The organism is Paenibacillus lutrae (genome assembly GCF_009757775.1).
GTDB classification, from domain to species: Bacteria; Bacillota; Bacilli; order Paenibacillales; family NBRC-103111; genus Paenibacillus_F; species Paenibacillus_F lutrae.
In genome coordinates this window covers 1-57,671 of the sequence record NZ_RHLK01000009.1, presented here as the reverse complement: position 1 = coordinate 57,671, position 57,671 = coordinate 1, and the positions used below count along the sequence as shown (strand labels likewise).

Genomic DNA, 57,671 nt, shown 5'->3' with positions numbered 1-57,671 from the left:
ATTTCTGTATTCAATCCTTCCTGGTCACCCAGCAATTTCTCTATTTTTCTTAAAGCAAGCTTCTCATCATCGACAATGATCACCTTCATGCCCGTTACCCCTGCCCCTCATTATTCTTTATTCTACCAAAAAAATGTCTCAGGGGGTGTATCCATCCAAGATAGTGCCGCAGTATGCGATTATTGTCGCATCTATCATTAGAACAGAACCTGTTGAATATTTTCTGAATATGCACCCTGCACCGATTACTCGCGCTGACCAAGATTTAATAAGCAAAAAAGGCTACCGCAGCAGTCATTGAACAGCTGCTACGGTAACCTTTATTGTGACAAGGTTCATGTATTGAAATCTTAAAACCTCAAATTAAGTCGGATTTCTGAAGAAGTCTCTGCAAGGTAGCGGCTACTTCTGCTCTGGTGATGAACGCTTTCGGTGCCAGTTTTCCGCCGTTTCTGCCGGTTACAATCCCAGCCTGGACGCTGTCGGCTATGCCGCTCTTCGCCCAGCCCGATACATCCAGAGCATCTGTAAAAGCTTTCAGCTGCTCTTCAATTGTACTGTCGGCCTGCTTCTGTTTCAAACCTGTAAGGAGCATAGCCTTCGAAAGAATAACCATAGCCTGTTCGCGGGTAATCCGATCCTCAGGACGGAACGTACCGTCCTCAAAGCCGTTGATCAAGTTATACTTGTGAGCCGTATACACCGTATCATAGTACCAGTCGGAACTATTCAGATCGGCGAATGCAGATTTGCCGTTATCCAGCTCAATCCCCAATCCGCGGATAATAATAGCGGCAAATTCAGCACGGGTAATATCGCGGTCCGGCTGGAATAATTCACTGCCCACTCCGCTGACGACCATCCGAGATCCCATATCATTCACGGATTGCTCAGACCAGTGGCCCTCGACATCCTTGAATTCCAGCGGATGCCAGACTACGGCATAAGTGCCGCTCGACAAACTGTTAATAATCGCATAATACTGGCCGTCCTTCTTCATTACCTTGGTCGGTACATGTCGGACCGTTCCGTTTGGTTCTACCGCAACGCCTGTTGTAATCCGGCCGAGGTCTACGCCATCCGGAATCAACATTGCGCGTTCTACATAGGCATTGAAATTGCTTATATCAATCGTTCTGCCGCCATATGCCGCTTGCACGGTAAAATTAAGCGGCGGCACAGCTGTCTCAAAGCCGCTTTTCTTAGCTGCTTCGTTCACCAGGCGGATGATATCCGCTGATGGTTCCGCAACTTGAAGATGAATTTTGATATCTTGAAGCTGGATGTTTTGTCCAAACTGCCGGGAAATCGCTTCGATGTCGATCTGCTGCGAAGGCAGAGTATAGGAGGCAGAATCTGTGCGGATTTCAATGACAGCCTGCCCTGCTTCCATGCCCTTAACCATCCGACCGTTCAATTCAGCCACATAAACATCAGATTCAGCGGTAACGGGAACAACCACGACCGCACCTTTACCTTCAGCTTCAAGATAACGTTTCAGGAGCTCTTCGTTCACGCTGACGGTCACGACCTTCTGACCGTTGCGGCTGGTTGTAAGGAGTGTTCCTGCGTTTACCGGTTTACCGTTAATGATCACATCTACAACGCTAGGCTGCGGCTGTGGCTGCGGATCCGGGTTGGGAGATGGGCTGCCGGTGTTTCCTCCGTTACCCCCGCCATTGTCCCCTCCACCAGAAGGAGCGGCAGGGATCACCGCATTGGAAGCGGCAGAAGCTTCACTTTTTCCTGCTGCATTTATTGCTTTTACCGTAAACGTGTAACTCGTGCCGTTAGTCAGTCCCGTTATCGTGACCGGACTGGATGCATTCGTTACGATTGTATTCCCAGGCGATACCGTTACTTCATATTGAGTGATCGGCAGCCCCCCATTATTTACCGGAGCCGTGAATGTTATTGTCGCTTCACCGTTGCCGGCTACGGCAGTCACATTCGTTGGAGCCAGTGGAACGGCGCCCGGGGTTGCGCTTCCTTCATTAGAAGCTGCGCTGCCGCCGCCCGGATTCCCTGCCTTCACTATAAAGTAGTAGGTTGTCCCATTGGTCAAATCTTTGGCAAGATAAGTGGCGCCCGTCACGGTTGCGATTGGCGTACTGTCATAAACCCCGGAAGCAGTTCCTCTGTAAACATCGTAATAGGTAGCTCCGGTTACTGTGCTCCAGTTCAGTTCGACCTGACGGTCCCCGCCCGCTGCTGTAAGATTCTGCGGATTGGCAGGAACATTAGGAAGATTCACCACTTGTGTGACGGTTAAAGTCACGTCCGTCATGTTCGTGGCCGATATGGTGACCTGTGTCGTATAAGTTCCGGCTGCAAGTCCGTCTTTAGCTTTTATAGTAAAATCAGTCTGCAAATTGAATTCATTTAATTCTGTCAGGGCCGGTTGAGTGATTTCAAAATCACCGGCATTCGTACCGCTGAGAGAAACATTCAGATTACTCAGTTTGCCCGTTCCCGTACGGGATAGCCCGATATTCCTGATCTCCTGAGTACCTGGTGCATACCCGATGACAAGAGCGTTCAGTGTCTGATCACCGATCGGATAGAGGGAATACGTCAAAGCTGCAGGTGTCGTCACCGATACCTCATTGGACGTACCTGCGTTCGTGCCGCCGGTTACGACGAGACGGAAATCATACTCCGTTGATGGGTTCAAGCCCGTGACCGTTGCACTTGCAGCCGAGACGCTGATCGCTCCCGTTTGCGCTGGGGTCCAAGTATTCTGGCCTTTTGGCGACTGCTCGATGATGATCGCTGTCGCTCCGTTTGCTGAGGTCCAGCTGAAGCTCGCTGTTGTCGTCGTCTTGCCTGTAGTTGCGAAATCCGCAACTGGTACGATTGGCGTTTCGGTTTGCACCGATACTACGTTCGAGTTGCCTGCATTCGTGCCGCCAGTCACTACCAGGCGGAAGTCATACTCGGTCGTTGGAGTTAAACCCGTGACCGTTGCACTTGCAGCCGAGACACCGATCGCTCCTGTTTGCGCCGTAGTCCAAGTATTCTGGCCCTTCGGCGATTGTTCGATCTTAATCGCTGTCGCTCCGCTTGCTGCCGTCCAGCTGAAGCTCACTGTTGTCGTCGTCTTGCCTGTAGTTGCGAAATCCGCAACTGGCACGATTGGTGTTTCGGTTTGCACCGATACCACGTTTGAATTGCCAGCGTTCGTGCCGCCTGTTACAACGAGACGGAAATCGTATTCAGTCGTTGGGGTCAACCCTGTGACCGTCGCGCTTGCAGCGGAGACGCCGATCGCTCCCGTTTGTGCCGTGGTCCAAGTATTCTGGCCTTTTGGCGACTGCTCGATCTTGATCGCTGTCGCTCCGCTTGCTGCGGTCCAGCTGAAGCTCGCTGTTGTCGTCGTCTTGCCTGTAGTTGCGAAATCCGCAACTGGTACGATTGGTGTATCGGTTTGCACCGATACTACGTTTGAGTTGCCTGCGTTCGTGCCACCTGTTACAACGAGACGGAAATCGTACTCAGTCGTTGGGGACAAGCCTGTGACCGTTGCACTTGCAGCGGAGATGCTGATCGCTCCCGTTTGCGCTGGGGTCCAAGTGTTCTGGCCCTTCGGCGACTGCTCAATGATGATCGCTGTCGCTCCGCTTGCTGCGGTCCAGCTGAAGCTCGCTGTTGTCGTCGTCTTGCCTGTAGTTGCGAAATCCGCAACTGGTACGATTGGTGTATCGGTTTGCACCGATACCAAGTTCGAGTTGCCTGCGTTCGTGCCGCCTGTTACTACCAGGCGGAAATCGTATTCAGTCGTTGGGGTCAACCCTGTGACCGTCGCGCTTGCAGCGGAGATGCTGATCGCTCCCGTTTGCGCTGTGGTCCAAGTGTTCTGGCCCTTCGGCGACTGCTCGATCTTAATCGCTGTCGCTCCACTTGCTGCGGTCCAACTGAAGCTTGCTGTAGTCGTCGTCTTGCCTGTAGTTGCGAAATCCGCAACTGGTACGATTGGTGTATCGGTTTGCACCGATACTACGTTTGAGTTGCCTGCGTTCGTGCCACCTGTTACTACCAGCCGGAAATCGTATTCAGTCGTTGGAGTTAAACCCGTCACCGTTGCGCTTGCAGCCGAGACGCCGATCGCTCCCGTTTGCGCTGTGGTCCAAGTATTCTGGCCCTTCGGCGACTGCTCGATGATGACCGATGTCGCTCCGCTTGCTGCGGTCCAGCTAAAGCTCGCTGTGGTCGTCGTCTTGCCTGTAGTTGCGAAATCCGCAACTGGTACGATTGGCGTTTCGGTTTGCACCGATACCACGTTCGAGTTGCCTGCGTTCGTGCCACCTGTTACTACCAGGCGGAAGTCATACTCGGTCGTTGGGGTTAAACCCGTGACCGTTGCACTTACAGCGGAAACCCCGATCGCTCCCGTTTGCGCCGTGGTCCAGCTGTTCTGACCTTTAGGCGATTGCTCAACCTTAATCGCTGTCGCTCCGCTTGCTGCGGTCCAACTGAAGCTTGCTGTAGTCGTCGTCTTGCCTGTAGTTGCGAAATCCGCAACTGGTACGATTGGTGTATCGGTTTGCACCGATACTACGTTTGAGTTGCCTGCGTTCGTGCCACCTGTTACTACCAGGCGGAAATCGTATTCAGTCGTTGGAGTTAAACCCGTGACCGTTGCGCTTGCAGCGGAGACGCTGATCGCTCCCGTTTGTGCCGTGGTCCAAGTATTCTGGCCCTTTGGCGACTGCTCAATGATGATCGCTGTCGCTCCGCTTGCTGCGGTCCAGCTGAAGCTCGCTGTTGTCGTCGTCTTGCCTGTAGTTGCGAAATCCGCAACTGGTACGATTAGTGTTTCGGTTTGCACCGATACTACGTTCGAGTTGCCTGCGTTCGTACCGCCTGTTACGACCAGGCGGAAGTCATACTCGGTCGTTGGAGTTAAACCCGACACGGTGGCGCTTGCAGCCGAGACGCTGATTGCTCCCGTTTGCGCCGTAGTCCAAGTATTCTGGCCCTTCGGCGATTGTTCGATCTTAATCGCTGTCGCTCCACTTGCTGCCGTCCAGCTGAAGCTCACTGTGGTCGTCGTCTTGCCTGTAGTTGCGAAATCCGCAACTGGCACGATTGGTGTATCGGTTTGCAACGATACTACGTTCGAGTTGCCCGCGTTCGTACCGCCGGTTACGACCAGGCGGAAGTCATACTCGGTCGTTGGGGTTAAACCCGTGACTGTTGCACTTGCAGCCGAGACGCCGATCGCTCCCGTTTGCGCTGTGGTCCAAGTATTCTGGCCCTTTGGCGATTGCTCAACCTTAATCGCTGTCGCTCCGCTTGCTGCTGTCCAGCTGAAGCTCGCTGTGGTCGTCGTCTTGCCTGTAGTTGCGAAATCCGCAACTGGTACGATTGGTGTATCGGTTTGCACCGATACTACGTTTGAGTTGCCTGCATTCGTGCCGCCTGTTACAACGAGACGGAAATCGTATTCAGTCGTTGGGGTCAACCCTGTGACCGTCGCGCTTGCAGCGGTGACGCTGATCGCTCCCGTTTGTGCCGTGGTCCAGCTGTTCTGACCTTTAGGCGATTGCTCAACCTTAATCGCTGTCGCTCCGCTTGCTGCGGTCCAACTGAAGCTCGCTGTGGTCGTTGTCTTGCCTGTAGTTGCGAAATCCGCAACGGGCACGATTGGCGTATCGGTTTGCACCGATACCACGTTCGAGTTGCCTGCGTTCGTGCCACCTGTTACTACCAGGCGGAAGTCATACTCGGTCGTTGGGGTTAAACCCGTGACCGTTGCACTTACAGCCGAGACGCTGATTGCTCCCGTTTGTGCCGTGGTCCAAGTGTTCTGGCCTTTTGGCGACTGCTCGATGATGACCGCTGTCGCTCCGCTTGCTGCGGTCCAGCTGAAGCTTGCCGTTGTCGTCGTCTTGCCTGTAGTTGCGAAATCCGCAACTGGTACGATTGGTGTATCGGTTTGCACCGATACTACGTTTGAGTTGCCTGCATTCGTGCCGCCTGTTACAACGAGACGGAAATCATACTCGGTCGTTGGGGTTAAACCCGACACGGTTGCGCTTGCAGCCGAGACACCGATCGCTCCCGTTTGCGCCGTGGTCCAGCTGTTCTGACCTTTAGGCGATTGCTCAACCTTAATCGCTGTCGCTCCGCTTGCTGCGGTCCAGCTGAAGCTCGCTGTTGTCGTCGTCTTGCCTGTAGTTGCAAAAGTAGTGACATTTGATGCCGGTGTAGTCACGACGGCTGTTTTAAGCAGGTCTGAAGCGGCCACAATCGCACGCCCCTCTGTCACCGCAACCGAAGTATAATTTTTGGTGCCGGTGCTGGTGTACATTTCAGTTTCCCAATTTACACCATCCACTGAGGAAATCAATGTTTCCTTCGTTCCCGTGGCGTAAAATTTGCCTGCTCCAAATGTTAAATTTGTATATGTGATTGCTGATACATCTGAAGGGGGATTTTCTTTCTTCCAGGTCACGCCATCCTCGGAAACGTAAATATACCCGCTGTATCCGACAGCAACAAACTTATCGTTGCCGTAAGCGATTCCTCTTAGGCGCTGCGCGGGGCTTGCGCCGCCCACCACAGTCCACGTTACCCCGTCCGTTGAGGAGTAGAGCACGCTTTTGCTAGCAGAATTGTCGCCGGTGACAATGAATTTACCTTCTCCAAAAGCAACACCATATGGATTTATTCCGCTCTGTCGATTGTCTGCCCAGGTAGTCCCGTTTTTTGACACCAGAATCGAACCGGCTTGACCCGTTACTACGGTCGTACCCGCACCATCCGTAGCAATCGCGGTCAGATTGTGATTGACACTATCGCTGAGAGATCTTCTTGCCTCCCAATTTCCTATGTCGGCAGGACTTTTACCGTCCGGCACGGCTAATATATCTCCATTGTCACAACTAATTAATAACTCAGATCCCGTATCTATTGCTTTTTTACCGTTACATCTTCTACCATTCACGTCTATATTATTCTGCCCCAGGGTCCAATTAATCGCGTCAGTAGAATAGGAATAACTGCCGGCAGTATTGAAAATCAGCCAGTACCCGTTTGCGTAGCCCACTGTCGAGATGCTGCTAGTAATTTTAGGATCTGCTATAGTCTGCCAGCTGGCGACTTGCGCCTTTGCAAGGAAGGGACTTATACCTGATGAGGTCAGAACCAGTATTGCAGCCATCCATACTTTCAAATACTTATACACGTTCATAATCAAATCCTCTCTCCTATCATTGCTCTGTGTTACCCAGGTAATATCCGCGCCTTACTCCCTTACCTCTTGGCAGGATCTATAAGACTACTATTTCCCAGCTATTTACTAATGTCCTCCTTGTACCGATATAGTTAATAGGCCAGAATTGCTTTCACTAATATCCATAATAAAACATCTCCATTTCCTGGTAAATGGGTTTTGTAGAATTTTAATATAACATGTCACTTTTTGAAAACGGATGGTGTAATTTTACAATCGGTGCGTTATAATCGAACTATTCTAGGCCCAGCGGCCTATCGGGGAGGGAACATGATACGTAAATTACCGGCATGCCCTGCCGATGCTCCCTTTCTGTTCCAACTGTATGCAAGCACCCGCGAAGCGGAGCTGCAAGCTTGGGGATGGGATGAGCAGATGAGGCGCCCGTTCTTGCATATGCAATGGATGGCTCAAAAAAACAGTTATACCGCTCAGTATCCTGACGCAGAGGAACTTATCATCCACCTAAACGATTCTCCGGCCGGAAGAATACTAACTGCCCGCACGAACGACTCGCTGTTGCTGGTCGATATTGCTCTGCTGCCCATTCATCAGAACCAAGGGATAGGCAGTTTGCTGATCCGTGAACTTCAGGAGGAAGCTGTAACCGCTTCCCTGAAGCTTGTGCTTCACGTTCTTCCGGACAGTCCCGCATTGCGGCTCTATCAGAGACTGGGCTTTGGCAATACCGGCGTTTCCGGACTTCATTTACGTATGGAATGGAGTCCCGTACTACCCCCTACAAACATTTAAATGAAGAGGTGACTCACCATGAGCGATTGTTATTTGGGTGAAATCCGCATGTTTGCGGGCAATTTCGCTCCCCGAGGCTGGGCATTATGCAACGGCCAAGTACTCTCTATTGCCGAGTATGAAGCCTTATATGTCCTGCTGGGCACTACGTATGGCGGTGATGGCCAAACCACATTCGCCCTGCCGGATCTTCAGGGAAGAGTTCCCATTCACAAGAATCCAACTTATCCTTGGGGCAATAAAGGCGGAACCGAAACGGTCACCCTGACTTCCAATCAATTGGCTTCCCATACCCATATTGCCAATGCGAACAGTACGCTTGCGACAGACAGTACTCCCCAGAACAACGTATGGAGCACAAGCTCTTCCCGGCATTTTGCCAGCGGCGGCCCCGGCATCACTCCCGTTAATATGAACAATCAGGCATTGTCATCCGTAGGAGGCAATCAGCCTCACGATAATGTGATGCCCTCGTTGACCATTTCTTTCATCATTGCATTAGAAGGGGTTTTCCCGTCTCAGCCTTAACAAGTGATTCTAACTCTTAATGAATTAAAGGAGGTTTTACCATGTCAGAACCGTTTGTGGGCGAAGTACGATTGTTCGCTAATGGCTATGCTCCAAGAGGCTGGATGTATTGCGAAGGCCAAATTCTCCAAATCAACGGAAATCAGGCCCTCTACTCCCTGCTGGGCAACGTATATGGCGGGAACGGGGTAAGCACCTTTGCACTGCCGGATTACCGCGGCCGCGTCCCGATTCATGTTTCCAGCGATATCCCGCTCGGAACTGTGGCAGGTGAAGCCGCACATACTTTGACCGTGTCGGAAATTCCTCAGCATACGCATCAGGTGCAGGCTTCCTCCACCCCGGCTAGCGATCCTTCTCCGCTGAATAATGTATGGGCGGCGGCCAACGGATCTGTGTACGATCCTGCAGCTACGATGATTCAGATGAATAGCGGCGCCATCGGTCAGGCAGGCGGCAGCCAGCCCCATAACAACATGCAGCCGTATTTGTCTCTAAACTTTGCTATAGCAATTCAAGGCATTTTCCCTAGCCGTAACTAGAAAAGGAGGGTTACTCAATGGCAGACGCTTATATTGGTGAAATCCGTATATTTGCAGGTAATTTTGCACCCAAAGGCTGGGCCCTCTGCAATGGCCAGTTAATGTCCATTACTCAAAATACAGCCCTGTTCTCTATCCTTGGCGTTCAGTATGGCGGAGACGGCAAAACTACCTTTGCGCTTCCGAATCTGATAGGCGCGGCTCCTATGCACCAGGGCAGCGGTCAGGGACTGACACCGCGCAACATGGGCCAGAAAGCAGGAAGCCCGACGGTAACGCTTCTTACTACAGAGATACCATCGCATACACATATCCCGCAGGCGATTAATAGTGCGGGAGCGGTCGGAGATCCGACCCAGAACTTCTGGGCGCAAGGCGAGCCTCCTGACGAATTCTCGCCCAATCCCAATCTGTACGATCCGACTCCGAACGTCCCGATGTCGCCGGTTGCCCTGAATGTTTCGGGCGGTTCACAGCCGCACAACAACATGCAGCCTTTTATCGCGCAGACTTTTATCATCTGCTTGCAAGGCGAGTTTCCTTCGCGCGGATAATATATACTTAAACAAACAGCGTGTGTCGATACTAATCGGCGCACGCTGTTTGTTTATCTCCAATATTCTCCCTTTTCTTCCAAGGCCAAGGTGGTACAAGTGATACGCGCCCTCCCTTGACTGGATGCAGCTGTCCATTTTTCAGCCATATAAAAACTCCTCCAACCGAATCACACTTTTTCGTAATCGAGCTTGAGTATGCCATAGATCTCCAAATCCACAACGCCTTTGCCTGATCACAGGGCCGCTTGCCTGATCATCCCTTCCGCCGCCTGTATACTCCTTTTTTAACGACGATTTACATGGTGATAATTAGATTTCCAATCCACCGGAATAGAATGCTGAGAATGAAAATCATCAGACGGGCAATTCCTTAAGCTTCAATAAAATACTCAGAAATATCTTATTCTCAGCAGCTTGCGCCCATGTTCCATCACAAAACCGTTCTTGACGCACGTAATAAGTCAGTATCGCTTGCAGCATCTCCAGATCATGGGTTCCCTCAATTATTCGAAGAGCTTCATGACTCGTTCCGATCGTACCGCCCAGCACACTTAAATAGTTTGGCAGCATGATGCCACTATCGTTTACCGCTCCAATAAACGTATGTAATCTCTCGTCGTAAATACAGTAAGGCATCGAATAAACCCCGTCTTTAAGCTCTTTGCCTGGCTGCCATTTGCAGAATTGCACACTCTCGTCCTCGAAGTAACGGATGAATTCAAACAACTGGCTATATTTACTCTCTGTCATCGAAACCTCCTTAACTAGCTTAGAAATTCATGCCACAAATAACCAGTTCTTTTAATGTTTCAATAGATGATGGAGGAATTCCTTCCTTCTATATATTCGTTTGGCACTTAGGAAAAGAAAAAGAGGAGCAAAAGCCCCTCTCTACTATTTACGCCCATATTGTTCCATTCGTCGTTTAATTATTTCGTTTTTAGAGCTCCTACATCATCTTTAAAAGCTTCACTATACTGCTTGAATAATCCGGTATCGAATTTGTAACTCTTGTCGTTCGCTTGGGGCTTATTTTCCTTTAACTGTTTATACAGAATATCGGCTTCATTGGAGAGTTTGGCCCACACTTGCTTCACATTATCGTACTTCGCATCCAAACCCTGTATATACGTATTATATTCCGCTTTCTTCTCCATCGCTTTACCAAGCCGGTCAATGGTGAAATCTATATCGATCTTCTCGCCAGTGCTGCCAGTACCGCTATTTTTGTACCAGCCTATGTTAACGAATCCTTCGTTCCAAATGCTCGAAGTTATAAAATTGCTGATCTCGCTTAGCTTAGACTCCACGGTAGGCTCTTCTTTTTTAGCGGCTGGATCTGCTGCCTTATTCACAGAGTTCGCAATCGAATTCTTAATTGCCTCCGCCAGCTTCTCCTCATCGGTTTGTTCCTTAGCGCATCCAGCGCTGACCAACAGCAATACAGCGGCCATCCCAATCCAAACACCCATTTTGTTGCGATTAAACATTCTAATACTCTCCTCTTTTTTACACATGTTGACTTTCCTTTATATCGGTTGCCTCCTTATATATCGGATTTCTTAACAAATTTTTGAAGTAAATAATTCTATGAAGTGAGTTTTGCTCACGCAAATAAAAAAGAGGTGTCTGTTAAGACACCATCCTCAACCGTCTTATTCTACGAGAAAAATCCGCTCGCCTTCGTTATCGGGTAATGAAGACCACTTCTCCTGATTTACGCTTTCTTCAGATGGTCGCTGATTTTCTTCTTTGGGCTGGTTATTTCCTTGCGAATCTTCCTGTACACATTTGGAGGCCAATTCCCGTTACTTTCTGTATGGTCGATTTGCTTATTCAATTCCTAAACACCGCCGTGAATATAACCACATCTTGCAAAAAATGGATACTTAGCGCCCAGAAAAACCCTTTTGTTTCAATCATGGATTTAGCCAAGATCCAGCCTAGAAAAGCAGCCATCAATGCACCTGGAATTCCGCTTGGTGTCCCAAAGAAATGAATGACCCCAAAGACAGCGGCGGCCAACCCTTGGGCTAAATACGGTGAGTATCCTAATTTACTTACAACTGCAACAAAAGAAAATCGAAATATGATTTCTTCTGCAAAAGCATTAGTGAGTGCAAAAACGATGACCAATAATACCCCGGGGTACAGATCCAGGCTCATTCTCCCCCCATGAACCAATTGGAAGTAAATGACGCCGGCCGTGATTAAAGTAATGACAATCGCGAAGTTTAGACCCAGGTTTATCCAGCTATCTCCTTCTTTCGGTTTAATTCCAAGCCACGGTTCAGGTCGGATTTGCCCATCCCTCTTCTTCAGGTTTAAATAAGCCAGCCCATCTTTACCTGTCAGCACATACACAATTCCGATCACGATCCCTGCCAGTAATAGTACCGTTACTTGGTAACTCATTTCTTGATTGTATACTTCTCTTGCAAAAACCTCTAAATTCAGAGGCTCGTTCCTTCTAATCCATAAAAGAGATGGTGCAATCATGACCACGATCAGGGTGATTAAAATGATAGGAAACGTTTTAAAATGTCTTTTATTCATTCTACGTCCCCCTGACTTGATTGTTTAAAATCACTAAAGCATGCTGACACCATTCTATGGACATTTCTATGTATCATTCTCCTTATCTTCAATTTACTTGAAGGAGTTTCTTCATTGCGCTCAAAATATCCAACTAGTTTTCAACGAATTTTTCTAATATGTTTTGTCTCCAAAATAAAACGATAGAACCGTTCATCATCAACGACTTCCATAAAAGTCCCCGCTCCATTTTTCTTACCCCCAATCATTCAACAGAACAAGACCCATTGTACCATATGTTGGTATTTCCCTTTACGTATCGTTTTATTTTATATCGAGTGCGGAAGTGGGTGTGTGGCTGATTATTACAGTCACTAAGAGCCTTACGGATGTAATCCCCCCACTATTCTCTTCTGATATAGACACAAAAATGCCCTATCGATGAAGAGAGGGCATTCTCCCCTGCTTGGGCAGGGTATCTGTGAGTATGGGCTTTGCTGGTCTCATATTTCTGTCTTGCTGAGCCAAGTCCCGCTGCTCTTTACTTTTAAGATGAGAATTGAGAAGCGTTAATTACCTGTACAAGTTAATTGAAAACCATCCGCGACAACAGGTGAAATCCAAAATTTCCTCATCTCTTAAGATTTTCTTTTCGATTCGGGTTACTTTTTCTTCGAAGCTTAATTTTTCCTTTGCTAGTACTACAAAAGCCGTTTGACCCCTCTCGCAAGGGACCAAACGGCCTTTTCGGTTTACAGTAGCGTCTTCTGGTGTTCGTGTTCGTATAGATCGGGGCGGCGGTCGTAGAAGGGTGCTACCGCGCCGCGTTCGCGATTCTCTCGGAGTCTATGGAAGTCGAGTTCAGCGAGCACCGTCCTGTTTTCGTTCGTTTCTCCGACCTGCAAGATGCCATCCGCGGCGAACGGTAGATCGCATGGAGTGAATACGCCCGCTTGGCAAAAACCAATGTCCACCTGCGGACGATCCTCGGACAAGGCTCCAACGAGGCCGCTTAATACGACGAACAGCTGATTCTCGATCGCCCTCGCTTGGGCGCAATGCCGCACGCGATGGTATCCGAAGGAACTATCGGTATAGGAAGGGCATAGAAGCAGTTCCGCGCCGCGAAGCGCGGCTGCCCTGGCCAGCTCCGGAAACTCGATGTCGTAACAGGTCAAGATCGCCATCTTGCCCCACTCCGTGTCGAATACGTTAAGCTCGTCACCCGCGACCAGAGGCCAGCGAATTTGCTCCTCCGGCGTAAGATGCACCTTGCTTTGCGTCTCCACCCGTCCCTCGGGAAAGAAGAGGAATGCCTTGTTCGAGTACTTACCCTCTTCCTTTAAGCAAATATGCGTCCCCGCTTGTATGGCAATATCGTATTCTCGGCTCAGCTCTCCAAAGAACTCGATATATTTATCCGTCAGCCCGTCCAGAAAATAACACGCTTCATCGTGCAGCATCGACGGCTCTATGCTTAGCAAGTGAGCCGTCATGTACTCCGGGAATACGATCATGGAGGCGCCCTGCTCGGCAGCATCCCGAACCTTCGTATTGATTCCCGTCCAGAACTCTTCTTCGGTACGGATATCGGTGAGACCGTATTGCGTTGTTGCTATCGTTAACTTCTTCATAAGCACCTCTAGTATGTTTTAAGTACGTATTTGTAAGGAATAGATGTCCGTCCGGCGATCCTTGAACGACAATGCATCGCTGGACTTACGGTACCTTTCCAGCGTTTCCATATCTACCTCGGCCATGATGACCGTCTCCGTATTCTCACTGCACTCCCCCGCAATGCCGTCGCGAGAGAAGGAGAAATCGGCTGGCGTATAGATACCGGACTGGGCATACTGAACGTCTACGTTATCCACATGGGTTAGATTTCCTACCGTTCCTGCGGTCACAATGAACACTTGGTTCTCGATCGCCCTGGCCTGTGCACAGTACTTCACCCTCAGGAACGTCTGCCTATCTTCCGCGCAGAAAGGAACGAATATAATCTGCGCCCCCTCCTCCGCGACGATACGCGACAACTCCGGATACTCGATATCGCTGCTAAGTTGAATCGATATTTTACCGCAATCCGTGTCAAACACCTCGAGTGAGCTACCCCCGTTGATGCCCCACCACTTCCGCTCGTTCGGAGAAATATGCAGTTTGTATTGCTGCTCAATTGTGCCGTCCCGGCGGAACAAATGAGCCACGTTGTAGATCCGGTTATTGTTCTCGACGAAGTGAGAGCCGCCTACGATATTTACGTTGTATTTGACCGCGAGTTCGGAGAATAACTCTACATAGTTGGTCGTATATGTCGTGAGCTTCCGGACGGCCAAGCTCGGAGAGCGTTCATCCAAGAAGGAAAGCAGCTGCATGGTGAAGTTCTCCGGGAAAACAGCGAAATCGGATTTGTAATCCGATGCCACGTCCACGTAATGCTCGCACTGGGTGGCGAATTCCTCGAAAGAATCGATCTTCTTCATCATATACTGGACCACGCAAATGCGGACGGGGAAAGACATCTTATACAGCGTCTTGTTGATGCTCGGCCTGTATTCGATATTATTCCATTCTAAGAGGGCCGCGAAATTCTCAGAATCGGCATCATCGGACAAATAATTGGTAATGATCCTCTTCAGCGTAAATCCGTTCATCATCTGAAAGGTCAGCACCGGATCGTAGATGTTCTGCTGCAACACTTCCTCCGCGTAAGCTCTTGGCGACAACTTATCAGAATAGTTGTGATACCCCGGGATGCGTCCCCCTACGATAATACTTTTGAGGTTAAGCTGCTCCGCTAGCCGTTTCCTTGCCTCGTATAACCTTCTGCCGATTTTCATGCGACGGAAATCCGGATGCACCATAACTTCCATCCCATAGAGGTTCCCTCCCCGGGGGTTATGGTTGCGAATATAGCCCTTGTCCGTGATCTCGGAATACGTATGCTGCTCCAAATACTCGTCGAAGTTCACGATCAGGCTAGAACAGGAGCCGATAATATCACCGTCGAGCTCGACGCAGATTTGACCCTCGGGAAACGTGCGGACGTGACTTTCCAATTGATCCAGCTTCCAGGGGCCCATGTTCGGAAAACAAATATTTTGCAGCGCGATGATTTTATCGAAATCTTCGCGCTCAATGTTGCGAATGATGATTTTCTTTTCGAATTGCGAGATTTGATCGGTTGTCATGAAATGAGACCCCTTTATAAATGCGTTTAAAATAGTATACCACATTGTTTCTTGTCCCTAGTATCGGGATGTAGCGGTTTTGTTATTTTGGTAAAATGAGGAAACGCTAGTAATAACACTTTATTTAACAAAACGGCATCTCCTGTGTCAGCGGCGCAGGGGCCGGTTTGACGACCTCGAAATCGTGTGCTATTATCAGGTTATAAACGGCTTTAACATAAACTCACATATTGAAAAAAGTGATCATTTATGTAATGGTACTTTTTCCAATATGTGATTTTTTTGTTTTTTAAAAAAGCATGTTAATAAAAAATTGGAGGTAATTTTATTATGGAAACAGGAACAGTGAAATGGTTTAATGCAGAGAAAGGTTTTGGATTTATTGAAATAGAAGGCGGAAATGACGTATTCGTTCATTTCTCTGCAATTCAAGGGGATGGATTCAAATCGTTGGACGAAGGACAACGCGTTGAATTTAATGTAACGCAAGGCAACCGCGGTCCTCAAGCCGAAAATGTTGTAAAACTGTAATTCACAGTGAACTGTCCTTAACAAGTGTTAAGGGCAGTTTTTTTATCTAAGGAGGAGAAAAGGAGCAGCCGCGTATATAATTCTTGGTTACTCTATGTTTCCCGCATTATGTGTCATGTCCCAAATTTGAGTATTTTGAAAGTCTAATTCTCCCTTCATGTTGTTCAGTAACCGTTTCCATGTAGATCATTTTTTTCTAATGGACAATCAGGAAGGTTGTCATTTTCATCATTTATAATCATAGAATTGAGGAATTGCAAATGAACAAAGAACAATTAATAGAAGAAGTAGCTAAATCTGGTGGATTTTCAAAAAAGAACGCTGAAAAAGCTGTAACACATGTGCTGGACTCAATTTTTGAAGCTTTAAAGCAAGGCAAAGAAGTTCAGCTAGTCGGCTTCGGGAGATTTGATGTCCGTAATCGTGAAGCACGCCTGGGAAAAAGCCGCAAAACCGGTGAAGAGGTGCAACTTCCGGCAGGTAAAGTTCCTATATTCACGGCAGGAATTACTCTGAAAAAAGCTTTAAATTAAGCTTAAAGTCACCAAAAGCTAATATAAAATAAAGATGTTACTACATCAGAAAAGCGGTTTTCTATCAACATAAGTACACATGATTCGAACGTTAGTGTCGTATTTTCCACTATTGATGACATTATTAAATTTTATTCCAAACAAGGTTTGCAAACAAAAGCAGCCAATCTGAGCCATTCAAAGAATGACACAAGTAATGAAAGAGATGATATATCATTAAAGAAATGATTCTTTACGACCAACCTGTAAGGCCAATTAAGAAGAATTCGTGGTTGATAATGATATCCCGTGTTTTTTCTTCATTTTTCTTCACCTGTTTGGGAGGATGCCTTTTGTTTGGTTGCCTCCTTTACATAGCCTTTTCGAATCGAAAGTTCAAGAAACCTCTTGGTAAGTTTCGAAAGACGCATCACCCCGTGAACGGTATTTCATTAACATTTTCACTGTAAAACTTCATTAAAAATTTGTCCTTCTCTATCCAATTGAATGATTTTAAGACGCTTCGTCTTTTTGACATAGATGGACTTGTACCGCTCTTTACCGTCTTGTTCAATGAAAAGTACCCGCTCGCCTTCGTTATCGGTTACCGTTTTGAACTGATAATCTTTACCACCGATTTGTTGAATAATTGCAGCATACTCGGGTAATGAAGACCATTTCTCCTGATTTACGCTTTCTTCAGATGGTCGCTGAATTTCTTCTTTAGGCTGGTTATTTCCTTGTGAATCTTCCTGCACGTCTGCTGTTTGTCCGGATTGCTGCTGATTTTCTTCTGTACTCTCCGTATTACGGATATCCGTATCATTACTGCCACAAGCTGTTAGTAGAAGGGCCGCGGCACTTAATGTCATAAATGTTTTATACATCAGTTATGTCATCTCCTGTTGTGTACTTCCCATTCATTCTAACAATAAAAACATTTGGAAGCCAATTCCCGTTACTTTCTGTATAGTCGATTTGCTTATTCAATTCCTAAGCTCCCCTTGGAGAAATTCCTCTGTGATTCGCTCCTCTATTGTTACCAGATTGGACTTATCAGGAAGATCCAGCATAAGTGTAAGATTGCGTATTCTCATTCTTTATGTCGATCTGATGGTAATTTCCAGAATTATATATAACTTTTAATATATTGATTTTTTTGGATCGTGTATGATAAAATTTCGTTAACAAATACGTTAATCTACCATACTAAAGGTTATGTAATAATTAGGAACTAGAATAATAGGAGCGTATACAATGATCAGTATCAGAAATCAAGTTGAACAATTCATTTATGAGCTTATGGATCGTCCACCTTCGGCTGCGCTCCACAATCGGTTAGTCGACAATGGTTTTGATTCCATTATGTTTATACGGCTAATGGTTTTGATTGAAAAGAAATATGGAATTGAAATTCAAGATGAATTTTTAATCATGGAGAATATGTCCACAATTGATGAAGTAGTCGTTTTTATTCAAAATTATTCTCAATAATAAGACACTATGTCTGCGCCGCGACAAGGAGGACAGATCTTAAGTGAATAGGATTCTTGATCCGAACGATTACCTTCTAATGAACGGAAGACCCGATGAACTCTGGACGTATCTTGACTGTTACCAGATCCCTCTTTACTTTGCGCTTAAAGAACGAATACAGTTCGAAGCAGAACCCTTCGCTGTTTTCTTACAGAATCCATCTTTCTATGTAGATATTGATGAGAAGGAAAATCTACTAAAAGACATCGTAATTCGGTTTCCATGGAACCATGCATCCCATCACATTTTTCACGTTGAAATGAATGCAAGTCTCGGAAATACACTATTTAATGATTACGCTTTGGAGTTAAGCAAAGGACATTTAGTCCCTTTCGGCACATTCCCACCAAGGGTCCCCTTTTATAAAAACTTTGTTTCTTTTGAAAGTAAATTTATTTATCCGAAAAATTATGAAGAATTTGATCATATATTCATGGGAATTAAAATTGAAAATAATAAACTAATTTATTTAGAAAATGCTCCCCTACTTAATAAAAGCTATATTCCTTATAACGGTAGCAGAAACGTTGGAATTATTGATCTAGTTGAACTTGAGCCTGCTTTTAGTTGTTATTTCAAGTATTTCAAAATTACGATCGATATAACTAAAGTTAACTTTCACAGCGAGGCCAATAATTTCTTTAATTTCTGCAAGCAAATACTCGATTATAGTGATTCTGAACCGTATAGAAACGAAAGTAGTTTATTCCATCCAAATATCCAAGGATTACTACAACTAAAAGAACTTCTACAAAATGAAATAATCCATTTAGAAAGTAAAGCCTATAGTTATAATTGTAATTATTGTGAATTGCTAGAATGGAAACTGTCTATTATCCAACAGAGTAAACACATATTTCTTCAGTATTTGAAACAAAATCAATCTGAAATACAAGGTATAAACAATATATGGTCTTCGTTAGAACATGCAAATAAGGTTTGGATTGCTTTAATAAATAAGCTGCGGTTCATGATAATTAGCAGCAAATACCAAGAAAACATTGTTGTTAACTATTTGAATGATGTAATTAAAGCAGAACTCACTTTATTAGAGGATATAAGAGGATTAGTTAAAAATACAAGTACTATATGAAGATAGATGAGTCGCCACAACAATGAACATTTATGGCCACGCTCTGGCTCTGCGGACTGCCGACCAGGCAGCAGCTGATAAATTCGATAATCTGTTCACTATGGATACCAAGCAAGTAGATAAAAAGACGTTGGGATAATCCACCCAGCGTCTTTTCCTTCATTTTATCCTGTGTTATTTTGCCTTACCATTCAGCCTTACGGCAATTTCACGGCAACTCATCGAAAACGCCTCTGTTTCACCAAATCCACAAACTCTGTAATATTCAATAATCCCTTATAGATCAAGGGATTCTAGACATATTTATCACTTCTTACAAGCAACGCGACATTTTCCACATGGGATGAGTGCTGACGGTAGAATAAACTAAGATGTGGCTGTATTCACCCTTTAAACAAGAACTAGACCTCGGCGGGCATTACGCTAACGGGCAGTTTTCTTCAAAATCTATTTTAAAATAAAGCGAAGCCATTCTCGTGGGGAGAATGGCTTCACGAAAAATGAGCTATTGAGCAACGGTCTTTAAATCATTGTCATAAAATAGTCCGAGATGATACGCTTGCATCAGAAGTTTGTCGAAAGTTTCCGGTCTTGAATCCAAAGTGTCATACAATATCTCAACCTTGCTATTAGAGACTCCGCAGAAACCGGCAATTCCGATGTTAAGGTGATGGGTCATCATCTTGTCGTACTCATACTTCTCATAGTGTTCTTTCGGAGCCGATGCCATACCAATCCACAGTACTTTTTTATGATGCAGTTTGTGGGAGCCGTACGCGAAACCATTGTTCCATACACGGTCGATATATCCCTTAAGTATGGCTGGGAAACTATGCCACCATACCGGGAAAATGTACGCGAGAGCATCGTGTTGCTTCATTCGTTCAATTTCTGTTTCAACCTCTGGCGAGTAGATCTTGCGTTCGGATGACGATTCGGGTTCATCTGGCTCCCACAATACAGGATTAAACCCGCTGCGATGCAGATCAAGCACTTCCGTCTCATGTCCCGCATCAGTGAGTCCCTGTGTAAATCTATCTGCAACCGAAAAGGTTAAGGATTGCACCCTAGGGTGCGAAACAACGGTCAAAATTTTCATATTAATCACCTTCCATTTTCTACTAGGTACGATATGATTATCAGATAGCATGCAAAAAAAAGGAAGAACGCACTTTTTTGTACAATAGGAACTAAAAGGTAATATAGGTACCGAAAAGTACCTATTCTAACCAATCATTTAAGGGGGTTATTCCATGAAAATGCAGGATATACGAACGTTTAACATCCCTGCCGAAGCGGCATTGGAGGTTATAGGGGGGAAATGGAAATTATTAATTTTATGTCACTTAAACTGTGGATCTGGACCCAAGAGAACGAGTGAATTAAAAAGGAAAATTCCCGATATTACACACAAAATGTTAACTCAGCAACTTCGAGAATTGGAGGAAGCCGGCATCATCATTCGAACGGTTTATAATCAAGTACCGCCAAAAGTTGTCTATGAAATGAGTGAATTTGGAATGACGCTGAAGTCAATATTGGACCAATTGGACGAGTGGGGTGAGCAATACATCAATCAACGTAAATGGAAGTCCTCCTGTTCAGATTAAGGAGATGATATTTTTTACTGGATTCAGGATTATGTGGATTCAATTTGCATTTGCCGACTGGAGCATTAGCAAGGAGGTACATAAAAGTGAAAATAGGTGAGTTATCCCGATTGACCAACGTCAGCATTCGTTCCATCCGGCATTACGAAAAAAAAGGCTATTGCAAGCAGATAGGCTAGAGAACGATTATCGGAGTTTCGCCGAGTCTGCCGTAGATCGAGTCATGGCCATCCAGTTATATTTAAAGCTCGGGTTGACAGCAGATGAAATTGGTCAGCTGTTCACGGATGAGATCGCAAACCCTGACGATTATGAGTATTGCGAAGCGATGCAGGCCATGTACGAAGAAAAGCTGTCCCAAGTTGATCGTCAGATCGCGGCGCTTCAACATTTGAAGAGAGTGTTGAAACGTCAAATCACTCTAACGTTGTCTAAAAAATAACATTTATTCGCAACCAGGCCATGGAGCATCGTCATTTGCTCTGTGGTCGTTTTTTTATTCCTGCGACAGCTCTTGACTCATTAGGACTTCCTTTATTTTCATTACTTCGTGAACTTCGTTAAACTAACGGAGAACGTAAGTTTAATAACAACAGCGGCAGTCTAAGACTTTATTTTCTCCGTACACTAGCTACGGTAGTTTTTGCAATTGTACGAAGTGTTTCTCCCCTAGCGGCAACGTAATACTTCACTTCGTCACATCCTTTTCAAGGTTGCTTAAATGTATATGACCGGGGAAGTAAAAAAGCCCCAAATTCAGATAAATTCAGAGCGCTGTATACAAAAACAAAAGCAGCTAACACCGATCACATGTGGCCACTCCTGGTTGCTGTATACATAAATGTTATTCATATTCCTAGTGTCCAGAGAAAATAAAGTATTAGACTCGGAGAATAAAGTGTTAGACTGGCAACGCCGTAAGCGTCAAAGGGAGTTCTCGTCGTTCCCATTCGCATTATTCATAAATTCGATATGCTTAAATCCCCATCCGCACATATCGGTCAAAACCGAACTTAACGTTCTTCCATGATCAGTCAAAAAATATTCAACTTTTGGGGGAATCTCTTGATACACACGGCGTATGATGAGTCCGTCCCGTTCCATCTCACGAAGCTGATTGGTAAGCATTCCTTGCGTGACATTCGGAAGCAGACGTCTCAATTCCCCGAATCGCTTTGTGCCTTGATGCAATAAAATAAACAAAATGAGTGGCTTCCATTTTCCTCCGATCACCTGCAGAGTGGCAAGTATCCCCTGTGTATTATTAGAATAGTGAACTTCCTCTCGCATCTTACCATCTCCCGGTCACATGATCTTTACCTTGTTAGTAATTTTATCAAAGTATCCAGAATGAAAACAGTACGATGATTAATCATACTTAGTACGGATTATCGTACTACCTACCGAAATCAGGCTTCGTCTATGGTACGTTTTACAGGACTTAGTCTGAAAAAAAAGCGTACTTTGCAAAAATGAAATTCCGCATAATAATGGGGATGTAGATCGTGATGCTACGAAAAATGAGAAAGGATGATCGTTATGAAAATTATGGTTATCTCTGCACATCCCAATCTAAATAATTCCCGGGCTAATCAGGCGTTGGCACGAGAGCTGAGAGATCAAACCGACATCTATTTTCACAACCTCTATCAGGAGTACACCAATTGGAATATCGATGTGGAGAGGGAACAACAATTGCTGCTTCAATATGACCGGGTTGTGTTTCAGTTTCCCTTTTATTGGTATAGCTGCCCTCCTCTTTTAAAAAAGTGGTTCGATGATGTATTGACGTTTGGCTGGGCTTTTGGACCCGGAGGGGATAATTTAAAAGGCAAAGAGTTTATGGTCGCAACGACGACAGGCGGCACGGATAGGCAATACCGTTCAGGGGGTTACAATTGGTTCACGATCAGCGAATTATTAAGACCCATACAAAGTACCGTTACTAGATGCAATGGCACCTATCTTCCCGCATTCGTCACCTATAATGCAAACGAAGGCACGGATGAATATCTTGAGCAAGAGGCTAAAAAGTATGCGGAACATATCCAAACCTCCAAGCGTGTGCTTGTCCATTAAACGTGCCAAATAACGCGGTGATTAGTTGTCTCCTATAAGAAACGAGTGTTCCGTACAAAAAGTTCTCCAATAATCGGGTGCGCGCGACTCTGCTATAAACGCTTTGCAGCGTGAAAGACAGGGAGTTTACTAGATGAACTTTAACTTTACAACGGAGGATAGGAATGCTGGAACCATTAGCCTCTACAGAACTAAAAAAAGCCTTGATGACTTCATATCATTCAATGAACTCACTCCAGAATTACTTCACAAACTAATTGACCGTATTGAAATAAAAGCAAATGGGGGTTCGAGAATCTTTTACAGATTCTCGAACCCCTCTGTTTATTCTTTACTTCTAACTATCAACGCACAGCACTCCACATGCACCGTATGCGGGAAGCGAACTCATTCCCGCGGCATCTGTTATATTCCTTAAAAACGCATAGAATCAATGTTCTTGTAGCCAGTTTTCTTAGTGTTCTTTATCTTCGTTTGACTTTATCGCGGATTTTTGCGGCAGTTTTACGGCAGTAGCATGATGGACTTTGCTACCAATTGGTGATCATTGAATGTGCTTTGGAATTACGCCTCTGATAATAAATCAACGAGTTCCTTTTGTCGCTTCTCCAAAACGTTTGGTGTCCAAAGGGAGTTTGCTCTAAGAACACCTTATTAGCATGAAAAGCATCAATACGTTTCTTCAAATAAATCTTCTTTTTCTCAGAAAATTCCGAATTATTCAGAGCGCTATTCTTCTTCTGGCTAATTAGGACCAAATTGGCCAGTTTATTCGTCCAAAGTAAGCGATCCTTGTCCGTAAAATCCTTCCTCCATTGGCTATTAGTTGGTGAATTTTGTGGCAATATATGCTCAACCGTAATGTAGTTATAGCTGGAAAGATGGACTGTATTATCACTAAGCAAATATTCCATTTTAAGCAGTAGATGGCGTGCGAATGTCTTCTTGTAAATATTCCCGGAAATACTGCGTCTAACTCCTCCTTATCAATCCCAAACAATCCTTTATTGTCCGGAAAATTGTCCAGTCCCGCCACATCTGCCTGATCGATTGCCTTATTAATTGCATTCATTGCATCCAGACGGATGGTGGGTGTTGTGCCAAAAACCCAATCACTGGTAAATTTGAACTCCAGCTTGTTAAGAAAAGTATCTATCCGGGTCTTACCAAACTTTCCGTAATAATGCATCAATGGTGGCATCCAGTCTTCAGACCGAAGGCCAATACTCATAATGGTCAGAAGGTTTATGAATTCGTTGCTTAAACCTATGTCCTGCAACTCAATAACATTTTCGTAGATGTCATTATATTTTTGGACAAATTCGAACGTGTCTTTCCCGAATTTCAAAGATGGAACCTTGGCGTTGTATACCAGCTCGTAAATTCCTCCAGTAGGTTGGTGCGGGCTTTTTCTTTTATAAGAATAGTACGGATAAACTGCGAGAACCGATCGAAGTTCTCCTCATGTTCCTCTTCCATATCCCCCCATATTTTCGCATATTTGTTTTTATCCTTATCACTAGCTAAGCTACCGACATTCTGCGACTTTAAAATATCTGCGTTAGTTAGCGGGATCCCTCGATTATTGAGGGTGGTAAAAAGGCGGAACGCATCTTTCGTATTCTCAGTGGATACGTAAATAAGCAGTGCCTTATTAAAAAAAAATCGAATGAACTGCTGTAAATCGTGATCCCGGCGTACGTCTTCCAACTGCTGCCGAAGAACAAGCACAGTGTTGGCCATATTGGATAGCGACACATTATCTCCGTCAAGCTATGTTTTGAGTTCGCTTTCTTTCTCGGTCCCCCTTTTGCAATGATGTAAGTGGAGATAAAATCCTCTACTTTATCCCGAATTTTGTACGTCAACCGCATTCTTGCAGGGACATTCTCAAGAAGATTCTCTTCCTGATATATTTTCTTTTGAAGCGTTTCCACATACTGAGGCATTTGTACAAGATCACGCAGTACAGCCATCATGATGAAGAAAGTCGTCAACCGTTGCTGACCATCCAACACCTCATACTCCGGGAAAGAGCTTTCTCTGAGTTTCTTCAGCACCAAGGACCCTAGGAAATAATCGTGATCAGGCTTGTGTTCGAAGACATAGACTAGATCCTCGACTAACTCCGTTACATTATCCGTTTGCCAAACATACGATCTTTGATATTCTGGAATGACGAACCAAAATGATTCAGAGAAAATTTTTTGAAGGATTTCCTTGTTTGCTTCTATGGTTCCAGCCGACATAGAGTCACTCCCTAGGATTAGATTAATATGTCCAAATCGTACCATGCAGAAGATACATAGGCTACTTGGTTCTTATCCCCTCTGCAAATACCGTTCTGATATCATACTCTGCTTAATACACTTTTTTGACGCAAACGTATGTTCCGTATTATAATACACATATGTTCAGAATTGTTTCGAGATGGCGATAACTGAAGCATCAATTTTAATCCGATTCAATGGAGTTTTATACGGCGAAGAGCATGTTGCAAGCGTATGGTCATTTTTGTTTCTATCGCACTCTTATATTTATAGCACCAAAAAAATTTCATGTTGTGTTTCTATCATTTCATATTAAATCATATTAAAATGAATCAAAATATATTATTTACGCAAAACACTTAAAACTCCACACTAAGTCTTGTATAATAAATCAAGACCCGTTTTTTTGTTGGAAGGAGTTATACTATGGAAAGTATAAATGAAAAATGGTCAAGTCTCGAAGAAGTTGCCGACTACCTTGGAGTTAATAAGGATACTATTCGTAACTGGATAAAGAATCAAGACATTCCAGCCTGTAAAATCGGCAAGCTGTGGAAGTTCAAGCTTTCTGAGGTAGACGAATGGGTAAAGAGCGGCAAGAGCGCTAAGAACTAATTAGTCTTGATATTGCGTGCTTATGATGATAAATAATTACTGCTTAGAGGTGTATGTATGCAAACATTACAAAGGTTACTTCAAGATGCAATTTTGAACCCTGTTGATACAAATGACTATAGAGATTTTAAGACAGCATTATTTTCTGAATCCGAAAATGCACTGCTTAATTTTGAGCCGTTGAATATCGGAGAGACAGCCGCTAACCCTATTCAAGTACTCGACTTTTTTAGTGGTGCAGGAGGAACCTCTCTCGGCTTTGCCGCAATAAACCGCATTTTCCCAGTTTTTCGCTTCCTAGGGGGATGTGATATTAATCCTATGTCTGCTGCCACATATAGTAGAAACTATGGGACCCCGTTGATAAATGAAGATATTCTAAAGATATCGAAAAATAGCGATAGCATTAAGATTTTTTTAGAAAGCATCAATTTTGACCCGAAACTCCCAACAGTATTGATTGGCTGTGCTCCTTGCCAAGGATTTTCCTCTCATAGGAAAACACGATGGGATGAAGAGGACGATGATAGAAACAACCTCGTAATAGCATTTTCTCGTATTGTTTCAGAAGTGAATCCCACTGCCTTCATCATGGAGAACGTCCCTGAATTTTTATCTAATAAGTATTGGAAATATTTTAGTAAAGCCAGGAAAGCTTTTTTTGATGCAGGTTATACAGTAAAGCAACACATTCACAATGCTGCCGAATTTGGTGTGCCTCAGGAACGCTTTCGATCCGTAATTATTGGTATGAAAAAGGAATTCCTGTTACCTGAAGGTGTCTATACACCAGACTCATATAAAACCGTACGAGACGCTATAGGTTCCTTAAGTCCACTTAACGCTGGCGAAGCTTCAACAGAAGATTGGATGCATAAAGCGGTGGCTCACAAGCCGAGTACTCTCGAAGTAATTAGGCAAGTCCCTCATGACGGTGGCAAATTACCTGAAGGAATTGGTCCCGAGTGCTTAACCCGGGTAAAAGGATTTTCAGATGTTTACGGAAGACTTAGTTGGGACAAACCTTCTATTACAATAACTCATTACGCTCGTAATCCTGCGAGTGGACGATTTACGCACCCTGTGCAAGATAGAGGACTTACTGCAAGAGAAGCAGCCCGCTTACAGAGTTTCCCCGACGGTTTTGTATTTGAAGGGAAATTTGATGACATTTACCGTCAAATTGGAGAAGCTGTCCCCCCCTTATTGTCATGCGGTATTGCATCAAGTGTGCTGATAGAACTTCTTTCTTGCGAACCAACGAAAGCTCAATTAAGTGCGGGTAACCAACCAATAGATTTGCCCGTGAGTAATTCATATTCTAGTGTTATTGCAGGTATCAAAAGTACAAGGAGGCTCAAAAATGCGGTTAACTTGTGTTGACAGTTTTTCAGGTGCGGGAGGTTTATCGTTAGGTCTTCACAAGGCTGGATTTGAAGTACTGCTCAGTTTTGATATTGAGCCGAAATGTATTGAAACAATCAATAACAATAAAAAATATTTTTCACATCCAGCTTTATGTGAAGACATAAGAAATATGCTCGGAGGGCGGTTACTTAATCATATTGGATTAAAACAAGGGGAGCTATTCCTTCTTGCAGGTGGGCCGCCATGTCAAGGGTTTTCAGTACAGCGTATCGGTGAAGATTTAGATAGCAGAAATGATCTTGTCCTTCAATACGGAAGCCTCATCGACGAGGTACGGCCAATGTTCTTCGTAATGGAGAATGTATCAGGCATACAAGGTAAACGCGGTAAAACCATCCTTTCCGAATTGATAAGCCATATGGAGGATATTGGATATGTAGTGCATAAGCAACTTATAAATGCAGAAGACTATGGTATACCGCAACGCAGGAAGCGCATTATCTTGGTCGGGGAAAGAAGAGATATAGGCTCGGAATATACTTTCCCAGTACCGACGGGCGAACGCCATACTGTACGCGAAACAATAGAATTCCTACCGGAGCCTCCAACGGATGGCACCTCACATTCAGAGTATCCTCTTCACAGAAGAGATCGGCTGTCTGATAAAAACATTAAGCGCCTTATGGCGCTGCAACAAGGCCAGGGACGAGATCACCTTCCCGAAGAATTACTGGCTGATTGTCATCGAATAGATAGCTCAATTATTGGCCACCGCAATGTTTACGGTAGAATGTCGTGGGATGACGTAGCTCCTACTATTACAGCACGTTTTGATAGTTTCACACGCGGAATGTTCGGGCACCCTGAACAATTGAGGAGCATATCACTTTGCGAAGGAGCATTATTACAAACATTCCCAGTTGACTTCGTGTTTTCTGGTTCAAAAGTTGAAATTGCTCGTCAGATCGGAAACGCTGTCCCTCCGAACCTTGCAAAAATTATAGGTGAAAGCATAATTGAATATTACCTTAGAAAAGAAGTGAAAAATATTGTCCTATCAGGCAATCATTAAAAAATATTTAACAAACCTTCAGCAGGATTACCGAGACGCTTTGTCAGGTAATCAACACACTGCGGAGCTGTCCTTCAGGCCTCCTTTGGATACTATGTTTAGAGAACTGGCTACTGAGCTAAACGGAAACCCGAATATCGTGGTTGTACTCGAACCAAGGAATCAGGCACGCATGGGTAGACCTGATTGGCGTATGCATGACAGGAATACTTTAGGTGTTTACGGTTATATTGAGGCCAAAGGCTTGAGTCAGAATACTTTTGATATTACTCCGTATGAAGAGCAATTCAATCGTTATCTATCTTTAGGACACAAGCTTATTATTACTGATGGCATCGACTTTGTTTACTCTTTTACTGATGGTATGAGACCACAAGTCGTTTCATTGATTGATAAGGCTCTAATGACTAGACCCGATTGGTCTCGCCTTGATACAAATCCGCACTTTGAGCAAATGATGCGTAGGTTTTTCTCCGAACCGTCACCTCAATATTACGACGAAGGGGCACTAGTAGAGCAAGTAGCGCTTAGAACGCGCAATTTATCTGATGAAATAATTCGTTATACTGTCATCCCTCTAGACGAAGCAATGGATGATGATGAGAGGAACGCAATCATTTTACTGGACGGATTAAAAGGATTGGTATACAACCATAACGATCGAAATATGCGTGAAGATTCTGTGTTCGCAGATTTTGCAGCCCAAGTTATCATGTTTACGATTTTATTTGCACATCGAGTTGAATGTACTGATGCTGATTCTGCAGTTGAAAAAGAAAGAAAAATTAGAGAGTACCTGTCGCGAGAAATTGTCGAAGGGCAAGCCCTTCGTCCGTTTCTTACTATCATTCATTATATAAACAGTCCCGGTAACGATAGTAGTTTTATCCTCACATGGACTGATGAATGCATAGGTTTCTTATCGTTCGTCCACATGACTGAACAGCAGCGACAACGACCTGATTATCATAAACTTTTTGAACTCTTTTTATCTAAATTTGATGCTCGATCTCGTTTCGATTATGGTGCTTTCTATACTCCAATCGAGTTAGCTGACTTTATAGTTAGGTTAACCGAAATCATCGCAAGGCGTACTTTTGATGGAAACAGTATCTTTTCAGCCGGTAACACGATTATTGACCCATGTTGTGGAACGGGATCGTTTCTTGAAAGCATAAGAAGAAATGATATGCAAAGAGGGGCATACTTATTGTGCGGTATTGAAATATTACCAGCCCCATATATGCTTGCGAATTATCGAATGGCGATTCTTAATACAGAGATTAATGCTGCACGTTCCCAAAATGAATTATTATTAGCAAACACATTAAGCAACTATCTTTTTGGCATTCCTGCAAATACCGGTACGGTTGAGGGGTATGAGTTAAATAGAGCATATGAAATTGCTTCAAGACCAATAACTCTTGTTATTGGAAATCCTCCATCCTCAGATTCATCAAAGATTAATGCAGGTGATGATTTTTCAGTAATCCTTGAGCTCATGGATGATTTTAGACCACCTGTGCAAAACCGCCATGGTCGCCAGAATACTCAAAAGCAAATTAACAATCCATACTTACAATTCTTGCGTTGGGCTTGCGAAAAACTTGAGTCCTCTCAGAATCATTCTGTCTTGGCATTGATCATCCCGTCCAGTTTTCTTGAAGCCGATTCATACAAGTTTGCAAGAAAGTATATTGTTGAACACTTTTCCAGTGCATGGATCATATCAGTAGATGCCGATGCTAGGGCCGGTATTCGATCCGATAGCTTGTTTAACACTCAACAGGGTCGAGCTATACTTATTGCAACACGCCGTTACGGAGAAGCCGTTGGAATAGATAAATATATGTACTTCGATCTCTCACGATGTGCAAAAGCAGAAAAAACACAAATGCTTGAGCAAAGTGCTGAAACTATGATTGAAATGTTTACGGAACATGATATCGCCGAAGCTAACTATGGTCTTTGTCCATCAATGCCTTTTAAGCAAGAGCTTTACTCATCATATTGGCCTGTAAGTGGGGAAGCAGATGAGATCGCGATCTTTCAGCAATATTGTTCCGGTATAAAATTGGCTCCAACGAGTATATTCACGCATATAAAAGCGCCAATGCTTAAACGGCGCAGCAAGGAAATTATGCAACGGGGCGTTTCAGCTGCGGAAGAATGGATGGCAAATCAAGACAAGCCTCCGAAAGATGAAGAGACAACTTTCTTTGCCAACGAATTGACTGCATACGGAAATCCGCGATCCGTTGACGCTTTGCTAGATACTAACATTGTCAATTATGCCTTCAGGCCATTTTTGCCTATGAAAGCATTTCTCTGGCAGGATCTATTACACAAATTTAGTCGAGTTGGAGGCGGTGGAACACGAAGACGACCCGAAATTAGCGCGGCATTCAACGCCGAAGGAACTATAGGATTTGCGCTTTCTCATTCGCCAAAAGATCAAAAAGATATGCTTAAGCAATTTGCTTCTTTTTGTTGGTATTATCCTGATAATGATTTATGCCGAAGAGGTAACTCTTATATTTACCTTAATCAGTATCCTGTGAAAGGCACTCAAAATAGAGTTATGGGTAACAATATTCATGCTGACTTGTGCGCAACATTATCTCAATTATTAGCAGTTCCCGCAGGTACTGTCGCAACAGAAGTGGTATTCTATACGTTTGCTGTACTTTGCTCCCAGGTATATCTAGACGAATTCGAGGGTGCTTTGTTTACCGTAAATCGTGCTGATATGAGGCCGCGAATTCCGATTGTAAATGATGCGGATGTATTCCGTAGCTTAAGTTCTCTTGGACTAAGAGTTGCTGAACTTGAAAAGCGAGACTACATCCCCGCAAACCATATGGGCTTTGATATTGCAGCTATCCAAGCAAAGATTCCAGAAGGTTTCAAGCTGAAGCTTATCGATCAGCCTTTTGACGAAGAGCATGGGACTCTAATTCTCACCGACGGAACAACAAGAGTAGAAATTCCATGTCCTCCCCATGTACAAAGTATCAACATTGCTGGTTATAATATCATTAAAAATGTTTGGATGAAATTCAATTCTTACGACTTTACCCATTGTGTCTTTTCACGTGATGATGTTATCGATTTGCTTAACTTAATTAATAAATTGGTAGAATATGTCTCCTTAGTCGGGGAGATTGACGTTGTCATGCATGATGTCATTGAGGGGGCATATCCACTCTTAATACCTTCTGTAGGCGAAGCCCAAGAGGAGTGACCGAATATGGCTGATGTGTATGACAAGGACACTCGCTCTTCTGTGATGCAAAAAGTAAGGTCAAAAGGTAACAAATCAACTGAGCTACGTTTGATTAACTTGTTTAAGGAATACGGCATTACAGGATGGCGGCGTAACTACCCTGTGAAAGGACATCCCGATTTTGTATTTTTTGATAAGCGTGCAGCTATTTTTGTTGATGGATGTTTTTGGCACGGACACAATTGCCGAAATACAAGCCCAAAAGAAAATGCTGATTATTGGGATAAGAAGCGTAAGCGTAACATCCTACATGACCAAAAAATCACTGATATTTTTGAAAAGCGTGGCTGGACTGTCGTGCGAATTTGGGAATGCGAGCTAAAAAAGAAAAACCAGCATGAAACTATGTCACGACTTCTAGAGGTACTTAATAAGTAATAATAGTATAAATGTAGAGACATCGATTTTTTTGTAAGAAAATGAGATCTCTCTAAGATTAATCTGAATTTTCTACCATCCGCATCATCTATTTTTTTAAATCTATATTATAACAGTGATACAATGCTGAAGAACCGACACACGCTCATTTGTGCTCGGTTCTTCTTTTTATGCGTAATTGTATTTTCTCAAAAACACGCCATAAGGCTGTTTTTATACATTTACCTAAAAGGAGACGGTTATCATGGTAGCAAATGTTGAACCTATGTTTTATGTTCGGGAGGCACCCTGGCATGGACTTGGGAATCGTGTAGAGCATGCTCTCAGATCCGAAGAAGCCTTAAAGAAGGCAGAGTTGAACTGAACCGTTAGCCAAAGGCCGATACAAACCGATTCTCAAATGGAGATCCCAGGTTATAAAGCAAACATTCGAACAACCGACCAAAAGATTCTAGGTATAGTAACTGACCGCTATAAAATCGTTCAGAAACACGAAGCCTTGCATTTATTGATGATCTTTTAGGCGAAGGAGTAACATACGAAACGGCGGGAAGCTTACAAAACGGGAAGAAGGTTTGGTTATTAGCGAAGTTACCACAGAATTATAGCATTACCGGGAACTATGTGACACCTTATTTGGTATTTTCAAACAGTCATGATGGTAGTGGAAGTATCAAAGTTGCAATGACGCCTATCCGGGTAGTTTGTCAAAATACGCTTAATTCTAGCGCTTAACAATGCTCAAAGAATCTGGTCAACAACTCACAAAGGTGACATGAAATCCAAGTTAAGCGAAGCTAAAAAGACGTTACTGCTTGCTGAGTTTTACATGGGTAAACTGGGTGAGAAGCCGAACGCTTAAATAAAATAAAGCTTCCTGATCGAAAGGTCATGGAATACATCGACATGCTCATTCCGATGCCGGAAAGCCCAAGCAAGCTTCAAGAAAAGAACGTTCAACAACTTCGAGACGATATGCTGCTGAGGTATTTGGAGGCCCCAGATCTTGAGTATGTAGGGAAGAACGCTTACCGCTTTATCAACGCAGTATCCGATTTTACCACTCATGCAAAGCCCACTCCGAGAAACAGCGGAAAACCTGTTCATGAGAACAATGGAAGATAATCCGCTAATCGACAAAGCGTACGAACTTATTCTTGCCTCTGCCTAATCGTCATCGATGGCAGAGGTTTTTTATTGAGCCAACCTCACATTTCGGGGTTGGCTATTTTTAATCGACTTAATAACTAAATTCGAAATCCTTAAAGGAGACCTGATCCAAAGATGCATCATCACCCGTTAGACCTTAAATCTCTATTAGCGTTATCACTCCGTGAGAAGCCAGAAAGCTATGTCGTCGAAGAAATCTTTCACAATTTCCTACGCTTTCTGATCTTGTTGATGCAACTGAACAGGAGCTGCTCTCTATTGAGGGGATTGGAAAATCAAGAGTTCGACAGATCCTAGCCACACTCAGGCTTTCTCAAATCATCTCTGCTCCAACACCGTCTATTAAAACGATTCGTTCCCCAATGGATGTATATAAACTGCTGGAGCCAGAATTTCGGCATCTCAAACAGGAGCAGTTCATCTGTCTGTTCCTGAACACTAAAAATGGCGTTATCGGTAAAGAAATCATATCCATCGGTTCTTTGAACGTCGGGACTTGGTTCTGGATTGCCGCTAGGATGATTATGAGCACAAATAATCGATGCGCAGCTTCGTTTGATGGCTGGGCGAAACACTTCTCTCGGATGAACGCGTTGCTGATCAATCAAGGTGTCCACGCTAAAGTCATTTCCGAGCGGCTTGGACATGGTAGCATCACAACCACAATGAATATATACGGACATGCACTTCGATCTGCCAATCAAGCCGCGGCTGATAAGTTCGATAATCTGTTCACTATGGATACCAACCAAGTAGACAAAAAGACGTTGGGATAATCCACCCAGCGTCTTTTCCTTTATTTTATCTGTGTTATTTTGCTTTAACATTCAGCCTTACGGCAATTTTACGGCAACTCATCGAAAATGCCTCTGTTTCACCATTCCACAAACTCTGTAGCAGTCAATAAACCTTTTATACCAAGGGATTCTAGACATCTGTATCACATCTTACAAGCAACGCAACATTTTCAACATGCACCGTATGCGGGAACATATCCACCGGCTGCACGGAGACGGTGCGGTACCCGCCATCCTCCAGCACGCGCAAATCGCGCGCGAGGGTGGAGGCGTTGCAGGACACGTACACGACCCGCTCCGGACGGAGCTGGAGGATCGTGTCCAGCAGCCGCTCGTCGCAGCCCTTACGGGGCGGATCGACGACGATCACGTCGGGGCGGACGCCCGCGCGCTGCCACTCGGGGAGGACGTCTTCCGCTCCTCCCACGGCGAACTCCGCGTTGCTGATGCCGTTCAGCAGCGCGTTGCGCTTCGCGTCTTCGATCGCCTCCGGCACGATCTCGACGCCGTACACCTTCTTGGCATGCTTCGCCAAGAAGAGCGAAATGGTGCCGATGCCGCAGTACGCATCGACCACGGTTTCTCCGCCGGTCAGCCCGGCATATTCGAGCGCTTTGCCATACAGCGCCTCGGTTTGAACCGGGTTGACCTGGAAGAACGAGCGGGCCGAGATGGCGAATTTCACATCCCCGATGTAATCGTAGATGACCTCATGGCCCCAGAGCACACGCGTCGTCCGTCCGAAGATGACGTTGGTTCTTCCGATGTTCACGTTCTGGCAGATACTTGCTACGCCTGGTATCGCGGCGCGAATCTCCCTGATCCACTCCGCAGCGCGCGGAATTTCTTCGCCGTTCGTGATCAGCACGACCATAATTTCGCCTGTGCGGAAGCCTACCTTAACGACAACATGGCGAAGCAGTCCTTCATGTGTCTCCTCACGGTATGCGCGAATTCCCAGCCTGCGCCCGATTTCTTTCACCTTCGCAATGACTTCATCGTTATTGGAATGCTGGATCAGACAAGCTTCCATATCAATGATGCGGTGGCTGCCTTGTGCATAGAAGCCTCCGACAAGACCACCCTGCTCTTCTCCGAACGGCACCTGGGCTTTGTTGCGGTAACGCCATGGGTCGTCCATTCCGATAGTCGGATACACCACAATGCCTTCTGTCCCGGCAAAAGCAGCTTCATATCCAGCCCCATCCTGCGTCAGAATCTCGGCATCCCCGTCACCTGCACTATCCAGCAGAGAGGCGGCATCCACAAACTCCGTATCCTGCAATGGCTGCAGTTCTCTGCTTCTTAGCGAACCCTGTGAACCAGCCATACCTGTGTATAGGTCAGCATCGCCGGTATTATTAGCATAGGCACCCTCACCCACACTGTCATCAGCCTCGTTGATAGCACTGACAGCACTTCCGGCAGTATCCATACCTTTGCCAACCTCCGCAGATTCCAGCACATCTTCGTTTAGAATCTGGCTCTCCGGTATCCCTAACCCAGCGTCCGCTGGCTGCCCGGCATCTTTAACCATCCGGTAATCTCCCGAATAATGATCCGCAGCACCTGCCACGCCGCCCGTGCGATCCGCTACCTTAAGCTTCCCGATCCGCTCCAGGTTGTCTACGACCAGCTGACGCTTCACTTCCAGCTGCGCCGCATAGTCCAGATGCTGGAGCTGACAGCCTCCGCATTGGTCATAGATCGGGCAAGGAGGCCCGACACGGTCGGGGCTTGCCTTCTGCACTTCGAGCAGTTTGGCGTAACCGAACTGCTTTTTCAGCTTAAGGACTTTAACTCTTACCCGCTCGCCTGGCAGGGCACCCGGAATAAAAAGGGTAAAGCCGTCAACGCGGCCTACCCCTTCTCCGTCATGTCCAATGCCGATAATCTCAGCGGTATACTCGCCATTCTTCTCCACGGGCAGACCGGCCAGTGCTGTATTAGCCGGGCGTTTGCCGCTGCCGCCAGAAGCATGCCGGGCAGCGCCTTTACGGCCCTGCCCTGTCTGCGCGCTGTTCAATTCACTGTGCCCGCCGCCAAACGCAGCCCTTGCTCCGCTCAAGCCGGACCGCTGGTCTCGTTCAACACGAGCCTCACTGCGCTTACTGCCCTGCTCACTCGACCCGCCGCGGGGCTTGCCTGCCCCGCCGGCGCGCTTGTGACCCGACGTCGAACTGCTCCGCCGATTATTTTTATTCATTCTACTAACTCCCTATTTGCGTTGATGTTTATATGTCGATAGTCCGGATTCGTCTACAATGATGTTGATATGTGATTGAAGGTTCGTAAACACAGCCGGCAATGTGCCGCCGAGTTCGCCGTCCAGATTGAGCTGGACATAGTCGTGCGAAGTGATTTCGAGCTTCTTCGTCTGGAAGTACAGCACGTTCGGATCGTTCGTGTGCTCGCCTCTGAGTGCCATAGATGCGATTTTGATAAACTCCGCCAGGTTGCACTTCTTGAGTACAATCACATCAAAAAGCCCGTCGTTCAAGCTCGCATCCATCGCAAGCTTCTCAAAACCGCCGACAGAATTGCTGTTCGCCACGAGAAATAGCATCACTTCCTCATGAATCTCCAATTCGTCGCACTTTAGAGACATCTCAATCGGCCGCAGGCGCGGCAGCATTTCGAGTCCTTTGACATAATAAGCAAGGTGGCCGATCATCGTCTTGAGCTTGCTCGGAACCTCGTAGGTCAGCTCCGTCATGGAGCCGCCGCCCGCAATATTAATGAAATACTTCTGATTCACTTTGCCGACATCAATCGGTCTTGTATAATTACGGACAATGAGATTGCACGCATCTTCCCAGTCACGCGGAATGTTCAGAGCCCGGGCAAAGTCATTCGTCGTCCCGAGCGGCAAAATACCGATAGGCGGCCGGTTCGGTTTCTCCGCAATTCCGTTCACCACTTCATACAGCGTACCGTCTCCGCCTGCAGCAATAATAAGATCGAATTCCCGTTCCGCGGCCTGGGAAGCAGCCATCAGCGCATCTCCCTCGCCAATTGTGGCATGGGTAGACGTTTCGAAGCCGCCTTTTTCAAGACGCTGCAGAATTTCCGGCAGGCGCTTGCGCATTTCTTCCCGACCCGAAGTAGGATTATAGATCAATCTAGCACGTTTGGCCATTCTCTTTATCACCTTTTTGCTCATAATGTACCTGGTTATAGAATAGAGCAACCTGCCGCTCCAGCCACTGGCTGACCTTCGGACTCGGCAATATGGATTGCCCGTTATATCGGTAGTCGTACCCCTGCAGCCTTGCAGGAATAACCTGTTTGGTAAAATAGCCTTCACTCAAAAAAAGCGGCGCAATAATCACCGCATGCTGCGGCTTCTGCTTGTGCCACCAGGTCATCTTGCGCTTCGTCTGGTTCGGCAGCAGCATCGCAACATCGGCTTCGCCGAAACCGCCGATCTTCTTGAGCTGTTCTGCGATCCGCTCAAGACTTCTCCGCCAGGCCAGATGAAAATGCTTCTCCACACTGCCATGCCCGATCAGCAGGATAATTTCCCGCTCCGGGTTGTCCGATAAGCCGCTTATTTTCTCGTACACCATCTCTGCCAGCAGATCTGCGTCCTCATCCATCGGAGACAACATGTGCACCCGTGCCCGAATAGTAAAAGGCTCCAGATCCGTCGGCAGTTGCGGCTCCGGCTTGACCCCGAGCGCATACGCGATTTCATCGAGATGCGTACTTCCTGCCGATACGAATAACGGAACCACGATCAGATCGGTCACGTTCTGATTCTCCAGCCATGTAATGCCGTCCCCGATCAATCTTCCGTCCACAAGCTCCAGATAAGAACCGAACACCGGTATGCCGTCCGGCACACGCATGCCAGCCACGGCTTCATCCACAAGCTGAACCCATTCGGGACTCCGGGAGCCATGACTGATAACAAGTACTCCATACTTCCGCATGGTCTTCACTCCGCTCCGGTTTGAATCCTGATTTCATGCTACCCAAACTGGACCCGTCTGTCAATAAACAGGAAAAATCCCCCTTTACGGGTGTAAAGAAGGGATTCATCTATGTGTGGCATCGCTCTCGCGAAAGAAGGTCCGTGTTGCAGCATCCATCTCCAGAAGCCCATCAAGATATCGGCTCCCTGCCCTTCAGGCTGTAAGACTTACAAACCATCCGGAGCTTATTCGATTGTTTAAAAAATGTTCAGCGCACGCTGATCTTCTCCCTTGAAAGGATTGGATCATCCATGCAGCAAGGTCAGCGCCCTGTCCCGTCCTATACGAAAGGCCGCCTCTTCATAACCTAAACCAATAAGCAGTTAGGCAAAAACTATAAACCGCGGCTTAAAAATACCCGCCTATCCGGTCTTACATGTTCCCCCTGCATTCTACAAGAACGCTATGTTGTACAAAGTAGTACTCTGCGTATAACAACCGTACATCCTTGGAAGCTACGGCCGCATTCACGGTCTGCCTGCTTACAATTCCATTATACAGTCCCAGCCGCTTCTTTAGCAGCTCGGGCTTCCCGGGTAACATCCGCGAAGTCTGGAGTCACGGGGGTTCACTCACGTATGGCCAATCCTTTGAATAGAAAAGAAAAGGTAAAGGCCGGTATGCCCTGCCGGCTAATTGCTCCGTTATTAGCGGTTCAATCTGTCCAGCGTCAGCACATAACCGTCATTGCCGTAGTTCAGGCAGCGTTTCACGCGCGAAATGGTTGCCGTACTTGCACCTGTCTCTGCTTCGATCTGGTTATACGTGCATCCCTTGCGAAGCATACGGGCTACTTCAAGCCGCTGGGACAGCGATTGAATCTCGTTCACCGTACACAGATCATCAAAAAATGTATAGCATTCTTCTAAATCTTTCAAAGTAAGGATCGCCTCGAAAAGTTGGTCGATCGCTTTATCGTTAAGTTTTTTCAGCTGCATCATTTCAACCCCTAGAATTACATTCTCTATCCAACTAATTAGAACTATGTTTACTTCTTCGACAGATTCATTATAATATCCTTCCTTTAGAAATGCAAAACTGTAAAATTTTTATGCGTCACCGCCTTAAACCGTGACCGTGTTTTTGACCGCGGCATTTTCCCCGACCCGTGACATCCGTCCAAACCAAACGTTTGCCCATCACATACGCTGTACTAGTAAATCCTGATGCAAAGGATCGTGAATGAAAGTGAACTCCCAATATCCGATATACGGCCATCAGCCGGAGGTGCATACAAGAAGCCTGTTTTCACCGGGACCTGGCGGAGGTCAAGGAGCTCCGTTTCAAGGCGGTGGATTCCCCGGGGGAAGCTTTGGAGTCGGAGAAGGGGGATTCCCTGGCGGTGGCGGATTTCAGCCGGGGGGCCCGACCTACTCTGATTTCTTCCCGGGCGGCAGTAATCTCCCGGCTGTCCAGCAGACCACGCAGGCAGCAGCGAGTACCGGCGGAGGTGCCGCCGGCCTTCTAGGCAGCATGAATTTCAACCAGATCAAAGGCATTGTTGACCGCATGGGCGGAATCGAGGGTGTCATCGGCACCATGGGTAAGGTACAGAAATTCGTAGGCTCGGTCCAGCAATTCGCCCCGATGCTCAAGCTGATGTTCAGCAGCTTCGGTGCCAAAGCAGCCACCAAAGAAACGGCTTCTGCCACGAAACGCAGAAAGAAGAAGAAAAAGAGCCGCCGAACTAATCGTAAAAGCACTTCGACCGTTTACCGGAGCAAGCGCACGCCCCGCCGGCGTTCCCGCAGGTCCCGGCGTTAGCGGATTAAGCCGGCTGGAGAAGGCTCTACCAAGGAAGAAACTTTACAAGAGGCCGCAGCTGCGGCCTTTTTGTCAGGCATTCAATGTCCCCGGCTTTAGCGCCGTCAAGCAGAGCCACATCTTAGTCGTAACAAGGCAGCCGTATCGGAAGGTGGGCTGGATCACCTCCTTTCTATGGAGATTCGGGTGCCGAAGCGCACCCAGTCAAGACGGCCTCGGCCTCCACAATTTCAATCACTCGTTGTCAGTTTTGAAAGGAGAACCGACTCGCTGATCCTTTTATGCTGCTTGTGCAGAGCCGCTCTATTCACACTTGCCTGCCCGCAGTGCCAATCAGCCGGCATGCCTGTATATGCAGCAGCCCCGGAAGCGGCTCCGCTGCCCCGGTCACTGCTTGCTGTATCTGCGGCATGTCACTTCCCAAGGCTGCAGCTGCGCGGGCTCCTGCGCAGAGGCCCCTGCCATGCCGCTGTGGTATACTGGAGGAATAGATACGTATTCCACAGGAACAAGAATGGCAGGTGATCGGGATGCGCAGCCCTACCGCGGGCCCGGATATGGACGGGCCCGTTGTTTTGTTCGACGGCGTCTGTAACTTGTGCAATTCCGCCGTCATGTTTACCATCCGCCGCGACCCGCATGGGCGGGTCCGATTCGCGGCGCTGCAGTCGGACGCCGGGCAGCGGCTGCTTGCCCGGCACGATCTCCCCGCGGTTTCCTTCGACACGTTCGTACTTGTCGAAGGAAACCGCGCGTACACGCAGTCCACCGCCGGACTGCGTGTGCTGCGCCGCCTGCGGTACCCGTGGCCGCTGCTGTACGGCTTCATCGCCGTACCGAAGCCGCTCCGTGACGCGGTGTACCGCTGGGTTGCGCGCAACCGCTACCGCTGGTTCGGACAGCGGGAGCAGTGCATGATGCCGACGCCAGAGCTTCGCCGGCGGTTTTTGGAGTAGCAAAGTGAGCAGCCTGCTTGGACACTACGGCAGATCAAAACATTTTCGCTGTAAAACAGCGACACAATTCTCCCATATGCACAGGCCTGTAACTTTTCACCCTACTCCCTATCCTTACTTGTCCTTCACGCTCTCTCTCCAACTAGCACTTTAGCCTTCTCAAAAAGACTGTCTAATTCATAACGGGGAAGCTTTCTTATGTTTACACATAACATCCAGCCCCTTCCCTTTTCCGCTGCTGTGCAACTCCTCCCCCTGCTTCCCGCATCAAAAAAACCGGCGCTCCAAAGGAGCTGCCGGTTCTGACACTATGTTCTTATTGCTTTTCTGCCAAAGTCTTTTCGAATTCAGGCTGCGCATGCTCTTCCAAATCTGTAGCCGAAACAGAGTTAACGGAACCGGCAGGCTGCCCGTTTACAAATTCACCTTCATAAACGAGGTTGCCGTCACAGTCATACAACCGGCCATAGCCTTCTGCTACACTGTTCTTAAACTCACCTTCATAAATGATGTTTCCATCTGGATCATATTCCGTACCATAGCCGTGCCGCAGACCGTCTTTGTACATGCCGATGTACTTCCAGCCGTCCGTCCAGTGGAAAGTGCCCCCGCATTGAATAACTCCATTTACGAAGTTACCTTCGAAGCGGCTGCCGTCCGCCCATTTAATGCGGCCTACTCCATTGAATTCGTCATTATTGAAGAATCCGGTGTACTTATTGTAGCCGCTCACGTTATCGGGAATGCCCGCGCAAGGCTCCCATGTCCAGTTATACACGCCGTATCCCTGCTTAAGGCCCGCTTTCCACTTCCCGTCATACTCCGGGTGCGAATCCTCATGGTATGACTTGCCGTTTCCGTCAAATTTGTTATCTTTCCACTTTCCGTCGTAACGGAGAGTTCCGAAACAATCGTAATATTTTCCGTTGCCTTCGAATTTGCTGTTGACCATGTCGCCTTCATAGAATTTCTTGCCATCCGGGTAGTAAATCGTAATGAAACCCGTATACCCGGTTGAATTTAAGGCCGCTCTGGATTTTGAAGAAGTATCATTTGTCAGAGTACCTGTGTAAAGTGTTTCGAGGACGCTGGTTTGCAAAGTATCATTGAGCGAAATAAGGCCTGCTTCGGAGTTTACTTTCAATTGCCGTCCTGTCAAATTTGCGAAAGCTTTCAGATTAAGCTGTGGTGTGCTTCCGCTGCTCACAACGGATGCACCCGCCTCCTTCGTTTCCCCGTTTACGATGAATGAGCTGGAGCCGGGAACCAATTGAATGTTAGAACCGTCTTTGGAAGCCAGATACCCCGAGCCATACACATTGTTCTGCACGGTATATCCGAGACTTCCGAGAACCGAATTCAGATCGGCATAAGCCGTATCTCCTGAAATCTGCGGTTCTGCCGATAAACCGATCGTTTTGCTGTTCACCTGAACCTGAGTGATGGATGCTGCTGAAGCCGCCAAAGGAAGCAGGAATAAAGCCAGCATCATTGCCAAACCATAAACCAACTTTTTCATTTCTCGCCCTCCTTAATACAAATCTTTCCTGTTCTACTTTACGATACATAATGTAACTTGTAAATAGGTTTTTCTTATTATTGATACATTTTGTCACAAAAATAGAGACAAGGTCATAAAATTTCTCATCTCCTGGTTTCAAAACGGATTATCCCTACCCCTGCAGGCAATAATAGGAGCGAGATTAGAGGCCGCGTGGGCGCATAACCGCATCTGGATTTGGAGGAATTCTCTATGAAGCAGATTTGGTACTGGATTATGGATCATTGGGTTTCCCTTGCACTTATTCTGGGTTCATTGGCGGCCGTCTTTCATGTCTATAAGCACAAAAACGAACTCCAGCTGTACTGGCTGGATAAAGGTTCACTTAAGAAGAAAAAAAACATTAAATCTGAAAGAGACCACGTAAAATGATCTTTGTCCTACGCACGTCCTGCGCATCGTCTTTGCGAATGATCTTCTTTTCCCGGTCGACTTCTGCGCACAATAAAAAACATCCCGGGCCATTGCGCAGCAATGATCCGGGATGTTTGGGTGTGCCTGTTAGCTATCGAGCTATCGAGCTATCCAGCTATAGCAGGGATTGTACTTCCCCGTATTCGTAGCCTGCTTCTAATTACGCTATATCTGATAGCCGTGCAAACTTTTGAATTCAGCTGCAATGAGCCAATGGGGTCTGGCAAACTTCTGGCTTCGGGAGGCAGCACAGCGTGTTCCACAGGAACCCCACTCCCACTCGCTCTCACCGCTCATTCCTGCCGCCAGAAGCTCTTACTTCATCGCCTTCAGAGCCTTCAAGGCGATATCCGTGCGGTTCTGCTTGCCCTCGAAGGTGATGCGCTCAGCCGCCGCATAAGCCTTCTCACGCGCGTCTGCGATGCCTTGGCCCAGCGCGGTGACGCCGAGCACACGGCCGCCGCTGGTGACCAGGCGGCCGCCCTCAAGCGCCGTACCCGCATGGAACACGATCGCGTCGCCTGCGGCGTCCAGTCCTTCGATCGGCAGCCCTTTCGGGTACGAGCCCGGGTAGCCCCCCGATGCGAGGATGACGCACACGGCCGCTTCGTCGCTCCACTCGATCTCCAGGTCCGCCAGGCGGCCTTCGAGTGTCGCGAGAATGATCTCCAGCAGGTCGGTTTTCAGCCGGGGCAGAATGACCTGCGTCTCCGGATCGCCGAAGCGTGCGTTGAACTCGATCGTCTTCGGTCCGTTCTCGGTCAGCATCAGTCCCGCGTACAATACGCCGCGGAACGGACGGCCTTCCTTCACCATCGCTTCAGCCGTCGGCTTCACAATGGTATCGAGCGCCTGCTGCACGATCTCCTGCGGGATGTGCGGCACCGGCGAATAAGTGCCCATGCCTCCGGTGTTCGGACCTTTGTCGCCGTCAAAGACCGGCTTATGGTCCTGGGACGGCGACATCGGCTTGACCACATTGCCATCGACGAAAGCCAGCAGGGACATCTCTTCCCCCTGCAGGAACTCTTCGATCACGACGCGGTTGCCCGATGCGCCGAACAGCTTGTCGACCATGATCTCTTTCAGAGCCTTCTCCGCCTCTTCGAGAGTCGCGGCTACGATGACACCTTTACCTGCGGCCAGCCCGTCCGCTTTGATAACGATTGGAGCGCCGAGCTTATGCAGGTAGGCAAGCGCCGCTTCATACTCTTCGAAAGCCTCGTATGCAGCCGTAGGCACTTCGTATTTTTTGAGCAGATGCTTCATAAATACTTTGCTGCCCTCGATCTCCGCCGCAGCCCGGTTAGGACCGTATGCACGGATACCGTGCTCTTCTAGGTAATCCACAATGCCTTCGTACAGCGGATCGTCCGGTCCGACTACAACGAGATCAATCGCATTCCCGCGCACGAACTCTGCAATTTCAGCAAACTGAAATTCCGTAATCGGCACGCACTCGGCAAGCTCGGCGATTCCGCCGTTACCAGGCGCACAGAACAGAGCGGTAACTTTCGGGCTTTTGCGGAGCGACCATACGATTGCATGCTCGCGGCCTCCACGGCCGATAACCAAAATACGCATAATGTCGTACCTCCCGAAATTTAGTGTTTGAAATGACGAACGCCCGTCACAACCATGGCGATGCCTTTTTCATTCGCTACCTTAATCGAATCTTCGTCACGGATGGAACCGCCTGGTTGAATAATGGCCGTGATCCCTGCCGCTGCCGCAATTTCAAGCGTATCGCTCATAGGGAAGAACGCGTCCGATGCCAGTACCGATCCCTTTGCCTTGTCCGCCGCCTGCTCGATCGCAATCTTGGCCGCGCCTACGCGGTTCATTTGACCCGCGCCAACACCGACTGTCATATCGTCTGCCACCAGAATGATAGCGTTGGATTTCACATGCTTCACGACCTTCCAGGCAAAAAGAAGCTGCTTCAGCTCTTCTTCGGTCGGCTGGCGATCCGTTACTACCTTGAGGTCACTTTCTGCAATTGCGTGTACATCGCTATCCTGTACGAGCATTCCGCCTTCTACGGAAGTAACCAGCGGCAGCGCCTTACGCTCAGCACCCGCAATGTTGCCGAGCTTAAGCAGACGAATGTTCTTCTTCGCTTGAAGAATCTCAAGCGCTTCCGGGGTATAGTCCGGTGCGATCACGATCTCCAGGAAAATTTCGTGGAGAAGCTTCGCCGTTTCACCGTCAACCGGGCGGTTAGCAGCTACAATACCGCCAAAAATAGAGGTAGGATCAGCCGCATAGGCTTTCTCGTACGCTTCCTTCACTGTGCTGCCGATTCCGACGCCGCAAGGGTTCATATGCTTAACCGCTACCACAGCAGGCTCCGTGAATTCCTTCACGATTTGCAGAGCTGCATTAGCATCGTTGATATTGTTGTAAGAAAGCTCTTTTCCGTGCAGCTGCTCGGCTGTAGCAATGCTTCCCGCTCCGGCAAGCGGCTTGCGGTAGAAAGCGGCTTTCTGATGAGGATTTTCTCCATAGCGGAGATCCTGTACTTTTTCATAAGTAACGGTGTAGCGCTCCGGGAATTCTTCGCCCGTTTGAGCGGACAAATATTCAGAGATGAGGGAATCGTAAGCCGCGGTGTGGCGGAATACTTTCGCTGCCAGACGTTTACGCGTCTCCAGCGTAGTATCCGAGCCTTCACGAACTTCGGCAAGCACCGTTTCATAGTCGGCTGCGTCCACCACTACGGAAACGAATGCATGGTTCTTTGCTGCGGAACGCAGCATAGTCGGTCCGCCGATGTCGATATTCTCAACAGCATCCGCGTATTCCACATCCGGCTTTGCAATGGTTTCTGCGAACGGATACAGGTTTACAATTACAAGATCGATGTAACCGAGCCCGAGCTCTTCCATCACTTTGCGGTGCTCCGCATCGTCACGGATCGCCAACAGACCGCTGTGTACGGCCGGGTGCAGGGTTTTTACACGCCCATCGAGAATCTCCGGAAAACCGGTTACATCGGAAATACCGATAACAGGCACTCCCTGCTGCTCAAGCAGCGTCTTTGTTCCGCCTGTGGAGACGAGCTCCACACCCAGCTTTGCCAATTCGCCTGCAAATTCTACGATTCCTGTTTTATCCGACACGCTGATCAACGCTCTTTTGATTGCCACAGTTTCTCCTCCTATTTATCCGCAAAAATTAGTTGTGATCCGTTTTGTATCTTGTATGAACTCACTGGTTTGAAAGCAGCAAAGAGTTAGTATCTGTTAGACGCAAACCTTAACTTCCTGATTCACTTCCTAGGAGCTTACGGTCACCCGGCGTCCGTCCAGCTTGACTCTTCCCGCGGCAATCCAGCCGATGGCCAGCGGCAGCAGCTCGTGCTCGACCGCATGAATGCGCTCCGCCAAGCTGTCTTCGGTATCGTCTTCCTGCACGTCCACTGCGCGCTGGGCAATTATCGGACCGGAATCGAGGCCCCCATCTACATAATGAACGGTCACGCCGGTCATCTTCACCCCGTACTCAAGTGCTTGCGCAATCCCTCTCACACCAGGGAAAGCAGGCAGCAGCGAGGGGTGAATATTGATCATCCGGCCATAGAAGGGCTCCACAAGCACAGGCGTCAGAATACGCATGTAACCCGCAAGCACAATTAGATCAATTTCTTTCTCATTCAATAGAGTAAGAATCTCACTCTCATAAGCTTCCCGGCCCGAATACGTCTTCGGTAAAAAAGCGAAAACAGGCACATCCGCCTGTTTCGCCCGCTGCACCACTTGCGCCTGCGGCCGGTCACAGACGAGCAGCTGAAGGTCTGCATCAAGCGTCCCGTTATGAACCGCGTCCGAGATCGCTTGAAAGTTGGACCCGCTTCCCGAAGCAAACACGGCGATCCGCAGCTTGCGCATCTTAAACCTCCGCTCCGTCGAATGTGACGATCTTATCGCCTTCCGTCACTTCGCCGATCCGGTAAGCTTCGTGTCCATGCGAGTGCGCAATAGCCAGCGCTTTGTCCGCATCTTCTTGAGCCACGATAATGACCATCCCGACTCCCATGTTGAACGTGCGGAACATATCATTGTTCGAGATATTTCCTTCACGCTGCATCAGGGAGAAGATAGGCAGAATCGGCCAAGATCCGTATTGAATGTTCACGTTTACGCCATCCGGCAGCGTACGTGGAATATTTTCAAGGAAACCGCCGCCCGTAATGTGCGCAGCTCCTTTGATTTCAACTTCATCCAGGATGCCCAGAACCGGCTTCACATACAGCTTCGTCGGCTCCAGCAGAACATCGCCGAGTACCCCGCCCAGCTCATCGATCGAATCCGTCAAGGCGTGCCCTTTCTCTTCGAGAAGCAGCTTGCGCACCAGCGAGAACCCGTTACTGTGAACGCCGCTGGAAGCAAGGCCGATAACCGCGTCGCCAAGACGAACGGAAGAGCCGTCGATTATTTTTTTCTTGTCGACAATCCCTACGGTAAACCCGGCAATGTCATACTCCCCTTTGGTATACATGCCCGGCATTTCCGCCGTTTCTCCGCCGATCAGCGAACAGCCTGATTCCGCGCAGCCATCTGCAATCCCTTTTACAATGGACTCAATCTTCTCCGGAACCACTTTGTCACAGGCCAGATAGTCCAGGAAAAAGAGCGGCTCCGCGCCTTGAACCACGATATCATTGACGCACATGGCGACCGCATCGATCCCGATCGTATCATGCTTGTCCATGGCAAAAGCGATTTTGAGCTTCGTACCCACGCCATCTGTACCCGACACGAGCACAGGCTCTTCATACTTGTCCTTATTCAAGCTGAACAAAGAACCGAAGCCGCCCAGTCCCGTTAGTACTTCAGGACGGAATGTTCTTTTCACATGCTTTTTCATCCGTTCGACCGCTTCGTTACCGGCCGCGATATCAACGCCCGCTTTCTTGTAAGCCTCCGACACTAGTCTCACTCCCCGATCGTCCAAATGTACCCGCCGCTCTTGGCTGGTTTTCCTCTGCACTGCTTAAGCTCAAGCTATCCTATCGTTACCGCGTTATCTTCTCTATCTTCTCTTCTATGACTATTTCAAATCTAAAGCTGTCTCTATCTTCTATAACTATCTAAAGCTATCTCTATCTTCCAGCTCTATCTTATCTAGCCCGCTGTCTGTTCCGTTAATCTTGAGACCGGTCAGCGAACAGAGCCTTGTGCTAACAGCCGCAGCCGCCTGAAGCATCTTCACTATCGTTGACATACGTCACATAACGGTTGTCGAAGCAGCCTGTACAGAACCCGCCGTTCTCAACACCCGCCTTGCGGCCGATTGAATCGATCAGCCCTTCCTGGCTGAGGAAGTAAAGCGAATCTGCATTGATCGCCTGACGGATCTCTTCGATCGTCTTCTGTGCGGCGATCAAATCTTTGCGGCTCGGCGTATCAATGCCATAGAAGCAAGGATTCTGGAACGGAGGCGACGAGATCCGTACATGAACCTCCGTAGCGCCTGCTTCTCTGAGCAGATTAACGATACGAAGCGAAGTCGTGCCGCGGACGATGGAATCGTCAATCATGACGACACGTTTGCCCTCCACGACCTTGCGCACCGCGCTGAGCTTCATCTTCACACCCTGCTCGCGCAGCTCCTGGCTCGGCTGGATGAACGTTCTCCCGGTATAGCGGTTCTTGATCAGTCCGAGTTCATAAGGAATGCCCGTCTGCTCCGCAAAACCGATAGCGGCCGAAGTACTGGAATCGGGCACGCCGGTTACCAGATCTGCGTCTACGAATGCTTCCGCAGCGAGCCGTTTACCCATCCGTTTGCGCGCGGAGTGGACATTGATAGCATCAATGTCGCTGTCCGGACGAGCAAAATAAATATATTCCATCGCGCAAGTTGCGCGTGTATGACTTTCTGTGAACCGGTCTTCCGTTAGTCCGTCGCGGTCCAGTACAACCAGCTCGCCCGGCAGAAGATCTCGCAGGTAGGTGCCGCCCACGATGTCGAACGCGCAGGACTCGGAAGCGAACAGATACGCATCCCCGAGCTTGCCCATTGCGAATGGGCGCAGACCATTGGGATCAAGTGCAGCGATCAGCTTATCCTTCGTCAGCACGAGGAAAGCATACGCGCCTATCACCTGATTCAGTGCGTCTTTAACAGCATCCACAATGTCGTCATACTTGGAGCGCGCGATAAGATGCGCAACGACTTCGGTATCGCTCGTCGTCTGGAAGATGGAACCCTGTTTCTCCAGCTGCCTCCGGATTTCGCCCGCATTAACGAGGTTCCCGTTGGTTGCTATCGCAAGGTCTCCCTCACGGTATTTGAATACCAGCGGCTGTGCGTTCGCCAGCTTACTTTCCCCAGCTGTGGAATAGCGCACATGAGCGATCGAGGATGTACCTACGAGTGAAGGAAGGTTGCTCTGATCGAACACCTCTTTGACCAGCCCCATGCCCCGGTAGTAATTGAAATTATCTGCATCTGCGGTACAGATACCCGCACTTTCCTGTCCACGGTGCTGCAGCGCGTGCAGTCCGTAGTAGGATAAGGAAGCGGCGTCCGGGTGCCCGAAGACCCCGAACACGCCGCATTCCTCTTTAAGCTTATCGAACATGCCGTCATGGGCATTGTGGCCTTCGTTGTAGTAGTCACCCGTCCATAGCTTGCTTGCGGACATGGCTGTTACTGCATCAGACATGGTATCGCGTCCTTCCAGACCTGCCTCAATTCAGCTACCGCAGCTTGAACGCCAGGTTGTCCGTTGATGTTCAGCAACACGTCTGTTCCTGTTACCGTTCCGATTACTTGTGCAGCCACGTTCTGCTCCTGGAGCCACGCGGTCAGCGCATCGCGCTTGTCGGGACGACAGCTTAGCAGAATGCGGGACTGGCTTTCGCTGAAGAGAGCGTGATCCGCGCGAAGATCCGTGCGGAAATCCACATCGGCTCCGAGGTTGCCGGAAATGCTGCTCTCCGCAACAGCCGCAGCCAGTCCGCCCTCGGACAGGTCATGCGCCGAAGCGACGAGGCCTTGGCGGATCGCGCCAAGTACAGCAGCCTGGAGGCGCTTCTCGGTCTCGAGATCCAGCTGTGGCGGACGTCCTTCCACAACGCCGTGCACGACCTTCTGGAACTCGCTTCCGCCCAGCTCGGCTTTGGTTTCGCCAAGCAGTACGATGACGTCTCCTTCGTTCTTAAAGCCTTGGGTCGTAATATGATCCACGTCTTGGATCAGGCCTACCATACCGACAACCGGTGTCGGGTAGATCGCGCCTTTGGCATTCTCGTTGTACAGCGACACGTTACCGCCGATAACCGGCGTGCTCAGCTCACGGCATGCTTCCGCCATGCCGTCGACTGCTTTTTCCAGCTGCCAGAAGATTTCAGGCTTCTCCGGGCTGCCGAAGTTCAGGTTATCCGTTACGGCAAGCGGCTCGCCGCCGGAGCAGACAATGTTACGCGCCGCTTCGCTGACCGCGATCCGTCCGCCCACCTCAGGATCGAGGTACACATAACGGCTGTTGCAGTCAGTTGTCATAGCAAGCGCTTTGCGTGTACCCCGGATTGTGACGACAGCTGCGTCAGAACCAGGCTGTACCGCTGTGCTTGTACGAACCATGTAGTCATATTGGTTATAAACCCATTCTTTGCTCGCCACTGTAGGGGAGCCCAGAATGCTTTTCAGCGAACCGGTCAGATCCGTCACTTCTTCGTAACGGCTCGTATCGAGATTCGCCTGCTCTGTATAGTAAGCAGGTACAGCCGAAGGCTTGCTGTAAACCGGGCACTCATCCACAAGGGCGGTCACCGGCATATCGCCGACAACTTGACCCTGGTGGATCAGCTTCAAGCGGCCATCGTCGGTTACTTTGCCGACCTTGGCGCAGATTACGCCCCAGCGTTCAAAAATCTCCATCGCCTGCGCTTCATCCTTCGGATCAATAACGAACAGCATGCGTTCCTGGGATTCGGACAACATCATTTCATAAGGCGTCATGCCTTCTTCACGCTGCGGCACCTCATCCAGGTACAGCTCCAGACCGTTGCCGGCCTTGCTCGCCATCTCTGCGCTTGAACAGGTCAAGCCTGCAGCGCCCATGTCCTGAATGCCCAGAACGATTCCCGTATCGATCAGCTCCAGGCAGGACTCCATGACAAGCTTCTCCATGAACGGATCGCCTACCTGTACGGCAGGACGCTTCGCTTCGGATTCGCTCGTCAACTCCTCGGACGCGAAAGTCGCGCCGTGGATGCCGTCACGGCCTGTAGCCGGGCCGACATAGTACACCGGATTGCCGACGCCCTTGGCAACACCCCGCTGGATTTTATCATGATCGATCAGTCCGACACACATCGCGTTTACAAGCGGATTGCCTTCGTAGCTCTCGTCGAAAGTTACTTCGCCGCCCACGGTCGGGATGCCGATACAGTTGCCATATCCGGCAATACCCGATACAACGTGCTCAAACAAGTACTTCACACGATCGTTCTGCAGACGTCCGAAACGGAGCGAGTTCAGCAGTGCAACCGGACGCGCGCCCATCGAGAAAATATCACGGATAATACCGCCCACACCCGTCGCTGCGCCTTGGTAAGGCTCAATCGCAGACGGATGGTTATGGCTTTCAATTTTGAACACAACTGCCTGGTTGTCGCCGATATCTACGATACCCGCGCCTTCACCGGGACCCATGAGTACACGCTCACCCGTCGTTGGAAAACGGCGTAGAAGCGGCTTGGAATTCTTGTAGGAGCAGTGCTCCGACCACATGACACTGAAGACGCCAATTTCGACGTAGTTCGGCTTGCGTCCGAGAAATCCGCAGATTTGATCATACTCCGCATCGGTGACGCCCATCTGCTTATAGATTTTCTGCTCGGCGATCTGCTCTGCGTTCGGTTCTTTAGCGGCTAACTGCTGTGCCATGTTGTTCCCTCCAAGCGTTTAAAATCGATGTAAACATGCGTTTGCCGTCCGCCGATCCCAGAAGAGCATCAACCGCCCGCTCCGGATGCGGCATCATGCCGACGACATTTCCCTCTTTATTGCTGATTCCTGCTATATCGTCCACCGATCCGTTCGGGTTGGAACCCTGCTCATAACGGAATACGATCTGATTGTTCTGCTGAAGTTCATGAAGAGTGGCTTCATCGCAGTAGTAATTGCCTTCCCCGTGAGCAATCGGAATATCAATGATTTCACCTTCGGCATAATCCGTTGTAAAAGGTGTCTGGTTATTCACGACTTGAAGCTTGGTGGAATGACAGCGGAATTTCAGAGACTGGTTACGGAGTAGTGCCCCCGGAAGCAGTCCTGCTTCTGTCAGGATTTGAAACCCGTTGCAAATGCCAAGAATATATTTACCCTGCTGGGCTGCTTTCACCAGTGCCGCAGTAACCGATGCAAACCGCGCAATCGCTCCGCAGCGCAGGTAATCGCCGTAAGAAAAGCCACCAGGTACGAGAATGCAATCGTAATCGGATAAGTCCGTGGCCGTATGCCACACGTAATCGACCGGTTCGCCCACTGTGTCTTCTACCGCTTTGTAGCAGTCGATATCGCAGTTAGAACCCGGAAATACCAGTACCGCAAATTTCATGGGATAATCCTCCTGATCCGTTAGTTCGGTTCGTTCAGTTAGTTTAGTTCAAAGCGGTAATCTTCAATGACTGTGTTCGCAAGCAGCTTCTCACACATAGCGGTCAGCCGGGTTTCCGCCTCTGCGCGGTCTGTTGTATCCAGCTCCAGCTCCAAATACTTGCCTACACGTACCTTGCCGACCTCTTCGAATCCCATCGAATGCAGAGCCCCTTGAACGGCATTTCCCTGCGGATCCAATACACTTTGCTTAATCGTCACATAGACGGTTGCTTTCATTACGGTTTATCCTCCCTTGGTTATCGATCGCCCTCTGCATGCTGTCCGTTTGGGCCAGCGCTTGCTCCTTCGGCGTCTCGACCGTTCTTGGCTACTTGCCTATTGTGTATCTATCTATAGAGGTGTTACAAGAACACCTGAACTACCGTTTACTTGTGCGCCGGTTCTCTTTAATCTTCCGCAGTCAACCGGTCTAGAATTTCACGATATCTGCGGGACGTTTCTTCTACAACCGAAGCGGGAAGCTCGTCCGGCTCGCTGTTCTTGTCCCAGCCGGAATTAGCCAGATAAGTACGGACAGGTTCTTTGTCCATCGAGTCGATTTCGGTATCGAGTTCATACTTGTCCTGCGCCCAATAACGGGAAGAGTCCGGTGTGAACACCTCGTCGATTAAGATAAGCTCATCCCCGATAAACCCGAATTCAAACTTCGTATCCGCCAAAATAATACCGCGATGCTCGCAATAAGTATGAGCCAGCGCGTATAGCGCAATGCTTTTGGCTTGCAGCTGCTGAGTCACCTGCTCACCAACCAGCTCGCACATTTGATCATAAGTGATGTCTTCATCATGACCGACATCATTCTTGGCTGCCGGCGTGAAGATCGGGTACTCCAGCACCTGATTCTTGCGCAGACCTTCCGGCAGTTTAATGCCGTTGATCATCCCGGTTTCCTGATATTGGCGCCAGCCTCCGCCTGTTATATAACCGCGAACGACACATTCAACCTGAATGCGGGCTGCTTTTTTGGTAACCATAATCCGGTCTTTCAGAAGCTCAGGTTCCGTCACGATATCTTTCAGCAGTTCAACGTCCGTATGCACCACATGGTTAGCCATGAAAGGAGCCGTTACATCAAACCAGAACTTGCTGAGCGTATTCAGAACGTTGCCTTTGTCTGGCACCGCAGGCTTCAATATATAATCGAAAGCGGAAATACGGTCCGTTACGACAATCAGGTAGTGCTCTCCCAAATCGTACAGTTCGCGAACCTTGCCCTTGTAGACCAAAGGGGCTTTTATCAGATGTTCGGCTGTCGTCAATGCGGCGTTTGCGCCCATAGTTACGTCCTCCCAAGCAGAGCTTTCATTCATTTATTTGAGGCCGAGACGGTCAAAAATCGTATCTACATGTTTCAGGTGCCAGCTGGGATTAAAGCAATCCTCAATCTCTTCCGCACTCAGCACTTCTGTAATGGAAGAAGTGTTCTCCACGATTTCGCGGAAAGAACGCTGTTCTTCCCATGCCTGCATGGCACGCGGTTGAACCGTATCGTAAGCCTGCTCGCGGCTGAAGCCTTTGTCGATCAGCTTGGTCATGACACGGCCGGAGAAAGGGACCCCGTAAGTGCTCTGCATATTGCGCCTCATGTTCTCCGGGAATACCGTCAGGTTCTTCACGATGTTGCCGAAACGGTTCAGCATGTAGTTAAGCAAGATTGTTGCGTCCGGTAAAATGATGCGCTCTACAGAGGAGTGCGAGATATCGCGCTCGTGCCACAGCGTAACATTCTCATAAGCCGACACCATGTGCCCGCGGATTACACGGGACAATCCCGAAATATTCTCAGAGCCAATCGGATTGCGCTTGTGCGGCATAGCCGATGAACCTTTTTGACCTTTGGCAAAAGCTTCTTCCACTTCGCGGAACTCGCTCTTCTGCAGGGCGCGAACTTCCGTTGCGAACTTATCTAGTGATGTCGCGATCAGTGCCAAAGTAGCCATATACTCCGCATGACGGTCACGCTGCAAAGTTTGAGTCGAGATCGGAGCCGGGCTCGTTCCCAGGTGTTCGCATACATAACGCTCTACGAAAGGATCGATATTCGCATAAGTTCCTACAGCACCGGAAATTTTACCGTACTGCACACCGTCAGCGGCAAAACGGAAACGCTCCAGATTCCGTTTCATTTCTTCATGCCAAAGCGCCATCTTAAGGCCGAAAGTAGTCGGCTCTGCATGTACACCGTGTGTACGGCCCATCATGGCCGTATCTTTATGCTCAATGGCTTTGTTTTTCAAAATTTCGATAAAGTTTAGAAGGTCCTTCTCCAGAATCTCGTTAGCCTGTTTGATCAGGTAACCTAGTGCCGTATCGACGACATCCGTCGAGGTCAGGCCGTAGTGAACCCACTTACGCTCCGGACCAAGTTTCTCGGACACGGCACGTGTAAAGGCAATAACATCATGACGCGTCTCCTGTTCAATTTCATAAATACGGTCCATATCAAACGCGGCATTATCACGAAGCACTTTTACATCTTCTTTAGGAATAACGCCCAGCTCCGCCCAAGCTTCACAAGACAAAATTTCAACTTCCAGCCAAGCTTTGAATTTGTTCTCTTCCGTCCAAATCGCGACCATTTCCGGTCGGCTGTATCTTTCAATCATGGTTAATCCTCCGATAGTTAAAGTTATAGATCCTGTTTATATTGTCTCATACAATGTATCAGTCTCAAGAACATCCCTCAACTTATGAGTTCCAGATACCGCTCTTCTCGATCCATTTCAGCGCCAGATCATAATCTTCCGTCAGCAGGTTAACATGGCCCATTTTGCGTTTGATCTTCGCCTCGTGCTTGCCATATAGATGAAGCTTAGCCGTTACGCCCGATGCCTCTGCACCGCTTTCGTCTTGGCCTATCCATTTAAGAAGCGGCTCGACATGCTCGCCTAGTACATTCACCATCACAACAGGTGTCAAAAGACCGGCGTATCCCAGCGGCAGGTTGCATATAGCGCGAATGTGCTGTTCGAACTGGGAAGTATGGCACGCTTCCATCGTATAGTGGCCAGAATTATGAGGACGCGGAGCCAGTTCATTTACGAACAGTTCACCATCTTCGGTCAAGAACATCTCTACCGCGATCAGACCCACGGCTTCCATAGACTCTGCGATCCGGATTGCCAGACGCTCCGCCTCATCTTGAATTCGCTTATCAATACGGGCGGGCACAATGGACAGATGTAAAATATTATCGATGTGAATATTCTCCGCTGCCGGAAAAGCTTTAACCTCACCGCGGGGGCTTCGCGCCGCGATAACCGAAATTTCGTGTTCGAACCGGATGAACTGTTCGAGCACAAGATCCGTACCGGCCCGGCTCAGTTCCTCAAAGGCTGCGGGCACTTCATCCGCCGAGCGGATCACCCACTGGCCTTTGCCGTCATAGCCGCCGGTCGCGGTTTTGAGCACACAGGGCATGCCGAATCTGGCAGCGGCCTCGTGTAGCTCCTGGACGCTCGTGATTTCGGCATAGGGCGCCACCCGGACACCAGCCGCCTCAATCGCGCGCTTCTCGCGGAGCCGGTGCTGCGTCGTGTACAGCAGCGAGCTGCCCTGCGGAACGTAGGCTTCTTGCGTCAGCAGTTTCGTCACCGCGGCGTCGACGTTCTCGAATTCGTACGTAATCACGTCGGACACCTTCGCTAATTCGCGGGCGGCCTCCACATCATCGTACGAAGCTTCGATCTGCCGGTCGGCTACTTGTCCGCACGGCGAATCCGGCCCCGGTTCCAGTGTCACGAACCGGTAGCCCATGTTGCGACCGGCCAGGGTAAGCATCCGGCCCAACTGGCCGCCGCCGAGAATGCCGATCGTGCCGCCCGGAAGAATCGTACGCTGCTTTTGTCCGTCTGCATCCTTCGCAGATTCGGTACCAGCAGCAAACTCAGTTGCTTGAATTCGCGCATCCGCTACTACACTTCTATCAGCGGCTTTAACGGATTGTACCGCAGGATTTGCTCCTGCAATCTCCGAATTAGACAAGTTGTTTGTTCCGCTCATTGAAACATTGCCGTTTGCGGAATCTGCTTGTTGGAATGCTTCTGAACCCCGGCTGCTTTCCTTGTTCATATCTGTCATTCGAACTCACTCGATTCCAACACTTGAGCCTTGATACGCTCGCGGCGCTCACGCACTTTTTGCTGCAGCTCGGGTTCGAACGCCCCGAGAATCTGAGCGGCTAACAAACCAGCGTTAGCCGCGCCTGCTTCTCCGATCGCGACTGTTGCCACCGGAATACCGGCTGGCATTTGAACGATCGAGAGGAGTGAATCCAGGCCGTTAAGCGCGCGGCTCTTCACGGGAACACCCACAACCGGCAGCTCCGTCTTCGATGCCACCATTCCCGGCAGGTGTGCGGCTCCCCCTGCCCCGGCAATAATAACTTTCAGGCCCCGCTCTGCTGCCTGCTCTGCATATTCGAACATCAGGTCCGGAGTACGATGCGCGGACACGACTTTTTTCTCATAATGGATTCCGAATTCGTCTAATACATCACAAGCGTGCTTCATTGTTTCCCAATCCGATTTGCTTCCCATAATGACTCCAACCCGTGCGGACATATCCGTACCTGCCTTTTCTATCATAATTGGTCTTCTCTATAAATTAAATATCAATCCCTAACTTCTGACTCCATCTCCCTTGACGCAAAAAAAGCCCAGAAAGATAGAGGTATTGCTTCTATCCGCCGGACCTAGAGACACGAACGTAAGGCACCCCAGACAGAGATCCCCTCAACTTCGTTCTCGTAGTCCAAAAATTTACGGCTTTTGGGTAGAAACTTTCGGGCCATATCCCCGATGATTATACGAGATGATTAAAACGATATATTAACGTGATTTGTCAGGTATTGTCGCTCCTTTAGTGTAACAGCTGTCCTTTGGGCTGTCAAATCAAATACGAACATTCAAAGCGTGCAAAACAACTAAAGTTCGCCTTCTCTATCAATTTAGACCTTCAACATCTTTGTTCGGCCCATTTTCTAAAACAGTTTAGTCATTGTTGCTGTTCATTTATTCAAATGATCTAAGACCAATGCTCCTATATAAAATTTTTATGCGCTTCCATTCCCCATATTAAGACAATTTGTTACAATTCATTCTTGAGGCCACAACTTTCTTCCTGCTATCTAAGCTCTCTAAGCTCTATTACGTTTCTGCTGCTTACTTGTGAATCCTCCCTTTGCTTGCGCTCTTCTTATATGCCAACCCAAAAAGTCTTGAACCTTCTCATCAAGTTGTCCTAAAACCAATTTCCCTAAAAGCCAATAAAACATAAAAATAAAAAAAGCCCTTCTGAACATAAAGTTCAAAAGAGCTTTTCTTTTGCTTGGCAACGTCCTACTCTCCCAGGACCCTGCGGTCCAAGTACCATCGGCGCTGAAAGGCTTAACGGTCGTGTTCGGGATGGGTACGCGTGGTTCCCTTCCGCCATCGTCACCAAACAGGATGTTCCGAAGTGTTAGAGACTTCGAAAATCGCAGCATCTCCTTGCGGACATACCACTCATATCAGGGTTATACCCTGAAAACTAGCAGCGAAAGATGTAAAAGATCCATCCAAAGATCTTGTGGTGCACCGCCTAAGCGATGCTTCCGATGACGGCCTCTACTCTCGTAAAGACCTATAGGTCAAGCCCTCGACCGATTAGTATTGGTCAGCTCCACACATTGCTGTGCTTCCACCTCCAACCTATCTACCTCGT

50 protein-coding genes, 2 rRNA genes, 5 pseudogenes and 1 riboswitch (1 of these 58 running past the window's edge) are annotated in these 57,671 nt (G+C 47.9%); of the genes and pseudogenes, 22 read left to right on the top strand and 35 right to left on the bottom strand.

Features of this window, described 5'->3' with window-relative positions:
- Together EDM21_RS15910 and EDM21_RS15905 are read right to left on the bottom strand one after the other, a co-directional pair.
- Positions 1–89: the 5' end (the start) of a response regulator gene (locus EDM21_RS15910; protein ID WP_157336986.1), read on the bottom strand. It extends 1,078 nt beyond the left edge of the window; the window shows 89 of its 1,167 coding nt (coding positions 1–89); it begins with the start codon at positions 87–89; its stop codon lies beyond the left edge, outside the window.
- A 269-nt stretch (positions 90–358) separates the two neighbouring features.
- The gene (locus EDM21_RS15905) at positions 359–7,195 is read right to left on the bottom strand and encodes a fibronectin type III domain-containing protein (RefSeq protein WP_157336984.1); all 6,837 of its coding nucleotides are present in this window, start codon (positions 7,193–7,195) and stop codon (positions 359–361) included.
- Positions 7,196–7,507: 312 nt separating this feature from the next.
- On the opposite strand from EDM21_RS15905, the gene EDM21_RS15900 reads away from it, so the two are divergent.
- Genes EDM21_RS15900 through EDM21_RS15885 form a run of 4 tightly spaced genes read left to right on the top strand, consistent with a single transcriptional unit; the run spans position 7,508 to position 9,614 of the window.
- Positions 7,508–7,990, top strand: a complete 483-nt coding sequence (locus tag EDM21_RS15900) for a GNAT family N-acetyltransferase (protein WP_157336982.1) — start codon at positions 7,508–7,510, stop codon at positions 7,988–7,990.
- Between the two features lie 18 nt (positions 7,991–8,008).
- The gene (locus EDM21_RS15895; RefSeq protein WP_157336981.1) at positions 8,009–8,518 is read left to right on the top strand and encodes a phage tail protein; all 510 of its coding nucleotides are present in this window, start codon (positions 8,009–8,011) and stop codon (positions 8,516–8,518) included.
- A gap of 41 nt (positions 8,519–8,559) precedes the next feature.
- Positions 8,560–9,060 (top strand): phage tail protein, encoded by a 501-nt coding sequence (locus tag EDM21_RS15890; RefSeq protein WP_157336980.1) that lies wholly within the window; start codon positions 8,560–8,562, stop codon positions 9,058–9,060.
- Between the two features lie 17 nt (positions 9,061–9,077).
- Entirely contained in the window at positions 9,078–9,614 is a 537-nt protein-coding gene (locus EDM21_RS15885) for a phage tail protein (RefSeq protein ID WP_157336979.1), read from the top strand.
- A gap of 170 nt (positions 9,615–9,784) precedes the next feature.
- Here EDM21_RS15885 and EDM21_RS25050 read toward each other — a convergent pair.
- The 6 genes and pseudogenes from EDM21_RS25050 to EDM21_RS15860 all read right to left on the bottom strand — a co-directional run.
- Positions 9,785–9,880 (bottom strand): annotated as a pseudogene (locus EDM21_RS25050) (GNAT family N-acetyltransferase); the annotation flags it as partial.
- 91 nt (positions 9,881–9,971) lie between these two features.
- Entirely contained in the window at positions 9,972–10,367 is a 396-nt protein-coding gene (locus EDM21_RS15880) for a DUF6508 domain-containing protein (protein WP_157336978.1), read from the bottom strand.
- A gap of 179 nt (positions 10,368–10,546) precedes the next feature.
- Positions 10,547–11,107, bottom strand: a complete 561-nt coding sequence (locus tag EDM21_RS15875; RefSeq protein ID WP_157336977.1) for a hypothetical protein — start codon at positions 11,105–11,107, stop codon at positions 10,547–10,549.
- Positions 11,108–11,453: 346 nt separating this feature from the next.
- A complete protein-coding gene (locus EDM21_RS15870) occupies positions 11,454–12,173 on the bottom strand; it encodes a CPBP family intramembrane glutamic endopeptidase (protein ID WP_157336976.1) in 720 nt (239 codons plus the stop codon).
- 731 nt (positions 12,174–12,904) lie between these two features.
- Positions 12,905–13,786: a carbon-nitrogen hydrolase family protein gene (locus tag EDM21_RS15865; protein WP_157336975.1), complete on the bottom strand. Its 882-nt coding sequence runs from the start codon at positions 13,784–13,786 to the stop codon at positions 12,905–12,907.
- 18 nt (positions 13,787–13,804) lie between these two features.
- Positions 13,805–15,343 (bottom strand): bifunctional GNAT family N-acetyltransferase/carbon-nitrogen hydrolase family protein, encoded by a 1,539-nt coding sequence (locus EDM21_RS15860; protein WP_157336974.1) that lies wholly within the window; start codon positions 15,341–15,343, stop codon positions 13,805–13,807.
- Positions 15,344–15,673: 330 nt separating this feature from the next.
- On the opposite strand from EDM21_RS15860, the gene EDM21_RS15855 reads away from it, so the two are divergent.
- The gene (locus EDM21_RS15855; protein WP_157336972.1) at positions 15,674–15,874 is read left to right on the top strand and encodes a cold-shock protein; all 201 of its coding nucleotides are present in this window, start codon (positions 15,674–15,676) and stop codon (positions 15,872–15,874) included.
- Positions 15,875–16,128: 254 nt separating this feature from the next.
- A complete protein-coding gene (locus EDM21_RS15850) occupies positions 16,129–16,407 on the top strand; it encodes an HU family DNA-binding protein (RefSeq protein ID WP_268893086.1) in 279 nt (92 codons plus the stop codon).
- A gap of 440 nt (positions 16,408–16,847) precedes the next feature.
- Here the strand turns inward: EDM21_RS15850 and EDM21_RS15845 are convergent, their stop codons facing one another.
- The gene (locus tag EDM21_RS15845; protein WP_157336968.1) at positions 16,848–17,273 is read right to left on the bottom strand and encodes a hypothetical protein; all 426 of its coding nucleotides are present in this window, start codon (positions 17,271–17,273) and stop codon (positions 16,848–16,850) included.
- A 370-nt stretch (positions 17,274–17,643) separates the two neighbouring features.
- Here EDM21_RS15845 and EDM21_RS15840 point away from each other — a divergent pair, with 370 nt between their 5' ends.
- Together EDM21_RS15840 and EDM21_RS15835 are read left to right on the top strand one after the other, a co-directional pair.
- Positions 17,644–17,880, top strand: a complete 237-nt coding sequence (locus tag EDM21_RS15840) for an acyl carrier protein (RefSeq protein WP_157336966.1) — start codon at positions 17,644–17,646, stop codon at positions 17,878–17,880.
- Between the two features lie 43 nt (positions 17,881–17,923).
- The gene (locus EDM21_RS15835) at positions 17,924–19,015 is read left to right on the top strand and encodes a hypothetical protein (RefSeq protein WP_157336964.1); all 1,092 of its coding nucleotides are present in this window, start codon (positions 17,924–17,926) and stop codon (positions 19,013–19,015) included.
- Between the two features lie 505 nt (positions 19,016–19,520).
- Here the strand turns inward: EDM21_RS15835 and EDM21_RS15830 are convergent.
- Positions 19,521–20,114 carry an NAD(P)H oxidoreductase gene (locus EDM21_RS15830; protein WP_157336962.1) on the bottom strand — a complete coding sequence of 198 codons (594 nt, stop codon included), beginning with the start codon at positions 20,112–20,114 and terminating at the stop codon, positions 19,521–19,523.
- Between the two features lie 154 nt (positions 20,115–20,268).
- Here EDM21_RS15830 and EDM21_RS15825 point away from each other — a divergent pair, with 154 nt between their 5' ends.
- Both EDM21_RS15825 and EDM21_RS15820 read left to right on the top strand, forming a co-directional pair.
- Positions 20,269–20,625: a winged helix-turn-helix transcriptional regulator gene (locus EDM21_RS15825; RefSeq protein ID WP_157336960.1), complete on the top strand. Its 357-nt coding sequence runs from the start codon at positions 20,269–20,271 to the stop codon at positions 20,623–20,625.
- 86 nt (positions 20,626–20,711) lie between these two features.
- Positions 20,712–21,067, top strand: a pseudogene (locus tag EDM21_RS15820) (MerR family transcriptional regulator).
- Between the two features lie 482 nt (positions 21,068–21,549).
- Here the strand turns inward: EDM21_RS15820 and EDM21_RS15815 are convergent.
- Positions 21,550–21,915 (bottom strand): winged helix-turn-helix transcriptional regulator, encoded by a 366-nt coding sequence (locus EDM21_RS15815; RefSeq protein WP_157336958.1) that lies wholly within the window; start codon positions 21,913–21,915, stop codon positions 21,550–21,552.
- A 249-nt stretch (positions 21,916–22,164) separates the two neighbouring features.
- Here EDM21_RS15815 and EDM21_RS15810 point away from each other — a divergent pair, with 249 nt between their 5' ends.
- The gene (locus EDM21_RS15810) at positions 22,165–22,704 is read left to right on the top strand and encodes an NAD(P)H-dependent oxidoreductase (RefSeq protein WP_157336956.1); all 540 of its coding nucleotides are present in this window, start codon (positions 22,165–22,167) and stop codon (positions 22,702–22,704) included.
- Positions 22,705–22,837: 133 nt separating this feature from the next.
- Complete coding sequence (locus tag EDM21_RS25570) at positions 22,838–23,122, top strand: DUF4368 domain-containing protein (protein WP_157336954.1); 285 nt, start codon at positions 22,838–22,840, stop codon at positions 23,120–23,122.
- Between the two features lie 112 nt (positions 23,123–23,234).
- Here EDM21_RS25570 and EDM21_RS24745 read toward each other — a convergent pair whose 3' ends face one another.
- From EDM21_RS24745 to EDM21_RS24740, 3 genes are all read right to left on the bottom strand, one after another.
- Positions 23,235–23,618: an HNH endonuclease family protein gene (locus tag EDM21_RS24745; protein ID WP_201280802.1), complete on the bottom strand. Its 384-nt coding sequence runs from the start codon at positions 23,616–23,618 to the stop codon at positions 23,235–23,237.
- 430 nt (positions 23,619–24,048) lie between these two features.
- Positions 24,049–24,345, bottom strand: a complete 297-nt coding sequence (locus EDM21_RS25395) for a hypothetical protein (protein WP_338044001.1) — start codon at positions 24,343–24,345, stop codon at positions 24,049–24,051.
- A complete protein-coding gene (locus EDM21_RS24740) occupies positions 24,270–24,953 on the bottom strand; it encodes a DUF262 domain-containing protein (RefSeq protein ID WP_201280801.1) in 684 nt (227 codons plus the stop codon). The genes EDM21_RS25395 and EDM21_RS24740 overlap by 76 nt, the downstream gene beginning before the upstream one ends.
- A 447-nt stretch (positions 24,954–25,400) precedes the next feature.
- On the opposite strand from EDM21_RS24740, the gene EDM21_RS15795 reads away from it, so the two are divergent.
- The 7 genes and pseudogenes from EDM21_RS15795 to EDM21_RS25040 form a co-directional block, all read left to right on the top strand.
- Positions 25,401–25,589, top strand: a complete 189-nt coding sequence (locus EDM21_RS15795) for a helix-turn-helix domain-containing protein (RefSeq protein WP_157336953.1) — start codon at positions 25,401–25,403, stop codon at positions 25,587–25,589.
- A gap of 57 nt (positions 25,590–25,646) precedes the next feature.
- The gene (locus EDM21_RS15790; protein ID WP_157336951.1) at positions 25,647–26,972 is read left to right on the top strand and encodes a DNA cytosine methyltransferase; all 1,326 of its coding nucleotides are present in this window, start codon (positions 25,647–25,649) and stop codon (positions 26,970–26,972) included.
- On the top strand, positions 26,953–28,029 hold the full coding sequence (locus EDM21_RS15785) for a DNA cytosine methyltransferase (RefSeq protein ID WP_157336948.1): 1,077 nt from the start codon (positions 26,953–26,955) through the stop codon (positions 28,027–28,029). Before EDM21_RS15790 ends, EDM21_RS15785 begins: the two co-directional genes overlap by 20 nt.
- On the top strand, positions 28,007–31,273 hold the full coding sequence (locus EDM21_RS15780) for a type ISP restriction/modification enzyme (RefSeq protein WP_157336946.1): 3,267 nt from the start codon (positions 28,007–28,009) through the stop codon (positions 31,271–31,273). The genes EDM21_RS15785 and EDM21_RS15780 overlap by 23 nt, the downstream gene beginning before the upstream one ends.
- Positions 31,274–31,279: 6 nt before the next feature.
- Entirely contained in the window at positions 31,280–31,693 is a 414-nt protein-coding gene (locus EDM21_RS15775) for a very short patch repair endonuclease (protein ID WP_157336944.1), read from the top strand.
- A gap of 507 nt (positions 31,694–32,200) precedes the next feature.
- A pseudogene (locus EDM21_RS25565) lies at positions 32,201–32,818 on the top strand (DUF932 domain-containing protein).
- Between the two features lie 407 nt (positions 32,819–33,225).
- Positions 33,226–33,291: pseudogene (locus EDM21_RS25040) on the top strand (RadC family protein); the annotation flags it as partial.
- A gap of 60 nt (positions 33,292–33,351) precedes the next feature.
- Here EDM21_RS25040 and EDM21_RS25035 read toward each other — a convergent pair.
- The 5 genes and pseudogenes from EDM21_RS25035 to EDM21_RS15740 form a co-directional block, all read right to left on the bottom strand.
- Positions 33,352–33,453: pseudogene (locus EDM21_RS25035) on the bottom strand (JAB domain-containing protein); the annotation flags it as partial.
- Between the two features lie 337 nt (positions 33,454–33,790).
- Complete coding sequence (gene rlmD, locus EDM21_RS15755) at positions 33,791–35,866, bottom strand: 23S rRNA (uracil(1939)-C(5))-methyltransferase RlmD (RefSeq protein WP_157336942.1); 2,076 nt, start codon at positions 35,864–35,866, stop codon at positions 33,791–33,793.
- Positions 35,867–35,878: 12 nt separating this feature from the next.
- On the bottom strand, positions 35,879–36,799 hold the full coding sequence (locus EDM21_RS15750) for a diacylglycerol kinase (protein ID WP_157336940.1): 921 nt from the start codon (positions 36,797–36,799) through the stop codon (positions 35,879–35,881).
- Positions 36,783–37,595 (bottom strand): sirohydrochlorin chelatase, encoded by an 813-nt coding sequence (locus tag EDM21_RS15745; protein WP_157336938.1) that lies wholly within the window; start codon positions 37,593–37,595, stop codon positions 36,783–36,785. Before EDM21_RS15745 ends, EDM21_RS15750 begins: the two co-directional genes overlap by 17 nt.
- A gap of 689 nt (positions 37,596–38,284) precedes the next feature.
- A complete protein-coding gene (locus EDM21_RS15740) occupies positions 38,285–38,575 on the bottom strand; it encodes a YerC/YecD family TrpR-related protein (RefSeq protein WP_068777744.1) in 291 nt (96 codons plus the stop codon).
- A gap of 244 nt (positions 38,576–38,819) precedes the next feature.
- On the opposite strand from EDM21_RS15740, the gene EDM21_RS15735 reads away from it, so the two are divergent.
- Together EDM21_RS15735 and EDM21_RS15730 are read left to right on the top strand one after the other, a co-directional pair.
- Entirely contained in the window at positions 38,820–39,401 is a 582-nt protein-coding gene (locus EDM21_RS15735; RefSeq protein ID WP_235918222.1) for an aminotransferase, read from the top strand.
- 530 nt (positions 39,402–39,931) lie between these two features.
- The gene (locus EDM21_RS15730; RefSeq protein ID WP_157336936.1) at positions 39,932–40,357 is read left to right on the top strand and encodes a thiol-disulfide oxidoreductase DCC family protein; all 426 of its coding nucleotides are present in this window, start codon (positions 39,932–39,934) and stop codon (positions 40,355–40,357) included.
- 316 nt (positions 40,358–40,673) lie between these two features.
- Here EDM21_RS15730 and EDM21_RS15725 read toward each other — a convergent pair whose 3' ends face one another.
- The gene (locus EDM21_RS15725; RefSeq protein ID WP_157336934.1) at positions 40,674–41,876 is read right to left on the bottom strand and encodes an MORN repeat-containing protein; all 1,203 of its coding nucleotides are present in this window, start codon (positions 41,874–41,876) and stop codon (positions 40,674–40,676) included.
- Between the two features lie 234 nt (positions 41,877–42,110).
- Between EDM21_RS15725 and EDM21_RS15720 the strand changes: the two genes are divergently transcribed.
- Entirely contained in the window at positions 42,111–42,290 is a 180-nt protein-coding gene (locus tag EDM21_RS15720) for a hypothetical protein (protein WP_157336932.1), read from the top strand.
- A 357-nt stretch (positions 42,291–42,647) separates the two neighbouring features.
- Here the strand turns inward: EDM21_RS15720 and purD are convergent, their stop codons facing one another.
- The 15 genes from purD to EDM21_RS15645 form a co-directional block, all read right to left on the bottom strand.
- Complete coding sequence (purD, locus tag EDM21_RS15715; protein WP_068777746.1) at positions 42,648–43,916, bottom strand: phosphoribosylamine--glycine ligase; 1,269 nt, start codon at positions 43,914–43,916, stop codon at positions 42,648–42,650.
- Positions 43,917–43,936: 20 nt separating this feature from the next.
- Positions 43,937–45,481: a bifunctional phosphoribosylaminoimidazolecarboxamide formyltransferase/IMP cyclohydrolase gene (gene purH, locus EDM21_RS15710; RefSeq protein WP_166542043.1), complete on the bottom strand. Its 1,545-nt coding sequence runs from the start codon at positions 45,479–45,481 to the stop codon at positions 43,937–43,939.
- 129 nt (positions 45,482–45,610) lie between these two features.
- Positions 45,611–46,222 (bottom strand): phosphoribosylglycinamide formyltransferase, encoded by a 612-nt coding sequence (gene purN, locus EDM21_RS15705; RefSeq protein WP_157336930.1) that lies wholly within the window; start codon positions 46,220–46,222, stop codon positions 45,611–45,613.
- Between the two features lies 1 nt (position 46,223).
- Complete coding sequence (gene purM, locus EDM21_RS15700; RefSeq protein ID WP_166542042.1) at positions 46,224–47,264, bottom strand: phosphoribosylformylglycinamidine cyclo-ligase; 1,041 nt, start codon at positions 47,262–47,264, stop codon at positions 46,224–46,226.
- 250 nt (positions 47,265–47,514) lie between these two features.
- Complete coding sequence (purF, locus tag EDM21_RS15695) at positions 47,515–49,005, bottom strand: amidophosphoribosyltransferase (RefSeq protein WP_157336926.1); 1,491 nt, start codon at positions 49,003–49,005, stop codon at positions 47,515–47,517.
- A complete protein-coding gene (purL, locus tag EDM21_RS15690) occupies positions 48,990–51,233 on the bottom strand; it encodes a phosphoribosylformylglycinamidine synthase subunit PurL (protein WP_157336924.1) in 2,244 nt (747 codons plus the stop codon). Before purL ends, purF begins: the two co-directional genes overlap by 16 nt.
- The gene (gene purQ / locus EDM21_RS15685) at positions 51,211–51,906 is read right to left on the bottom strand and encodes a phosphoribosylformylglycinamidine synthase subunit PurQ (RefSeq protein ID WP_157336922.1); all 696 of its coding nucleotides are present in this window, start codon (positions 51,904–51,906) and stop codon (positions 51,211–51,213) included. The genes purL and purQ overlap by 23 nt, the downstream gene beginning before the upstream one ends.
- Before the next feature lie 38 nt (positions 51,907–51,944).
- Entirely contained in the window at positions 51,945–52,184 is a 240-nt protein-coding gene (gene purS / locus EDM21_RS15680) for a phosphoribosylformylglycinamidine synthase subunit PurS (protein ID WP_068777753.1), read from the bottom strand.
- Positions 52,185–52,354: 170 nt separating this feature from the next.
- On the bottom strand, positions 52,355–53,245 hold the full coding sequence (locus EDM21_RS15675; RefSeq protein ID WP_157336920.1) for a phosphoribosylaminoimidazolesuccinocarboxamide synthase: 891 nt from the start codon (positions 53,243–53,245) through the stop codon (positions 52,355–52,357).
- A 33-nt stretch (positions 53,246–53,278) separates the two neighbouring features.
- Complete coding sequence (gene purB / locus EDM21_RS15670) at positions 53,279–54,574, bottom strand: adenylosuccinate lyase (protein ID WP_157336918.1); 1,296 nt, start codon at positions 54,572–54,574, stop codon at positions 53,279–53,281.
- 82 nt (positions 54,575–54,656) lie between these two features.
- Positions 54,657–56,048, bottom strand: a complete 1,392-nt coding sequence (purK, locus tag EDM21_RS15665; RefSeq protein ID WP_157336916.1) for a 5-(carboxyamino)imidazole ribonucleotide synthase — start codon at positions 56,046–56,048, stop codon at positions 54,657–54,659.
- Entirely contained in the window at positions 56,045–56,530 is a 486-nt protein-coding gene (gene purE / locus EDM21_RS15660) for a 5-(carboxyamino)imidazole ribonucleotide mutase (protein WP_157337145.1), read from the bottom strand. Before purE ends, purK begins: the two co-directional genes overlap by 4 nt.
- A 166-nt stretch (positions 56,531–56,696) precedes the next feature.
- A riboswitch (purine riboswitch) is annotated at positions 56,697–56,799 on the bottom strand.
- A gap of 306 nt (positions 56,800–57,105) precedes the next feature.
- Positions 57,106–57,303, bottom strand: a complete 198-nt coding sequence (locus tag EDM21_RS15655; RefSeq protein WP_157336914.1) for a hypothetical protein — start codon at positions 57,301–57,303, stop codon at positions 57,106–57,108.
- Positions 57,295–57,411 (bottom strand): 5S ribosomal RNA (gene rrf / locus EDM21_RS15650). The genes EDM21_RS15655 and rrf overlap by 9 nt, the downstream gene beginning before the upstream one ends.
- Before the next feature lie 182 nt (positions 57,412–57,593).
- Positions 57,594–57,671: ribosomal RNA gene (locus EDM21_RS15645) — 23S ribosomal RNA — on the bottom strand; the annotation flags it as partial.

What these genes read in the sequence shown, in the direction of transcription:
- EDM21_RS24745 (WP_201280802.1), bottom strand. Translation starts at nt 23,618, where the DNA reads ATGGAATATTTGCTTAGTGATAATACAGTCCATCTTTCCAGCTATAAC.
- EDM21_RS25570 (WP_157336954.1), top strand. Translation starts at nt 22,838, where the DNA reads ATGAACTTTAACTTTACAACGGAGGATAGGAATGCTGGAACCATTAGC.
- EDM21_RS15790 (WP_157336951.1), top strand. Translation starts at nt 25,647, where the DNA reads ATGCAAACATTACAAAGGTTACTTCAAGATGCAATTTTGAACCCTGTT.
- purF (WP_157336926.1), bottom strand. Translation starts at nt 49,005, where the DNA reads ATGTCTGATGCAGTAACAGCCATGTCCGCAAGCAAGCTATGGACGGGT.
- EDM21_RS15860 (WP_157336974.1), bottom strand. Translation starts at nt 15,343, where the DNA reads ATGACAACCGATCAAATCTCGCAATTCGAAAAGAAAATCATCATTCGC.
- purQ (WP_157336922.1), bottom strand. Translation starts at nt 51,906, where the DNA reads ATGAAATTTGCGGTACTGGTATTTCCGGGTTCTAACTGCGATATCGAC.
- EDM21_RS15825 (WP_157336960.1), top strand. Translation starts at nt 20,269, where the DNA reads ATGAAAATGCAGGATATACGAACGTTTAACATCCCTGCCGAAGCGGCA.
- EDM21_RS15775 (WP_157336944.1), top strand. Translation starts at nt 31,280, where the DNA reads ATGGCTGATGTGTATGACAAGGACACTCGCTCTTCTGTGATGCAAAAA.
- EDM21_RS15795 (WP_157336953.1), top strand. Translation starts at nt 25,401, where the DNA reads ATGGAAAGTATAAATGAAAAATGGTCAAGTCTCGAAGAAGTTGCCGAC.
- EDM21_RS15740 (WP_068777744.1), bottom strand. Translation starts at nt 38,575, where the DNA reads ATGCAGCTGAAAAAACTTAACGATAAAGCGATCGACCAACTTTTCGAG.
- EDM21_RS15895 (WP_157336981.1), top strand. Translation starts at nt 8,009, where the DNA reads ATGAGCGATTGTTATTTGGGTGAAATCCGCATGTTTGCGGGCAATTTC.
- purE (WP_157337145.1), bottom strand. Translation starts at nt 56,530, where the DNA reads ATGTCCGCACGGGTTGGAGTCATTATGGGAAGCAAATCGGATTGGGAA.
- EDM21_RS15845 (WP_157336968.1), bottom strand. Translation starts at nt 17,273, where the DNA reads ATGTATAAAACATTTATGACATTAAGTGCCGCGGCCCTTCTACTAACA.
- EDM21_RS15900 (WP_157336982.1), top strand. Translation starts at nt 7,508, where the DNA reads ATGATACGTAAATTACCGGCATGCCCTGCCGATGCTCCCTTTCTGTTC.
- EDM21_RS15815 (WP_157336958.1), bottom strand. Translation starts at nt 21,915, where the DNA reads ATGCGAGAGGAAGTTCACTATTCTAATAATACACAGGGGATACTTGCC.
- EDM21_RS15885 (WP_157336979.1), top strand. Translation starts at nt 9,078, where the DNA reads ATGGCAGACGCTTATATTGGTGAAATCCGTATATTTGCAGGTAATTTT.
- EDM21_RS15720 (WP_157336932.1), top strand. Translation starts at nt 42,111, where the DNA reads ATGAAGCAGATTTGGTACTGGATTATGGATCATTGGGTTTCCCTTGCA.
- EDM21_RS15865 (WP_157336975.1), bottom strand. Translation starts at nt 13,786, where the DNA reads ATGAAGAAGTTAACGATAGCAACAACGCAATACGGTCTCACCGATATC.
- EDM21_RS15735 (WP_235918222.1), top strand. Translation starts at nt 38,820, where the DNA reads ATGAAAGTGAACTCCCAATATCCGATATACGGCCATCAGCCGGAGGTG.
- EDM21_RS15810 (WP_157336956.1), top strand. Translation starts at nt 22,165, where the DNA reads ATGAAAATTATGGTTATCTCTGCACATCCCAATCTAAATAATTCCCGG.
- EDM21_RS15880 (WP_157336978.1), bottom strand. Translation starts at nt 10,367, where the DNA reads ATGACAGAGAGTAAATATAGCCAGTTGTTTGAATTCATCCGTTACTTC.
- EDM21_RS15890 (WP_157336980.1), top strand. Translation starts at nt 8,560, where the DNA reads ATGTCAGAACCGTTTGTGGGCGAAGTACGATTGTTCGCTAATGGCTAT.
- purD (WP_068777746.1), bottom strand. Translation starts at nt 43,916, where the DNA reads ATGCGTATTTTGGTTATCGGCCGTGGAGGCCGCGAGCATGCAATCGTA.
- EDM21_RS15730 (WP_157336936.1), top strand. Translation starts at nt 39,932, where the DNA reads ATGCGCAGCCCTACCGCGGGCCCGGATATGGACGGGCCCGTTGTTTTG.
- purS (WP_068777753.1), bottom strand. Translation starts at nt 52,184, where the DNA reads ATGAAAGCAACCGTCTATGTGACGATTAAGCAAAGTGTATTGGATCCG.
- purK (WP_157336916.1), bottom strand. Translation starts at nt 56,048, where the DNA reads ATGACAGATATGAACAAGGAAAGCAGCCGGGGTTCAGAAGCATTCCAA.
- rlmD (WP_157336942.1), bottom strand. Translation starts at nt 35,866, where the DNA reads ATGAATAAAAATAATCGGCGGAGCAGTTCGACGTCGGGTCACAAGCGC.
- EDM21_RS15785 (WP_157336948.1), top strand. Translation starts at nt 26,953, where the DNA reads ATGCGGTTAACTTGTGTTGACAGTTTTTCAGGTGCGGGAGGTTTATCG.
- EDM21_RS24740 (WP_201280801.1), bottom strand. Translation starts at nt 24,953, where the DNA reads ATGTCGGCTGGAACCATAGAAGCAAACAAGGAAATCCTTCAAAAAATT.
- EDM21_RS15750 (WP_157336940.1), bottom strand. Translation starts at nt 36,799, where the DNA reads ATGGCCAAACGTGCTAGATTGATCTATAATCCTACTTCGGGTCGGGAA.
- EDM21_RS15675 (WP_157336920.1), bottom strand. Translation starts at nt 53,245, where the DNA reads ATGGGCGCAAACGCCGCATTGACGACAGCCGAACATCTGATAAAAGCC.
- EDM21_RS15870 (WP_157336976.1), bottom strand. Translation starts at nt 12,173, where the DNA reads ATGAATAAAAGACATTTTAAAACGTTTCCTATCATTTTAATCACCCTG.
- EDM21_RS15855 (WP_157336972.1), top strand. Translation starts at nt 15,674, where the DNA reads ATGGAAACAGGAACAGTGAAATGGTTTAATGCAGAGAAAGGTTTTGGA.
- purL (WP_157336924.1), bottom strand. Translation starts at nt 51,233, where the DNA reads ATGGCACAGCAGTTAGCCGCTAAAGAACCGAACGCAGAGCAGATCGCC.
- purB (WP_157336918.1), bottom strand. Translation starts at nt 54,574, where the DNA reads ATGATTGAAAGATACAGCCGACCGGAAATGGTCGCGATTTGGACGGAA.
- EDM21_RS15725 (WP_157336934.1), bottom strand. Translation starts at nt 41,876, where the DNA reads ATGAAAAAGTTGGTTTATGGTTTGGCAATGATGCTGGCTTTATTCCTG.
- EDM21_RS15745 (WP_157336938.1), bottom strand. Translation starts at nt 37,595, where the DNA reads ATGCGGAAGTATGGAGTACTTGTTATCAGTCATGGCTCCCGGAGTCCC.
- EDM21_RS15875 (WP_157336977.1), bottom strand. Translation starts at nt 11,107, where the DNA reads ATGTTTAATCGCAACAAAATGGGTGTTTGGATTGGGATGGCCGCTGTA.
- EDM21_RS15905 (WP_157336984.1), bottom strand. Translation starts at nt 7,195, where the DNA reads ATGAACGTGTATAAGTATTTGAAAGTATGGATGGCTGCAATACTGGTT.
- purN (WP_157336930.1), bottom strand. Translation starts at nt 46,222, where the DNA reads ATGCGCAAGCTGCGGATCGCCGTGTTTGCTTCGGGAAGCGGGTCCAAC.
- EDM21_RS15840 (WP_157336966.1), top strand. Translation starts at nt 17,644, where the DNA reads ATGATCAGTATCAGAAATCAAGTTGAACAATTCATTTATGAGCTTATG.
- EDM21_RS15830 (WP_157336962.1), bottom strand. Translation starts at nt 20,114, where the DNA reads ATGAAAATTTTGACCGTTGTTTCGCACCCTAGGGTGCAATCCTTAACC.